General features: G+C 43.4%; 59 protein-coding genes (1 of these 59 running past the window's edge). 22 read left to right on the top strand and 37 right to left on the bottom strand.

Annotated features, from left to right (window positions below; genetic code table 11):
- The 5 genes from L3V43_RS10380 to L3V43_RS10360 form a co-directional block, all read left to right on the top strand.
- On the top strand, positions 1-28 hold the 3' end of the coding sequence (locus L3V43_RS10380) for a TDT family transporter (RefSeq protein WP_237116574.1). Its footprint begins 950 nt before the window's first position; 28 of the gene's 978 nt are visible here — the last part of the coding sequence; its start codon lies beyond the left edge, outside the window; it ends in the stop codon at positions 26-28.
- Positions 29-121: 93 nt separating this feature from the next.
- Positions 122-607: a MarR family transcriptional regulator gene (locus tag L3V43_RS10375; protein ID WP_010605140.1), complete on the top strand. Its 486-nt coding sequence runs from the start codon at positions 122-124 to the stop codon at positions 605-607.
- Positions 600-1,664 (top strand): HlyD family secretion protein, encoded by a 1,065-nt coding sequence (locus tag L3V43_RS10370; RefSeq protein WP_237116575.1) that lies wholly within the window; start codon positions 600-602, stop codon positions 1,662-1,664. The genes L3V43_RS10375 and L3V43_RS10370 overlap by 8 nt, the downstream gene beginning before the upstream one ends.
- Before the next feature lies 1 nt (position 1,665).
- A complete protein-coding gene (locus L3V43_RS10365; protein WP_010605142.1) occupies positions 1,666-2,697 on the top strand; it encodes a DUF2955 domain-containing protein in 1,032 nt (343 codons plus the stop codon).
- Between the two features lie 15 nt (positions 2,698-2,712).
- Positions 2,713-3,360, top strand: coding sequence for a tRNA (adenine(22)-N(1))-methyltransferase TrmK (locus tag L3V43_RS10360; RefSeq protein ID WP_237116576.1), 648 nt, complete (start codon positions 2,713-2,715; stop codon positions 3,358-3,360).
- On the opposite strand, the gene L3V43_RS10355 is transcribed toward L3V43_RS10360, so the two are convergent.
- From L3V43_RS10355 to L3V43_RS10340, 4 genes are all read right to left on the bottom strand, one after another.
- Positions 3,350-3,943 carry a DUF998 domain-containing protein gene (locus tag L3V43_RS10355; RefSeq protein WP_174170085.1) on the bottom strand — a complete coding sequence of 198 codons (594 nt, stop codon included), beginning with the start codon at positions 3,941-3,943 and terminating at the stop codon, positions 3,350-3,352. The two genes, L3V43_RS10360 and L3V43_RS10355, sit on opposite strands and share 11 nt — an antisense overlap.
- A gap of 85 nt (positions 3,944-4,028) precedes the next feature.
- Positions 4,029-4,778 carry a transporter substrate-binding domain-containing protein gene (locus L3V43_RS10350; protein WP_237116577.1) on the bottom strand — a complete coding sequence of 250 codons (750 nt, stop codon included), beginning with the start codon at positions 4,776-4,778 and terminating at the stop codon, positions 4,029-4,031.
- Positions 4,779-4,934: 156 nt separating this feature from the next.
- Entirely contained in the window at positions 4,935-5,516 is a 582-nt protein-coding gene (locus L3V43_RS10345) for a nucleoside deaminase (protein WP_102057048.1), read from the bottom strand.
- Between the two features lie 40 nt (positions 5,517-5,556).
- A complete protein-coding gene (locus L3V43_RS10340; protein WP_237116578.1) occupies positions 5,557-6,951 on the bottom strand; it encodes a PLP-dependent aminotransferase family protein in 1,395 nt (464 codons plus the stop codon).
- 95 nt (positions 6,952-7,046) lie between these two features.
- Between L3V43_RS10340 and L3V43_RS10335 the strand changes: the two genes are divergently transcribed.
- On the top strand, positions 7,047-8,429 hold the full coding sequence (locus L3V43_RS10335; protein WP_237116579.1) for a pyridoxal-dependent decarboxylase: 1,383 nt from the start codon (positions 7,047-7,049) through the stop codon (positions 8,427-8,429).
- A gap of 17 nt (positions 8,430-8,446) precedes the next feature.
- On the opposite strand, the gene L3V43_RS10330 is transcribed toward L3V43_RS10335, so the two are convergent.
- From L3V43_RS10330 to L3V43_RS10300, 7 genes are all read right to left on the bottom strand, one after another.
- The gene (locus L3V43_RS10330) at positions 8,447-9,289 is read right to left on the bottom strand and encodes a hypothetical protein (protein ID WP_102057051.1); all 843 of its coding nucleotides are present in this window, start codon (positions 9,287-9,289) and stop codon (positions 8,447-8,449) included.
- 15 nt (positions 9,290-9,304) lie between these two features.
- Positions 9,305-10,126: a hypothetical protein gene (locus tag L3V43_RS10325; protein ID WP_010605150.1), complete on the bottom strand. Its 822-nt coding sequence runs from the start codon at positions 10,124-10,126 to the stop codon at positions 9,305-9,307.
- Positions 10,127-10,252: 126 nt separating this feature from the next.
- A complete protein-coding gene (locus L3V43_RS10320) occupies positions 10,253-10,633 on the bottom strand; it encodes a DUF4440 domain-containing protein (protein WP_237116580.1) in 381 nt (126 codons plus the stop codon).
- 9 nt (positions 10,634-10,642) lie between these two features.
- On the bottom strand, positions 10,643-11,050 hold the full coding sequence (locus L3V43_RS10315; protein ID WP_102057053.1) for a GFA family protein: 408 nt from the start codon (positions 11,048-11,050) through the stop codon (positions 10,643-10,645).
- Positions 11,051-11,063: 13 nt separating this feature from the next.
- A complete protein-coding gene (locus L3V43_RS10310; protein ID WP_237116581.1) occupies positions 11,064-11,516 on the bottom strand; it encodes a GNAT family N-acetyltransferase in 453 nt (150 codons plus the stop codon).
- A gap of 15 nt (positions 11,517-11,531) precedes the next feature.
- Positions 11,532-11,819, bottom strand: coding sequence for a hypothetical protein (locus L3V43_RS10305; RefSeq protein ID WP_010605154.1), 288 nt, complete (start codon positions 11,817-11,819; stop codon positions 11,532-11,534).
- Entirely contained in the window at positions 11,820-12,209 is a 390-nt protein-coding gene (locus tag L3V43_RS10300) for an HIT family protein (protein WP_010605155.1), read from the bottom strand.
- A 176-nt stretch (positions 12,210-12,385) separates the two neighbouring features.
- On the opposite strand from L3V43_RS10300, the gene L3V43_RS10295 reads away from it, so the two are divergent.
- From L3V43_RS10295 to hisC, 10 genes are all read left to right on the top strand, one after another.
- The gene (locus L3V43_RS10295; protein WP_237116582.1) at positions 12,386-13,459 is read left to right on the top strand and encodes an SGNH/GDSL hydrolase family protein; all 1,074 of its coding nucleotides are present in this window, start codon (positions 12,386-12,388) and stop codon (positions 13,457-13,459) included.
- A gap of 402 nt (positions 13,460-13,861) precedes the next feature.
- Positions 13,862-15,967: a TonB-dependent siderophore receptor gene (locus tag L3V43_RS10290; RefSeq protein ID WP_237116583.1), complete on the top strand. Its 2,106-nt coding sequence runs from the start codon at positions 13,862-13,864 to the stop codon at positions 15,965-15,967.
- Positions 15,968-15,976: 9 nt separating this feature from the next.
- Complete coding sequence (locus tag L3V43_RS10285; RefSeq protein WP_039497249.1) at positions 15,977-16,696, top strand: ABC transporter ATP-binding protein; 720 nt, start codon at positions 15,977-15,979, stop codon at positions 16,694-16,696.
- Positions 16,696-18,096: a DUF3526 domain-containing protein gene (locus L3V43_RS10280; protein WP_237116584.1), complete on the top strand. Its 1,401-nt coding sequence runs from the start codon at positions 16,696-16,698 to the stop codon at positions 18,094-18,096. Before L3V43_RS10285 ends, L3V43_RS10280 begins: the two co-directional genes overlap by 1 nt.
- Positions 18,093-19,562, top strand: coding sequence for a DUF3526 domain-containing protein (locus tag L3V43_RS10275; RefSeq protein WP_237116585.1), 1,470 nt, complete (start codon positions 18,093-18,095; stop codon positions 19,560-19,562). Before L3V43_RS10280 ends, L3V43_RS10275 begins: the two co-directional genes overlap by 4 nt.
- Positions 19,559-20,893, top strand: coding sequence for an alanine racemase (locus L3V43_RS10270; protein WP_237116586.1), 1,335 nt, complete (start codon positions 19,559-19,561; stop codon positions 20,891-20,893). The genes L3V43_RS10275 and L3V43_RS10270 overlap by 4 nt, the downstream gene beginning before the upstream one ends.
- 37 nt (positions 20,894-20,930) lie before the next feature.
- Positions 20,931-21,989, top strand: a complete 1,059-nt coding sequence (locus L3V43_RS10265) for a cysteine synthase family protein (protein WP_102057059.1) — start codon at positions 20,931-20,933, stop codon at positions 21,987-21,989.
- Between the two features lie 2 nt (positions 21,990-21,991).
- Positions 21,992-22,975 (top strand): ornithine cyclodeaminase, encoded by a 984-nt coding sequence (locus L3V43_RS10260; RefSeq protein ID WP_235367597.1) that lies wholly within the window; start codon positions 21,992-21,994, stop codon positions 22,973-22,975.
- A complete protein-coding gene (locus tag L3V43_RS10255; protein ID WP_237116587.1) occupies positions 22,969-24,345 on the top strand; it encodes an MATE family efflux transporter in 1,377 nt (458 codons plus the stop codon). The genes L3V43_RS10260 and L3V43_RS10255 overlap by 7 nt, the downstream gene beginning before the upstream one ends.
- Complete coding sequence (gene hisC, locus L3V43_RS10250) at positions 24,342-25,454, top strand: histidinol-phosphate transaminase (RefSeq protein ID WP_237116588.1); 1,113 nt, start codon at positions 24,342-24,344, stop codon at positions 25,452-25,454. Before L3V43_RS10255 ends, hisC begins: the two co-directional genes overlap by 4 nt.
- Positions 25,455-25,476: 22 nt before the next feature.
- Here the strand turns inward: hisC and L3V43_RS10245 are convergent, their stop codons facing one another.
- From L3V43_RS10245 to L3V43_RS10230, 4 genes are all read right to left on the bottom strand, one after another.
- Positions 25,477-26,367 carry a DUF1015 family protein gene (locus tag L3V43_RS10245; protein WP_237116589.1) on the bottom strand — a complete coding sequence of 297 codons (891 nt, stop codon included), beginning with the start codon at positions 26,365-26,367 and terminating at the stop codon, positions 25,477-25,479.
- A gap of 165 nt (positions 26,368-26,532) precedes the next feature.
- Positions 26,533-27,120 carry a helix-turn-helix transcriptional regulator gene (locus L3V43_RS10240; protein WP_102057064.1) on the bottom strand — a complete coding sequence of 196 codons (588 nt, stop codon included), beginning with the start codon at positions 27,118-27,120 and terminating at the stop codon, positions 26,533-26,535.
- Between the two features lie 201 nt (positions 27,121-27,321).
- Positions 27,322-27,726 (bottom strand): hypothetical protein, encoded by a 405-nt coding sequence (locus L3V43_RS10235; RefSeq protein WP_010605168.1) that lies wholly within the window; start codon positions 27,724-27,726, stop codon positions 27,322-27,324.
- Positions 27,727-27,827: 101 nt separating this feature from the next.
- Positions 27,828-28,289: a GNAT family N-acetyltransferase gene (locus L3V43_RS10230; RefSeq protein ID WP_235367591.1), complete on the bottom strand. Its 462-nt coding sequence runs from the start codon at positions 28,287-28,289 to the stop codon at positions 27,828-27,830.
- A gap of 170 nt (positions 28,290-28,459) precedes the next feature.
- On the opposite strand from L3V43_RS10230, the gene L3V43_RS10225 reads away from it, so the two are divergent.
- Positions 28,460-29,161 carry a hypothetical protein gene (locus tag L3V43_RS10225; protein ID WP_010605170.1) on the top strand — a complete coding sequence of 234 codons (702 nt, stop codon included), beginning with the start codon at positions 28,460-28,462 and terminating at the stop codon, positions 29,159-29,161.
- Between the two features lie 12 nt (positions 29,162-29,173).
- Here L3V43_RS10225 and L3V43_RS10220 read toward each other — a convergent pair whose 3' ends face one another.
- The 19 genes from L3V43_RS10220 to L3V43_RS10130 form a co-directional block, all read right to left on the bottom strand.
- The gene (locus L3V43_RS10220) at positions 29,174-30,520 is read right to left on the bottom strand and encodes a DUF2254 domain-containing protein (protein WP_237116590.1); all 1,347 of its coding nucleotides are present in this window, start codon (positions 30,518-30,520) and stop codon (positions 29,174-29,176) included.
- Between the two features lie 122 nt (positions 30,521-30,642).
- Positions 30,643-32,025 carry a Na+/H+ antiporter NhaC family protein gene (locus L3V43_RS10215; RefSeq protein ID WP_237116591.1) on the bottom strand — a complete coding sequence of 461 codons (1,383 nt, stop codon included), beginning with the start codon at positions 32,023-32,025 and terminating at the stop codon, positions 30,643-30,645.
- Between the two features lie 230 nt (positions 32,026-32,255).
- Positions 32,256-32,675, bottom strand: a complete 420-nt coding sequence (locus L3V43_RS10210) for a hypothetical protein (RefSeq protein ID WP_010605173.1) — start codon at positions 32,673-32,675, stop codon at positions 32,256-32,258.
- A 65-nt stretch (positions 32,676-32,740) separates the two neighbouring features.
- Positions 32,741-32,944: a GNAT family N-acetyltransferase gene (locus tag L3V43_RS10205; RefSeq protein WP_237116606.1), complete on the bottom strand. Its 204-nt coding sequence runs from the start codon at positions 32,942-32,944 to the stop codon at positions 32,741-32,743.
- A gap of 144 nt (positions 32,945-33,088) precedes the next feature.
- Positions 33,089-33,340: a hypothetical protein gene (locus L3V43_RS10200; protein ID WP_237116592.1), complete on the bottom strand. Its 252-nt coding sequence runs from the start codon at positions 33,338-33,340 to the stop codon at positions 33,089-33,091.
- Between the two features lie 31 nt (positions 33,341-33,371).
- The gene (locus tag L3V43_RS10195; protein ID WP_237116593.1) at positions 33,372-33,746 is read right to left on the bottom strand and encodes a GFA family protein; all 375 of its coding nucleotides are present in this window, start codon (positions 33,744-33,746) and stop codon (positions 33,372-33,374) included.
- Positions 33,747-33,885: 139 nt separating this feature from the next.
- Positions 33,886-34,353: a DUF4265 domain-containing protein gene (locus L3V43_RS10190; RefSeq protein WP_237116594.1), complete on the bottom strand. Its 468-nt coding sequence runs from the start codon at positions 34,351-34,353 to the stop codon at positions 33,886-33,888.
- A 179-nt stretch (positions 34,354-34,532) separates the two neighbouring features.
- Positions 34,533-34,859 (bottom strand): hypothetical protein, encoded by a 327-nt coding sequence (locus L3V43_RS10185; RefSeq protein ID WP_233525164.1) that lies wholly within the window; start codon positions 34,857-34,859, stop codon positions 34,533-34,535.
- An 82-nt stretch (positions 34,860-34,941) separates the two neighbouring features.
- A complete protein-coding gene (locus L3V43_RS10180; RefSeq protein WP_237116595.1) occupies positions 34,942-37,200 on the bottom strand; it encodes a hypothetical protein in 2,259 nt (752 codons plus the stop codon).
- 65 nt (positions 37,201-37,265) lie between these two features.
- Complete coding sequence (locus L3V43_RS10175; RefSeq protein WP_010605177.1) at positions 37,266-37,586, bottom strand: multidrug efflux SMR transporter; 321 nt, start codon at positions 37,584-37,586, stop codon at positions 37,266-37,268.
- 780 nt (positions 37,587-38,366) lie between these two features.
- Positions 38,367-38,882: an adenylate kinase gene (locus tag L3V43_RS10170; RefSeq protein WP_102057074.1), complete on the bottom strand. Its 516-nt coding sequence runs from the start codon at positions 38,880-38,882 to the stop codon at positions 38,367-38,369.
- A gap of 253 nt (positions 38,883-39,135) precedes the next feature.
- The gene (locus L3V43_RS10165) at positions 39,136-39,750 is read right to left on the bottom strand and encodes a LysE family translocator (RefSeq protein ID WP_237116596.1); all 615 of its coding nucleotides are present in this window, start codon (positions 39,748-39,750) and stop codon (positions 39,136-39,138) included.
- Between the two features lie 25 nt (positions 39,751-39,775).
- Positions 39,776-40,330: a GNAT family N-acetyltransferase gene (locus L3V43_RS10160; protein WP_099028907.1), complete on the bottom strand. Its 555-nt coding sequence runs from the start codon at positions 40,328-40,330 to the stop codon at positions 39,776-39,778.
- 178 nt (positions 40,331-40,508) lie between these two features.
- On the bottom strand, positions 40,509-41,336 hold the full coding sequence (locus L3V43_RS10155; RefSeq protein WP_010605180.1) for a hypothetical protein: 828 nt from the start codon (positions 41,334-41,336) through the stop codon (positions 40,509-40,511).
- 502 nt (positions 41,337-41,838) lie between these two features.
- Complete coding sequence (locus L3V43_RS10150) at positions 41,839-41,985, bottom strand: hypothetical protein (RefSeq protein ID WP_237116597.1); 147 nt, start codon at positions 41,983-41,985, stop codon at positions 41,839-41,841.
- Between the two features lie 227 nt (positions 41,986-42,212).
- Entirely contained in the window at positions 42,213-43,325 is a 1,113-nt protein-coding gene (locus L3V43_RS10145; protein ID WP_237116598.1) for a serine hydrolase domain-containing protein, read from the bottom strand.
- A gap of 2 nt (positions 43,326-43,327) precedes the next feature.
- A complete protein-coding gene (locus tag L3V43_RS10140) occupies positions 43,328-43,693 on the bottom strand; it encodes a hypothetical protein (protein WP_237116599.1) in 366 nt (121 codons plus the stop codon).
- Positions 43,690-44,514, bottom strand: a complete 825-nt coding sequence (locus L3V43_RS10135; protein WP_237116600.1) for an alpha/beta hydrolase-fold protein — start codon at positions 44,512-44,514, stop codon at positions 43,690-43,692. Before L3V43_RS10135 ends, L3V43_RS10140 begins: the two co-directional genes overlap by 4 nt.
- 330 nt (positions 44,515-44,844) lie before the next feature.
- The gene (locus L3V43_RS10130; RefSeq protein ID WP_237116601.1) at positions 44,845-45,795 is read right to left on the bottom strand and encodes a DUF5050 domain-containing protein; all 951 of its coding nucleotides are present in this window, start codon (positions 45,793-45,795) and stop codon (positions 44,845-44,847) included.
- 564 nt (positions 45,796-46,359) lie between these two features.
- On the opposite strand from L3V43_RS10130, the gene L3V43_RS10125 reads away from it, so the two are divergent.
- Entirely contained in the window at positions 46,360-47,568 is a 1,209-nt protein-coding gene (locus tag L3V43_RS10125) for a porin (RefSeq protein WP_010605186.1), read from the top strand.
- Positions 47,569-47,638: 70 nt separating this feature from the next.
- Here the strand turns inward: L3V43_RS10125 and L3V43_RS10120 are convergent, their stop codons facing one another.
- Positions 47,639-52,081 carry a di-heme oxidoredictase family protein gene (locus tag L3V43_RS10120; protein WP_237116602.1) on the bottom strand — a complete coding sequence of 1,481 codons (4,443 nt, stop codon included), beginning with the start codon at positions 52,079-52,081 and terminating at the stop codon, positions 47,639-47,641.
- A 348-nt stretch (positions 52,082-52,429) separates the two neighbouring features.
- Complete coding sequence (locus L3V43_RS10115; RefSeq protein WP_102057083.1) at positions 52,430-52,942, bottom strand: GNAT family N-acetyltransferase; 513 nt, start codon at positions 52,940-52,942, stop codon at positions 52,430-52,432.
- 357 nt (positions 52,943-53,299) lie between these two features.
- On the opposite strand from L3V43_RS10115, the gene L3V43_RS10110 reads away from it, so the two are divergent.
- The 3 genes from L3V43_RS10110 to L3V43_RS10100 all read left to right on the top strand — a co-directional run bounded on the left by L3V43_RS10110 (position 53,300) and on the right by L3V43_RS10100 (position 56,482).
- Positions 53,300-53,458, top strand: a complete 159-nt coding sequence (locus tag L3V43_RS10110) for a hypothetical protein (protein WP_019647551.1) — start codon at positions 53,300-53,302, stop codon at positions 53,456-53,458.
- 361 nt (positions 53,459-53,819) lie between these two features.
- Positions 53,820-55,631: a hypothetical protein gene (locus tag L3V43_RS10105; protein WP_237116603.1), complete on the top strand. Its 1,812-nt coding sequence runs from the start codon at positions 53,820-53,822 to the stop codon at positions 55,629-55,631.
- Positions 55,628-56,482, top strand: a complete 855-nt coding sequence (locus tag L3V43_RS10100) for a hypothetical protein (RefSeq protein ID WP_130126071.1) — start codon at positions 55,628-55,630, stop codon at positions 56,480-56,482. The genes L3V43_RS10105 and L3V43_RS10100 overlap by 4 nt, the downstream gene beginning before the upstream one ends.
- A gap of 60 nt (positions 56,483-56,542) precedes the next feature.
- On the opposite strand, the gene L3V43_RS10095 is transcribed toward L3V43_RS10100, so the two are convergent.
- Complete coding sequence (locus L3V43_RS10095) at positions 56,543-57,226, bottom strand: substrate binding domain-containing protein (protein ID WP_237116607.1); 684 nt, start codon at positions 57,224-57,226, stop codon at positions 56,543-56,545.
- Positions 57,227-57,316: 90 nt separating this feature from the next.
- Here L3V43_RS10095 and L3V43_RS10090 point away from each other — a divergent pair, with 90 nt between their 5' ends.
- A complete protein-coding gene (locus tag L3V43_RS10090; protein WP_119859932.1) occupies positions 57,317-57,583 on the top strand; it encodes a transposase in 267 nt (88 codons plus the stop codon).
- The last annotated feature ends 88 nt before the right edge of the window (positions 57,584-57,671 follow it).

Raw genomic sequence — 57,671 nt, 5'->3', positions numbered from 1 at the left:
AATAAGCACTGCCAATTCAGAGAGTTAAAGCTAATATTGCAATAACCTAAACACACACCATTTACTTAGCATGCTAACTACTTTAGAATACTTAGCATGCTAAGTAAATATATCTTAAGTTATGTCGTCACTTCCATTTCATGAAACGCTCGATCTCAGCCTCTGTGGCAAGTTAGGCCGAGTCCATAGAATTTGCCGTCAAGCCGTAACCCAAGCTGTGGAGCCACTCGGTTTTACCCAGCCACGCTGGACCGCCATGATGCATATTCATCATTTGGGTGAAGGTTGCACACAACACCAATTGGCGTGCAGTTTAGATATCGAAATGCCGAGCCTGACTCGCACGATGAAACAGTTAGAAGAAAATAACGTGATAGAGCGCCGCATTGATAAGCAAGACAAACGCTGTCGTAAAATCTACTTTACCGAACACGGGCAAGCCCAGTTAGCGCAGCTAAAGATGCGGATCAGTGAAGTGAAGGCACTTTTATATCATGGGCTTAGCGATGACGAGCTCAATGCTATTGCACGTGCTTTGGTCAAACTTGAGAACAATGCTCAGCAATGTTGTGACAATATTTCTGAAAATGGGAGTACCAGTGAGTAAACTTAGTCCAGATCAGCAATTTTCCCGCTACGTAAAGGTTTCAATCGCCCTTTTTGCCCTCTGCTTTAGCTATTTTATTTTTGCTGATCTCTACATACCAATGACGCCCCAGGCACGTGTGTATCATCAAGTAACCAAAGTGACGCCCAAAGTCAGTGGTGAAGTGCTTGCCGTGAATGTCAGCAATAATCAAAGAGTTCAGCAAGGGCAACTACTACTTACTATCGATGAAGCGCCGTATCGTTTAGCATTAGCTAAGGCTGAGCTCGCTTTGGCAGAAGTTAATCAACAGAACAAACAATTAGACGCCCAGATAGTTGCCCAACAAGCACAAATAGAGGCTGCTGTAGCCAAGTATGATGAGCAACAGCGACTTTATAAACGCAGCCAATCTTTGCTGTCACAACACGCAATTTCAACGCAGGAATCAGATCAAATTCAAGCAAATTTTGCGACGGCTAAGTCACAGCTCAGTGCACTCAAAGCTAATCTACATGCGCTTGAAGTAAAGCGTGGTGCAACCGACGAACAGAATATTGCACTAATGCAAGCACGAAATGCCGTAGAGCAGGCTAAATTGCAACTCAGTTATACCGAAGTCCGCGCGCCCCATGATGGCATCATTAGTAACTTACAGATCACCACGGGGACCTATGCTCGCACGGGTGTGAGCCTAACCAGTTTGGTTTCGGACAATGTTGACTTAGCTGCGGATTTCAGAGAAAAGTCGCTTTACCACGTCAAACTTGGCGAACAAGCGCTAGTGAGCTTTGATGCGTTACCGGGCAAAGTCTATCCCGCCGTGATCCATGAATTTTCTGCCGGCGTCAGTGATGGACAACTCAATGCCGACGGCCAATTGGCTGCCGTTGAGACCTCCAACCGCTGGGTGCGAGATGCGCAGCGTCAACGCGTTCATTTAGCATTTGATGAGCCATTACCTTTACTAGCAAGTGGTGCCAGAGCGACAGTTCAAGTCCTGCCAGAAAGCACTTTGCTTGCAACCCTTGCACAAGCGCAAATCAAATTCGTCAGTCTACTTCACTACGTTTATTGATATGAAAGTTGCACTGAACGCCAATGACCTAAGACAGATGCTGCGTATTGCAACTGGGAGTACGCTAGGCTTTGCACTAAGCAAACTGCTCAACTGGCCGTACGGTATCTTTTTTACCGTATATCCCATGCTGCTACTTGGGTTAGTACCTATGTTAAACGCACACATAGTGCGCCAGTTTATTTTAAGTGGGTTGGTCTGTGCCTTTTCGGTATTGGTGCTACAAGGGCTATTTGGTTTCCACCCTGCGTTAATGTCCTTACTCACCTTTGCCTTATTTGCCTTTTTGTTTTTGCAAATGAGCAAAGGCGTTAATTTCTTATTTGGTGCAATGAGTGTGGTGGGACTATCAATCCAACTTCATTTTGCTAGTTACGCTTCAACCAGTGGTGGCTTATATTCACTCATAGCCAGTAACTCTCTGGCTATTATCATTAGTATCGCAACCGCATATGTAATGCATTGGTTATTTCCGGATGTTACTGTGCGTCAATTACCGCCACGGCCAGCAAAAGATGCTGCAAGTATTCGCCATGAAGTCTTACTGTGCGCCACCGTAGCCACACTCTCATTTATGGTATTCCAAATCCTAGATTTACAAGATTCCGTTTCCGCCCAAGCGGCATCAATATTAATCCTCTTTCCACTGAGCTGGAAAGCGGCGGGCACTGCGGGCTGGCAACGTGCAGTTGGCACGCTGATAGGTTGTAACTTGGCATTAGCAGCGCAAATCCTACTGCAAACCTATAGCCAAATTTTGCTTTTTCCAATTTTGATTTTATGGATCTTAGTCTTCATTTTTAGCCGCTACCACTTGCTAAGTGGTGGTGCTCCTGGGATTGGCTTTGGTATTATTACCACTTTTGGGATCTTGTTTGGTCAGTCTCTCGCACCAAATCAAGATTTGATCTACAGCGCACTGTATCGCTTCAGTTCAGTGAGTGTTGCAATTACGGTAAGTCTCTGTGCAATCTACCTTATTCATCGCCTACTTAACCACTTTAGTGCAACGCGCCACCATACCTACGCCTGAATAAAAGGAATCCACTTGAAGCTTGGAAAACGCTTACAGACTTTGCATGATGTTGTTACTGAAGACTATCAACATATTTGGGACTGCTGCTGCGATCATGGCCAGCTTGGCGCACAGTTTTTAGATTCGAGCCAAGCGCACATACACTTTGTTGATGTAGTCCCAGCGCTTATCGCGAAAGTGAGACTGGATCTCACACGCTTCTTTCCAGAAGCCGAAACGCGCTATAGCCTTTACACCCAAGACGTTGCGAAGCTCCCTCTTGCACAATACTCAGGCAGGCAATTAGTGATCATCGCAGGTGTTGGCGGCGACTTAACAGCAGAACTGATGACAAGTCTTTGCTGCAATTTGCGTGACGAGGTCGATTTCTTGCTTTGCCCAGTTCATCATCATTATGCCTTGAGGCAAACCTTGCAATCTTTGCCACTTAGGCTGACCCATGAATCACTGGTTGAAGAAAATCGACGTATTTACGAAGTGCTCTATCTTACTTCAGGTAAGACTGGCGCTGCCATAACCCCATTGGGCGAAGCGATTTGGCAACAAGGCACGCTGTCCAAACGCTATTTAGAGAAAACACTGGATCATTATGCACGAGTTGCCAAAGGCAAACCCGAAGCGCAAGCCATTTTATCGGCTTATCAACACCTTACACTATAAAACACAGCGCACTCAGCCAAACTAACTGAGTGCCATAACTTAATCGCTGATAGAGCCCACTATTACGTTTTTGTTTGTAAGCGTTGGCAAGCTGATAGCTAAAACCGACACAAACAAGTACACAAACGGTAGAAAACCAAGCAAATAGCGAGTTTAACGGGCTTACAAACCAAACCAATAAAGGGGCGATGAGTAAGCTTAATAGCATTACCATGCCCGCGAAAGAATGAATAGTACACGCTCGACTTGGCGAGGTTGTGTATGGATCGGGATCCATAGGAAAGAAACCTGCAACAGCGGTTGCTAGGCCATGACAAACAATCAAACCGCCAATAACACCTAACGCCCAGTTCCCTTCGGGTACCAAGATGATATAAAAACCAAAACAACAAAATAGCAAGGCTAAGGGGTAATTATTAACTGCAGGAGACAATCGTTCTGTTGGGCTACCACTGGCACCTAACTCACTACAAAATTGATTTTTGTGACTATAATTTGGATAACGCTTGGCAACGCCATACACCCCTACCAGCATCCATATACTTGCTAGTATGCCAAAATAACTCACCAACTCTTGCAACATCACGCCTATCCTTAATGCGCTAAATTTATGTCTACACACTTTATACTAATTTAGGAACATACGAAACCAAGCAGCTGCATTCAATTTAGTGTATTTTCCAGCGCTCCAAAATAGCTTGTTGTTGACCTCTTTGACTTAATTCCGCTAGTGCGTGCTGCAAGCGGTTCGCAAGTTCATTTGGAAACTCTGCATTCACCGCCAGAGCCAACTCACTTGGGAAATGCTCAAGAAGTAACTTATGCTCAATTGCTTTTGGGTCCAGCTTAAGGGCGTTTAGTTCTTTCTCGAGTGTTAGTGTGTTGGTTAGTACAAAATCAATCCGGCCCTTAAACAATAAATTCCAAAGACTTTGGTAGTTTGACACTAATACCAACTCATAGCCTTCAGAAAAGCCAGCTTGTTTGAGAAAGGTTTCACTATAGTAACCGCGTATGGTTCCAGTACGATAGCGCTTTGCAGCGTCAAGATCGTTTATTGGCGTTTGAGATTGTTTCAGGCCAATAAGTGATGCGGACGTATGGCACATAGTCCCCAAAAAGCGGAAATAGACTTCCCGAGTTGGTGTTTTTAGCCAAGATAACAGCACCACATTAGGTTTAGTTTCTAATTCGTGTAACACACGTGCCATCGGCATTATTTCAATTTTAGCAGCAACATTTGCTTTATCTGCTACCGCTTGAGCAAGCTCAACCAAGCCACCATCCACTTCGCCTTGGCCATTAATAAAATGATAGGGAGGCAAATCTTCCGCAACAAAATGCACAGTTTCTTGCAGCGAAGCAATTATTTTGGTTGATGCAAGTAGCGCTACAAGGAATAAAATTTTCCTAATCATTTTATCTCAATAAATTAAATAATCATTCGGTCAGTGTGCCCGTATTTGCATTGCAATTCAATCAGCAGCAATGGCTAGATTGCTTCAGAAAGTATTTCATTTGATAATCCAGTACATCATGTAGTAATGGTTTTACCTCGCCATGGGTACAGTTAGCTACTTATGACCCGCGTTTACCGCTGCCAGACCTTGCCAATCTTCTAAATCTTGTTCTGGCTTTTCAGCACGAAATTGTTGATACAAGGCAATACCTTGCTCATCTTCTAAAATATCGACTTGTACGCCCTTACTTTCAAGTAACGGCTCATTGCCTGAAGCATTAGTGATATCCCCTACCACGACTCGCTGAAAACCACGCATGTAGAGTAATGTTGCGCATACGTCACAAGGACTTAGGCTGGTATACAAAGTGGTTCTACTAAAATCAATCCGTCCCGCATCTCGAATTGCCGAGGTTTCACCATGGTTATATGGGTGGCTCTCTTGTACTAACGTATTATGTCCTTTACCTACAATTTGATTGGTCTCGTTATCAACAATAACCGCACCAATTGGGCAACCGCCCTCTTCATAACCCTTTTTTGCCAGCAAAACAGCAATGCGCATAAAGTCTTGATCGCAAAGCTTACGCGTAAAGTCGCTATCGAGTAATACGCCAAGACTCTTGGTTGGCATATGTGCAATGGCATTGAGCGCTTCGCTATTTACTTGGGTTTCTGCGTTGAGTAATACAGTCATTTTTTTATTCCTTGTTGTATTATATGAACCGAGCTTAACACTATAATTTGGCGCAATTATGAAGTACCCAATCACATAGCTTATCTAACCAAGGTTTTGCCACATCAAGCGGCCAACCACAATTGATCCGCAGATGATCTTGATACAACTCACGACTTGTAAATAAGCTGCCTTGGCGAATCTCAACCCCAAGTTCAGCTAGACGTAAAGCGAGTGCATCACAGTCAATATTAGGCAGTTTCAGCCATAATGCCATTCCGCCCTGAGGGGAAGATATTTTACAGCCCTTTGGTAAACGCGATTTCAAATAGCTTTGGTAAGCGAAGCAGTGTGCCGCTAAGGTGCGATTAAGCGTCCGTAAATGGCGCTGGTAATGTCCTGTCTCAATAAAGCGTGATACCGCCATTTGTAAACATTGATTTGGCATGCCGTGAAACGCCTGCATGAGCGCGGCCACTTGGCTTTGATAACGCCCAGCTTCACACCATCCAACTTGCAAGCCCGGCGCTAACGTCTTAGACACTGAGCTACACCAAATTACATATCCGGCTTTATCCCACGCCTTTATCGGTAAAGGCATTGTGTGATTATGGCTCAGCTCCCCAAAGACGTCGTCTTCGATAATCGCCACTTGATACTGCGCAGCAAAATCCGCAAGCCACGCTTTTTGCTGTACAGATAGACTGTGCCCCGTTGGATTTTGATGATTTGCCGTAAGCAAACACACAGATACCCTTTGCGTTGCCACTACCCGTTCCAAGGCTTCCAGGTCGAGCCCTTCGGGCGTCGTTGGGATCTCAATCACCTTGAGCTGTAGCGTTGCAAGCAGTTGCAATAAACCTTGATAACAAGGTGATGGCACTACCACACAATCCCCCGCTTTTGTAACAGCCTGCAGTCCTGCCATCACGGCTTGAATACAGCCGCCAGTCACCACGAGATTATCAGGATTCAGTGCCAACCCCTTTTGTTTAAAGTGCTTGGTTAGATTCTCTCTAAGCGACGTCAGTCCCATCGCATTGGGATAATGAAAATGGTGATACTGGGGAGAGTCAAACGCTTGCTTTATAAACTTAGTCAGGCGATTTATGGGCATCAACTCGGGTGCTACTTGCACCGTCGATAACATCGTATTGAGCCCTACGACAGAGGGTCTTAACGCACTTTTAGGAGATTTCACTTCACTCGTAAACATGGCAAAGTCAATGTCACTATTTTTCGCTTTCGGTTTACAAATATAAAAACCAGATTTCTCTTGAGAAGCTAAAAAGCCATTATCCTGTAATTCCTCATAGGTTCTAATTGCGGTACTCATGCTCACGCCATGCTGCTTGGCAAAGATCCTAAGTGAAGTCATTTTTTCACCGCATTGACGCTCACCAGCGTTTATCTCTGCAATCACCTGCTCACTTAATGTAATAAACTTCTTCGCCATCTGTACCCCTAACAACCAAGAATTCTGTATCTGTACTGCATTTTTACCGAAGTTACACTGTAATTCCAGTATTCGTTCACAAATGGGATTGACACATGACGATGACACACAACCAATGGCAAGCATTACCCCAATTGCTCACTGAGTTTTCTAAACTTACCGAGGCGTTTATACAGTCTAGCAATAGCCGCCCAGTCGCAGGTCGAGATATTGCTCCGCCCGACCTAACACTCACAGAGTCAGGGATTGAGTTTGAATCACTGATAGAGATTTTTAGTAAACAAGTAGTGCCAAACTTAAGCACCAGTATTGGACCTAGGTATTGGGGATTTGTCACAGGCGGCGCGACACCTGTTGCCACCTTTGCCGATTGGCTAGTGTCAACCTATGACCAAAATGTCTCAAAGGGCGATGGCTCCATTGCGACCAGTATAGAGCGGCAGGCCATTCGCTGGCTAACCGAATTATTCGACCTACCAGCAAGCTTTGATGGTCTTTTTACTACAGGGGCGACAGCGGCAAATTACTTAGGTGCGGTCATAGCACGCCAGTTTGCAGGACATCAACAAGGGATCAATGTGGCAGAAGATGGAGCCTTCGGTTTGGAAGTTGAGGTTTTTTGCGCGACGCCCCACGCGAGTATGATTAAAGCGCTTGGTCTTGCAGGCCTTGGCCGTAACCAAATCACGAGAGTCGCAACGCAAGTAGGCAATGAGGCTACGGATATTGCAGCGCTTGAGTCAGCGCTTGCAACAAGTAACGCCAAAGGAAAAATTGTCATCGCCAGTGCCGCCACGGTTACTGGCACTAATTTTGATGATTTAATTCAGATCCGCCATTTATGCGATAAACACCAAGCTTGGCTGCATGTTGATGCTGCATTTGGCATTTTCGAGCGTCTGATTTCTGGCTCAGAAGGTCGCACTAATGGGCTAGAGTTAGCCGATAGTATCACCTTGGATGCACACAAGTGGCTCAATGTACCATACGACTGCGGTATTTTTCTCACTCGTCATTTGCACTATTTGGTTGAAAGCTGTGATGTTCCAGCTCCTTACTTAGTCACATCAAAAGCCGAACCCGACTTTTTTTCGATGGGTGTAGAAAACTCTCGTCGATTTAGGGCGCTGCCCGTTTGGATGTCATTACTTGCGTATGGTAAAGACGGGATCCGTCAATGGGTAAGCAAAAATATTGCGCAAACTAAACAACTTGCAGACTGGTTTACTGATTCTCCAGACTATGATTTAGTCTACTACGGAGAGCTCAACGTAGTGCTTTTCAAGCCAAGTGGCAAAGATGACGCAGCAACAACCGCCCTTCTTCATGCCATTAATGCGGACGGCCGTATATTTGTCAGCCCAGGGAGTTGGCAAGGACAGAAGGTGATCCGTGCTGCGCTCAGTAATTGGCAAACGGAGCAAATTGATTTAGACATAGCAAAAAGCGCATTAACCGAATTAGCTAAGGCGCTTTAAGATTATAATATTTGCAGTTAGCTAACGCTGTGGTTAGGAGTAATACTTTGCGCCAATTTGCGACTGTATTCCTCAAAATCGATATTGCTTTGCTCACCAAGTCCAGCCACCGCATGAGAAATAAACTGCGGTGGTACAAATAGATAAGTACGTTTTTTAAATTTCCAATGACGCACGATGTGCTTGGGCTGATGCTTGTCTTCATCTAACCCAGCCAACGAAAATAAATCTTGCCAGTCACTCTCGGTATCGCCTGTCGACTGGGCAACGCTTTGTGGTTCAATACTGAGCAAAATTGCCGACGTTTGTGGCACACCCATCAACAGCTCACCAATAAAAAAGATGCTACCACTGCGGCACAACTGCTGCTGCGCTTCCGTCATCTCAGATTGCTCTGCCATCTTCGCCCTTTGATATTGCATACCATTAAACATGGACTTGGCAAAAGGCAGCTGCTTTTCAGAAAACTCTCGATTTAAGACATGCTGAAACAGCGCTTTGCCAAGCGTATTACCTACGCCATCGTGACTAAAAGTGCCTTCTTCCACATTGGTTTCAATGAAAAGCCCAGACTCTACCAAAATATTTTTCACAGCTTGGTAGTTAAATATTGAAAACGGCTTACCCGTCACCGGATTTGTTGTCGACGTCACCGCTTTTGTCATCGCAGCAAAAAACACACTAATATCAACGAATGCACTTTTTAAGTCAGTGTCAAAGCTCTGAATGCTATCCGCCGTTGCACACAACATGATATTACCCGTTTCATTAAACACATAATGTTTAGTAATTGGGGTATATATTGGCTTTGATTGCAGTTTTGACGGTTTATCTTGCTTGCTAAACCAAGTTGAGAACATTGTTTACTCCCAACATTAACTGTCCTTTTTAGTCGTTTTACTGGCTGCTGTGGTTTGCGGCGGTGCGGCTATGACACTTCGCATTGATTCAATCAGGTTATTAAACTCTGGATCTGACATCGCCTCATTGAGCGATGCCGCTTGCTTAACAAAAGCAGGAGGAACGAATAAATAAACAGACTTACAAAGTGTAAGTTGTATCTCCGTATGGCCCCCTTTTAAACAAGGGCCTGCTTGCCACACCGATTTGACATCATTGGCATCCGCTGAGATAACAATTGGCGCAATAGAAATAGCACCGAGTAAATATTCGCAAACAAAAATGATGGTGCCGACCTTTTTGTCTTGACTGTCGGAACTCGCACTAATACTTACCGAGGCTTGCCCCATACCAGCGATCATATCCATCAATGATTTACCTATGGAGGCTAAATTACCACTGAGCCCTAGTAAAGTTTGAATCAACTGGCTCGATAGTGTGACCCCTGTCTGTTTACTCTCAAACTGAATATTACTCTCTGTCACTTTGACAAAAAGACCTGAACTTGAGACTAATTTATTGAGCGCGTCATAGTCATATAAACTCGTGCCTGACTCTGCCATCGCCTTGGTTAAAGCAGCAAAAAATACACTCACTTCACCAAACGCATTTTCAGCTTCTTGCGGCAATACACTTCCACCTGCGGTACTGTTTAGCGTACTTGCGATAAATAAGTTGCCGGTGGCATTCACTACAAATTGTTTAGTCGCTGGCACTTCATTGCTGTTTGTCGTCGTTAAATTAGCGGCTCTGGTTTGTGCATTACTCACAACAGTGCCGGGTTGAGGTGTTGACATACTCGTTCCTTAGATCTTGGTCTAGCAGATATTCTTCTTATGTCGATTTAGTGTAGTCGCATTTTCAATTACTTAAAATTTACTTTTGTGATTTTTTACAACCCAACCTATGTCGTAAAAACAGCACTAAAATAAACTGGTGGGCGTACCCTGATGATGTAACAACTGCCACTTATCATTTTGCTCGACCCATAAAGATGACCGATAAGCATGCTCTGAAAGCGTGCCATCAGTGTTCCGCCATGCGGAGCGATAAGTAAGAAGCAAAGCGTCACTATTCATATAAGCACAGTGAAACTGCTCTGCTACTACCTCCCCATCTGGCCATTCTTCTTCATTCATTAAGCATAGGATCTGGCCTAAGTTATATTGGCTTCCAGAGCGTCCAACGTCAATAAATTGAGGGTGAAGGAGTTCGCGACACAGCGCCATATTATGCCTATTTTCTTTGCGGTGAAGCGCACACTCCTTCGCGATCACTTGCTTAATAATTGACGTTGAACACATCAGAGCAGGCTAAGGCTGTTTATCAAATACGATGACGCCCTCTGGGATGGTATACCAGCCTTGCTTTTCACTAACCCATGCATGGGCCGTCGGTTGAATAAGGCGAGTATCGTCCAAATTACTTGGTTTGAGTTTAATTGAATTCGGCTCTGCTGGATTAAAGTGGTAAATGCGATTGCCGCAAGTTGGGCAAAACTTAGCTCCGCTAACGTTACCGCTGTCAGCAGGGCGTCGCCATTCCTTCATCGGACCCGAAAATTCAATATCGTCTTTATCAACAATGGCTGTAATGCTAAATGCGCTGGTTGACAGTTTTTGGCAAGCCTTACAATGACAGGCGACCACCATTTTAGGTGCTGCTTTTAACGTGTAGCTTACTTCACCACATTGGCACGAGCCGTTAATTGGAAATGTCATAAAATATCCTTGCTTAAGTTCGGTCTAACTTCATTGGAACAAATCTAATACCGTTTTTCTGTGCTTCTTGCCCTGTCGCCTGAAAACCTAGCGCAAGATAAAACGATGCTGCATTAAGCGATGAACATAGCGAGATTTGAGCTGCGGATGTACTCGCTAACACAGTATCTAATAACTGCCGGCCAACCCCTTTACCTTGAGCTGACTTAGCAACAAATAAATGGGTGAGGTAGTTACCGTCTCTTAATAAAGCAAACCCGATCAGCTCACCGTTTATCAACGCCTTGGCACCGACAAAGTTGGCGTTGCACATGACTTGAGTTACTTCAGGTATTATTTCGTTTAGATAAGTGTCTTTGCCAAGCTGCGAAAAATTCGGTAAGACGTCAGCCTCTGAGACTTCACGCATTAACCTATTGATGGCATCCGCATCCTCGCCCTGAATCGCATTGATGTTAATCTTCACTTATGACCTTTTGATTTATTGCGTGCTTACATTTCTGGCAAACATTATCCCAAAAAAGCAATGCATTGCCGCTAGGCTAAATATTAACTTACTTAAACTGGCATCGAAAAACCAAATGCCAATAGCAAATACGGGATGCATAGCAACCATTACCCACCAGCACACTCGGCCAATGTTGTAGAGTGGGTAGCCATGTTTGTTTTGGAAATTTAATAACCCAAACGCCCAAGGCAACAAAGTCCAGACGAGTGACATACAAAGTAATAGCGTTACAACAACCTTAATTAATACTTCCCCGAGCATCTATAACCCCTCAAGTGAGGTACGCAAAACCTCTTGAGGTTTAATATTGAGCCCATCGCGTCCAAACGCAAAACTATCTCGCTTATAGCGGGGGAAAATATGCAGGTGATAGTGGCTCAATTCGTTAAAATGCCCGTTGTTTTGCACCAGCGTAATCCCATCTGGGGAAAATTTACGCTCAATTCGCACATAAAGGTCACGCGCAACGCGGTGGATTTCAGCCAGTATGGATTCAGGGACCTGAAGAAGCGTTTCATAAGGGGATTTGGGGCAAATTAAGATATGGCCAAAGTTTATGGGGTCGTGATCGGCAAACGCAATCACCTGCTCTGATTCATATACAATAACCGCTTCAATATCTCTAGCAACTATCTGTTCTACAATCGTCATCAGCTACTTCTCCTTAACCTGATTACATAGAGTAATGTACCTGAGCGACTCTCTTCCTGCCAGTGATATATTCTATTTTCTCCTTTGTTAAGTGAATAATTTTCAAGCCCAAATTAACTCACAACCTATTTAAACCAGTTACATTATTCAATGAATAACCCTACAAGGAATACAACATGTTAAAAACGTTAGTTACGGTGGCTTTATTAGCTTTTGGAAGTGTAGCCAGTGCCGCAAATCACGCAGCGACCCATCATGCGATTCATTATGAAGGACGCGTCAGTAAAAACTATGCCGATGGCAGTGTGAGTTTTAATTGGCCGGGTAGCCAGCTGCATACCAAGCTCACTGGTCGTGCCTTTCATATCGAGTTGATGGGCTATGGCGATCAATTCGATGTATTGATTGATGGCAAATTTACAAAAAAGCTAAAGACCAACGCCAATGGTGTTGCGGAGACCTTCACGCTATTTGAAAGTACAAAGACAGAAACCGTCACAATTGAACTCGTTAAACGCTGGGAGCACTATGACCACAATACCCAGATCCTAAGTGTTGATGTGGACGGAAAATTAGACTCAATCCAGCAGCCACAGCCCCATATCTTATTTATTGGCGATTCAATTAGCGCAGGCTTTGGCAGTGAGTCCACTCAAAGACAGTGTGAATGGAGTGAAATTCTTGATTTAAGTAACGCGCGTAAAGCATTTCCGTATATGAGCGCGCAACAGCTGGGAGCCAGTTTTACCCAAGTTTCATACTCAGGTTTAGGCTTAATTCGAAATTGGGGCGGCAATCAACCACATCATACGTTGCGTAGTTACTACGACAAAATGTCAGCAGTATTTACCGACAACACTGGCTTTGAAGACAAGTTTCCACAGCTTATCGTCATTGAAGTAGGCACCAATGACTTTAGTACCGATCCAACCCCTGCAGAGCCTTGGCAAACTATTGATGAAGTCAAAACGCAGTGGGTAAAAACGATGGTCGTTTTCACCAAACAGCTGCGTGCAAGATATCCTGCAGTCCCCATTATTTATATGCCTCGTCCGGCATATCCATATAACTTTATTATTCCAGCAACTCACGATGCAATTGCAAAGCTTAATCAGCAAGATATCAGTAAACTATACAGTCATACATTCGACTCACCATTAGAAGGCTGTGTGTGGCATCCAACCGCTTCAGAGCATCAAGACATTGCTGAGAAACTCGTTACCTTTATCAAGCAGCAAGCACTTCTCTGAGCATATGTTCAGCGTTATTCAGTGAGATTAAGCTCGATGTACTGAATAACACGCAAACCATTTACAAACTTTCACATTGTTTTTTATACAAAAATTCACAACAAAAAATCAACTCACCCGCTTTAAAAACAAATTAATGAGAACGATTTTTATTTGTAAAAATAATACTTGTTGAGATTTATACTTTTTCAACACGTAAAGCCGGTACTTTGAACGACCTACATTAATTTCACTTTTCACAACAAAAATCACCAAGGATAACCTTTTGGCAATAACTCCCCTCTTTTCAAACACGCAAAAACATGATTAAGATCGTTACGTTATAACATTTTTAAAAATAATCATTTGTATCAAATAAATGATGGTTCTTTTCACATTCGTTTTTGCAGTTGGAATAACAAAATGACAAGGTCACTCCTGACAGTTAGCGTGCTTAGTAGCTTATATTCTTCACTTAGTGTTGCCGAACAATCCATTGAAACAATTGATGTGCATGGCACTCGCGCGCCTCTTTACAGCACGAGAGACGTGAACGCTTCGGCGTTGGGGATGAAAGATCCACAGCTTCTTCCTATTTCCATTCAATCATTTTCTGAAGAACTGATCAGCAATCAAAGAGTAAAAACGCTAGGCGAAGTGCTTGCCAACGATGCTTCTGTTCAAAATACCTCAATTGGTACGGTTTTCGACTTTGTGAGTCTGCGTGGCTTTCAACTAGATTGGACTAACGGTCTAAGACGCGACGGTTTAGCGCTTGCCCCCTACCAAGATGTACCGCTAGAGAATATTCAGCGCATTGATATCGTTAAAGGCCCGTCAAGTCTCGTATCAGGCTTTAACAACCCCGGCGGTACCATCAACTATGTGACAAAGCGCCCTACCATGGACGCCTTTTTGGATGTCACAACAGAAGTACGTAGCCGTGGAGGAAAGTATTTACACATCGACCTCGGTGGGCCAATTTCCGAAGAGCAAACGCTCGGCTATCGTATTAATGCCGCAGCAGAGAAAAACGGTGACTTTACCGGTGGTGATGACTTAGAGCGCTATTTCTTTAGTGCAGCACTGGATTGGCAAGTCTCAGACCGCCTATTTATCCGATTAGACGGCGATTACCAAGACAAAAGCACTGTATCACAGCCTTTGATAGGACTTGCCAGCGACCCCAATGATCCTGACCGTAAAATATTACCGCCCTATGTCGACACCAGTGATGTATTGCTCGGACAACCTTGGGCAAAGTATCAAACCGAGTCATATAACCTTGCCGCACGTGCTGATTTTTGGTTGAACGACTCCTGGCAATGGGTAAACCAAGCTGCGCTTTCTGGTAATGACAGGTTTACCGTTTTTCCTGATATCTACTCGGTTGATACACAAGGTAATGTGCTGTCTGCCGCTATCCACATTACCCCAGACGAAACGTATGACACACTCTCCGCACATAGTTTTGTCAGCGGTCAACTTACCACCGCTGCAATTGAACATGAGCTAGTCGTCGGCGTTAGTATTCGTGATTATGAGTCAAAGGATGGGCGTTGGTTTGAGTTAACCAACCCCGTTGGCAATATTTTCAATCCAATTCATAGCAGTAAACCGCAGTTCCCTGATTATCCAGAACCAACCAAAACTGAAGCCTCTGAAAGCGCGTTATTTATCACAGATACCTTGCACTTTAACGATGTATTTTATGCCACCTTAGGGCTGCGTCATATTCAATACAAAAAAGAGCAAACTCTACCTGGCCAAACTAAAACCACGCTAGACGACCGAACTTTTAATACCCCCATCATAGGTCTTAACTACAACCCAAGCGATCAGCTCGCGTTTTATGCCAGTTACTCAGAAGGCGCGGGGGAAGGCGGCGTTGCAGTCATCGGCAGCGGTGCAATAAACGAGGGCGAATCACTCGGCCCACAAGAAAGCGAACAAATTGAAGCTGGCATAAAATACCAAACGGACACCATGAACTACTCGATAGCCGTCTTCGAAATAGAAAAAATGTTGGAGTACCACAATCACATTACTAACTATTTCGTGCAAGACGGTGTCCAGTCACATAAAGGTATTGAGCTCAATGCTAGTGGTTCATTGGCTCACGGTCTTGCAACCGTAGCATCCATCACCTTGATGGACCCCAGCTTAGATAAGCTCGACGGCGAGCCCGCGCTTAATGGCAACACCCCAGCCAATGTGCCTGAATTTCAAGCAAATCTCTATGTCGACTATCAGCTGCCATTTTGGGAGGCGTTAAGCATCAATGCGGGTATTTTCCATGTTGGTGAGCGCGAACAAAACGTCAATAACACGCTAAAGCTACCAGCCTACACGCGCTTCGACTTGGGCGCTAAATACCACTTTACTGACATTAACACCACGCTACGACTCAAGGCCGAAAACCTGTTCGACAAAGAATATTGGCTATCTGGCGGTGCCAAAGGCATAGACTGGGGAGTCGCTCCCGGTCGTGGCCGCACCTTTATCGCCTCATTAAGCGTGAGCTTTTAAGGATAATTCATGACTACACCTGTTATTCAAATCAATAACCTGCAAAAGCGCTTTGGTGAATACCAAGCGTTACAGGGATTAAACTTGAGCGTACATCAAGGTGAAATTCTAGCGCTGCTAGGCCCAAATGGTGCAGGTAAAACCACCACGATTAATTGCTTACTGGGCTTTTTACAACCGGATGCCGGGGAAATCACCATCGCTGGAATTAATCCACAACATGACGTAGTAACGGCAAGGCAGCAACTGGCTTATATTCCTGAACAAGTCGCGCTCTATCCGCGACTTAGCGGACTTGAGAATCTCGCGTATTTCAGCAAAATGGCCAGCATAGAAAAGACCGACGAGGCCTTTCGCACACTGCTCAGTGAAGTAAAACTGCCAAGTCACGCTGTAGACAAACCCGTTGCAACCTATTCAAAAGGGATGCGACAAAAAGTGGGCATAGCCATTGCCCTCGCAAAACAAGCCAAGGCATTGATCTTAGATGAGCCTACATCAGGTCTTGATCCTTCAGCCAGCCATGAATTTAGCCAGCTCATTCAGTCATTAGCAAAGCAAGGCGTCGCGATTTTAATGGCGACCCACGACTTATACCGTGCTCAAGAAGATGCCCATCGCGTGGCAATTATCAATCAAGGGCAATTAGTCGATACCTTAGTCTATGAACAACTGCAAGAAGTCCAACTTGAATCCGTTTACCTCAAACATATCAAGGTGGGTGTCTGATGTTTCAAACGACATTAAAAAAGGAATGGCTCGATACCAAGCGACAGGGACAAGCGCTTTGGCTTGGAGGCATTGCAGTATTGCTGCTCTTGCTTGCCTGCTTGACTGGTTTTAAAAGCCACCAAAGCTATCAGCAAGCCGTCACGGAAGTGTCCCAATCAGAGCAATTACGCTGGTTAAATCAAGGTGAAAAAGGTCCCCATTCCGCCGCCCACTACGGTATTTATGTGGTCAAACCCACCACCCCATTGGCTGCACTCGACGCGGGATTACAAGCATACCAAGGGAATGTGTTGAGGCTTGAGGCTCATATTCGCAACGATAGCATGTTTAGAAGTGCGCAAGATAACTTGCCGATGTCACGTTTTGGTAGCTTATCACCCGCCTTTGTGCTGCAAGTGTTACTACCGCTATTGATTATATTAATTGGCTACCCACTACTTGCCCGAGAGCGTGAGCAAGGCACCTTAAAACAACTGCTCGCATCGGGCGCAAGCCCAGCTAAGTTGTTTATCGCCAAATGTGCGCTGCTTTTTGCTATTTCTTGCTTATTTTTATTGCCTGTCGCGCTTTTTTTACTTTATAGCCAAGTAACAAGCGCGGAGCCTCATACACTCAGAAGTTGGCTATTTTTACTATTTTATTTGGTTTACCTATTGCTCTGGTCGTTACTCACCACCACGATTTCAAGTTTACTTCCAACGGTAAGGCGCGCATTGATAGCGCTATTAACCATTTGGGCCCTTACAACACTTTTACTACCAAAACTGGCGATGAATATCGCAACCACCATTCATCCTCAAGGTTCAGGTCAAGCGTTTCAAGCAAAGCTTGAAAGTGAGGTTTATACCGAAGCACGAGTTGAAGCAATCGCAAAGTTCAAACAACAAACATTGACTCAATATGGTGTCAGCAATGTGGAAGACTTGCCCTTTGACTATGCCGGAGCGCAACTCCAATTTGGTGAACAATACGCTGATAAAATCTTTGACCGCTTATTTTCAGCGCGTTTAGCTCAACTAGAAGCGCAATCACAAAGCTATCAACTTGCAGGAATGTTAACGCCGTTTATCGCGATACAAACGCTGTCGATGGCCACCGCTGCCAGCGACTTTACCCACCAGCAAGCATTTGAGAATGCGGCAGAGCAGCACCGCCGCCTGATGCAAGAGGTGCTTAACTTTAATCAAAGAGATCACGGTCACAAGGCGGACGGACATTACACCGCGGGCGAGGAATTATGGCAGCAGATCCCAAAGTTCGCATTCCAATACCCCAATTTCATTCGTTACCTGCCTCACTACGTTATCAGCCTGTTTAGCCTGAGCTTTTGGTTGATTGTGCTAGTGTTATTGAGTTTCTTCGCGATTAAAAAACTGCGCTTGGAGGAGCAAAGATGAAACGCTTAATGTTAGCTACTGAGTTTAAAAACCTCTGGCGAGAAAAGCTCGTACTCGCGCTGTTTGTGACCACCACCATGCTTGCACTAGTGGCATTTTTTAACGCCCATTACTTTGCTAAAAAACAGCATGACGTGGTACTTGCCGCACAGCAAATGCAGCAACAGGCCATCCAAGATGCCAAAGCTGGATTACCAGAAAGACTCGCCAGCACAGCAGACTATAAATGGTGGGAAGACCCATACGACCTGCGCGGACAGGCTTTTTACTTAATGCAAAATTACGCCACCAAAACCCCGCTTGCAACGTCGCCAATCGCAACAGGGCAAGCCGACGTATTACCTTACTATTTTAAGATGCTAATCAAAGAGAAACAGCACATCGTTCATCAATATGACTATGTTCATCCGCTATCTCTGTTGTTAGGCCAGTTCGATTTAAGTTTTGTGATTGTCTACTTACTGCCATTGCTCATTATTGGCATTTGCTTTAATGCCTTGGCAAGTGAACGCCAAGATGGGCAGCTAAGACTACTGATGCTTCAAGGAGGCAGTGCGACCCGCCTTCTGACCTATCAATTATTGCTGCGAAGCGCGTTAATTGTGCTGCCATTTTTAAGTATTAGTAGCCTGCTTTTAATAACAATACGAGAGCAGCTAGGAGTGGTTGAACTGCTGAGCTATAACCTTATCGCACTATGTTATTCTGGGTTTTGGATTGCCTTAACCGCTTGGGTAAATAGCAGAGCCAAAAGTGCAGCAAACAACGCAGCTACCTTAGTCACCTGTTGGCTTGCCTGGGTGATTGTGGTTCCAGCTTTGGTCAATACCAGCATCGCTTTGCTTGACCCAACCCCTTCACGAATTCACTATATAGATAGCCTCCGTGCCGCTAGCGACGATGCCCAAAAAGCGAGTGAAAAGACCTTAGCTCAGTATTTTCAAGATCATCCAGAACTTGCGAAGAATGGCAGTGGTTCCAGCGATTACGCAACCAAAAAAATCGCCACCATTAATTCTGTTGAACGCGCAATGGCGGCCGAAGATTTACGCTTTTTAACTGCGCAACAAGCACAGCAACATAATGCACAAAAGCTACAGTATCTCTCCCCCGCACTCATCGCACAAACACTGCTGGTTGATTTAGCGGGCAATGGATTAGCACGTCATCACGCCTTCATGGCGGAAGTTGAAGCTCATCATCAAGCACTACAAGGTTTCTTTGCCAACGAAATCGCCAAAGCCAATCAAAAAGGAGACTTTGCTCCTTGTGAGGGTTGTAGCGCAAAGCCAACGCTCACGGACTTAGCTGATATTCCTCAATTTAGCAGTGACTTTGCCACACCAGTGAACAACTACACGCCATTAATCTGGTTGCTGCTACTAGCCGTCGGCCTGCTCCTTATAGCAAAACGCCGTGTCAACAAGATAGACAGTGCAAACAACAAAGAGGTGTTAGTCGTATGAGTGATGCCTTCACTGCAAAATTGCATCCGCAAACGCAGAGCCTGCTATCGGAGCACCAAGCCAAGTTATTTGAATGGGCGGCAGCATTGGGAGCGCCGCTACATTTAGTGTTTCCTCAGCGTTTTGCGGAAAATATCGAAACACTGCAAGCCAACTGTATAAAGCTCGGGCTTGAGCATGAGATTTATTTTGCAAAAAAAGCCAACAAAGCCCAATGTTTTACTCAAGTCGCGTCCAATCACGATATAGGGATAGACGTGGCTAGCGTGCAAGAGTTTGAACTTGCCCTAAGCGGTGGTATTCAAGGTGTAAAAATTGGTGTATCTGGTCCGCATAAATCAGATGCACTACTTAGCTTAGCACTTGTGCATCAAGCACTTGTCGCCATAGATTCAAGTGCTGAGTTAAGCTCCATCATTACACTGGCCCGCCAGCGAAAGCGCCCAGCGCGAGTGCTACTGCGTTTACAAACACAACCAACTAAAGCCTCACGCTTTGGTAGTTCACTGTGCCAGCTTACGCCGCTATTAGCACAGTGCCGAGAATACAAGGAATGGGTAAGCTTAGAAGGATTTAGCTGCCACTTAAGCGGGTACTGCCCACAAGCACGTGGCGAGAGTATCCATACCTTAGTCGGTGCAATAGACGAGGCCAAGCAAATGGGGCTGTCGCCATCAAAAGTGAATATTGGCGGTGGCCTGCCCGTCTCCTACTTACAGAATGAGCAGTGGCAACAAGCCTTGGACTTTGAATGCTTTTTTGCAGATAAAACCTTTGCAGGATTTTATCCCTACCATAACAAACAAAGCCCTGCGGACACCTTACACGCTATTTTGGCAGTGAAGAACGCGCATGGACAAACCGCATTAGCGGCATTACGCCAAAGGAACCTTACATTGATGCTTGAACCTGGACGCGCACTGCTCGACGAGGCTGGCATTAGCTTGTTTAAAGTGCAAGGGACAAAGCCGCACCTAGGCACATCAGACTGCCATATCGCCACACTTTCGGGCTCAAGCTTATCACTGTCAGAACAGTGGTTTGAAAGCGAATACTTGCCGAGTCCGCTGTTACTCACGGCACATTCAAACCGCAAACAAGGAACGTATCGCGTTGCTTTTGGCGGCGCAACCTGCCTAGATAACGACATAATAAGCTGGCGGTTTATTCCCTTGTCGCAACTACCGCAGCGCGATGACCTAATGGTTTACCTCAACACTGCAGGATATCAAATGGATTCGAATGAATCTGAATTTCACTCTATGCCATTGCCACGAAAAATCGCCGTAACGTGGGAGCACAACAGACTTTCTTGGCAACTACTTAGCTAAAAAAACACCCAACAACACAACGTAAAGGAGCCTATTTATGAACATAAATGCGCAGCATTCACTCGCCTCGACATTATCCCTAACCCCCTATTTAAGGGTTTCGCAAAGTATTGGTAATACCCCGCTAATGCAGTTTTTAAGTCTACCAAACGGTAGCAAACTGTATCTTAAACTTGAGCAGTTTAACCCCACCGGTAGCACTAAGATCCGAATGGCGAAGTCTATGTTAGATGAAGCAGAAGCCAGTGGCCAACTGAAGCCGGGGGGCTGGGTCGTTGAGTCAACCTCTGGCAATACCGGCGTTGGCCTTGCGCTGCTTGCAGCTGAGCGTGGCTATCGCTTTACCGCACTTGTGGATAACCATGCGGCAAAAGAGAAAATCAGCAATATGAAAGCTTTTGGCGCGGAGGTGATCTGCGTTAGCGAAGCCGGAGACGACAGCTTATCGACTGATATTCGCGATGCAATGGCCGCAAAGCTGGCACAAGAGCAAGGCGCATTTTGGACCGCCCAACACAATAATTTTGCCAATAGCCGCGGTTATACAGGACTTGCGCAAGAGGTCTTTCATGAACTTGGTGAACACATTAGTCACCTTGTTGGTGCGGTTGGCACAGGTGGGTCGCTATGCGGCACAACAAGGGCTTTGCGCGACTTAGGTTGTCATCACCTCACAACGATTGGAGTTGAACCTGTAGGGTCTGTGATTTTTGGTGGACCAGGACTGAATTATCATCAGTCAGGAACGGGGACGCCGGAAGGCGCTGAGATAGGTCCCGTTATTGAGTATGAACTTATCGACAAAGGCGTGAAGGTATCTGACAAACAAGCGTTTAATACCGCCAGGTACCTTGCCAAGCACTACGCCCTAATGGTCGGTGGCTCGGCTGGAGGAGTTATATACGAAGCGCTACAGGCGTTAAAAACCGCCCCCGCCGATAGCTTATTTGTAGTGCTCGTTTGTGACGGTGGCGAGAAATATCTCGATACGGTATTCAATGATGATTGGATGGCAAAACACGACCTTATCGACATTAACATCGAGCAAGAGCTCGATGACCTATTAACGCAATATAAACCTGCCGCGAGAGCCTAACCATGACCCAACAAACTATTCTGCCGATACTAAATGAAGCCCGACTGGCGCAACTTGATTTTCCCTATAGTAAAGTCATTGAGGTGGTGGAAAATGCCTTTCGTTCACTGCACCACCCTGACTCTGCCAACCCACTCAAAGTGATTATGACGCCACAAGATGGTCGATCCATTGCCTATAGTATGGCTGGCCGAGATGCCGCAAGTAATACCGTAGGGTTTAAGGTGGTCTATGAATACGACCCAGACAGAAGTCGTAACCAATATCAATTCTATTCCTTTATTTTCCTTTGCGATGATGCCACAGGCCACCCTGTGGCCCTAATGGATGTAAAAGAACTAGGCCCTATGCGCACATCAGCCACCTCCGCCTTGTTTGCAAAGTATGCCGTTCATTCAGATGCCAAAAATGCGTTGGTTGTAGGAACAGGTGTTCAAGGGCAAATCGCTTTACCAATGCTCGTCACGGCATTACCACAACTCACACACTTAACCGTCCACGGCAGCTATCAAGCAGGTTTGGAAGCGGTTCAGCAAAAACTAAAGGAGCATCACCCACAGCGACAAGTTGCGGTATCACAAGACTTAGAAGCTTCAGTAAGACAAGCCGATGTGATCCTTGCCGTTACTGGGTTATCCGCCAAAGAGAACATTAAATATGAATGGTTAAAACCGGGCGCTGTGGTGATTTTAGTTGGCTATGGGATCGAAAAGCCAGTGCTACACCGAGCTGATAGATTGCTCACAACGGATGCAGAACAAATGAAGGTCACCGGAGACGATTTATTAGACGAGAACGATAAGCTACCCGCCGTTGATGCGACATTGACGGAAATACTAAATGGTGAAAAGCCGGCACGAACCCACCCTGATGAAATTATCTTTGTCTATAACAGCGGCATGATCATTACTGACGTGGCACTCGGAAGAGCGGTTGCAGACTTTGCCATCACACAAGAAAACGTGGAGGAAGTAACGTTATGGTAGCTTCAGCGCGCGCCGATATTTTTAAAGTAAGTCAGCTCGCAGGGCCGCTTATTCTGACCAATCTGCTCTACGTGGCAATTGCAACGATAGATCTTATCATGCTCGGTATGTTGAGCCCGTTAGAACTGGCTGCAGGCGGCCTCGCCATTGGTATTTTTAATCAATTTAGAACCATGGGAACGGGCGTAGTCACGGCAACGGGTAATTTGGTATCTGATGCAATCGGCAAGGCTAAACTAGATCAGATCACTCCTCTTTTTAACGCCAGCATGCTTATCGGAACATTTTTGGGTCTGCTATTCGCCGCCGCGATGTTTGCCATAGAGCCATTTTTAAGGTTTATCGGTACATCCGAGGCAATTGCCAATTTGACGACCCAATATTTAACCGTTGTCGCTTTGGGCTTATTACCCTGTTTTTGGTTTCAAAGCGTGCGGCATTTTAGTGTTGGATTGAAAAGACCAGGGCCATTGATGTTAATAACGGGTGTATCTGTTGTACTCACTATCGTGCTCAATTACGGTCTAATTTTTGGTCAGTTTGGCCTACCACAACTCGGCTTTGTGGGGGTTGCAGCCGCCACGTGTATCGTGCTGTATTTATCGTTTTTACTGTTTGTACTATTTGCCAAGCGCGATGACGTACTAAGCCCCTACCTCACTATAAAGTTTTGGCAAACCGACCGTGAAGCACTTAGTAAAACATGGAAAATGGGCGTGCCAATTGGCGCAACTTACGGGCTTGAAGCTGGTTTTTTCACCGTGCTTGCGTTGTTTGTGGCAACACTCGGCGTAAATGCCTTAGCCGCCCACAACGTGGTAAGCCAAATGGTGTACATCGTATTTATGGTATCTGCTGGCATTTCATCTGCTTGTTCTATTTACATCAGCGAAGCCAATGCTGCGGGGGACTTTCATCATGCAAAACGCATCGGCAATTTGGGGATTATTTGCGGTGCCGTGGTCATGTCTGTTTTCGCCTTAATCTATTTATTCACACCCGAGTTTGTACTGCTGCCATTTTTAAGTGCAGAAGAATTACAAAACTCCGACGTCGTTGTTATCGCTATAGAGCTACTCGTTATTGCCGCCTTTTTGCAACTTTTTGACGCGTGGCAAAATATCGGGCTCGGTATCTTGCGTGGACTTGGCGATGTTAAAAGCACCCTAATGCTGTCTTTAATTGGTTATTGGTGCATTGGTCTTCCCGGTGCGTGGTTATTTCAAGAGTTTTTCTCTTTGGGTATTTTGGGCGTTTGGTACGCCTTAATGTTAGGACTTGCAGTCACAGCACTATCTGAGATTTGGCTTTTTAATCATAGGGCTAACCGTTTGCTTGAGCCCACATCACTCAAGGAGCAAAACGCATGACAACGACAATGCCAAACCCAGCCCGCAAAGAAGTCATTGCACTGCCGCCCTATGGTGCAGGACAAACCATTGAGCAAGCAACAGCGCGTAATCTCCACCCCAATATGATAAACCTCTCAGTGAATGAAAACCCTTTAGGGCCAAGTCCTGCTGCGCTTAATGCTTTTAAAGCACAACTGCATACCGCTAGCTGCTATCCAGACAGCCAATGCACTGAGCTAAATGAGCAGCTGGCAACTAAACTTAACGTTGCCAGAGAACAAATTGTACTCGGCAATGGCTCTGAGGATGTACTCTCAATGCTCTGTAAAGCTTTCCTCAGTCAAGGCGATAAGGTGTTAGTGGCCAAGCCTACCTTTGCGCTTCATGGGATTTACGCCAATATGATGGGGGCAAAGGTCCTAGAAGTGCCGATGCAAAGCGATTTGTCCTATCGAATTGATGATTGGCTCGATGCTATCGCATGCCACCCAGATTTAAAAATGCTTATGCTTGCTAACCCATCCAACCCCATAGGTTGTACGTTTGATGCCAATAATTTGCAGCGCCTCATTGATGCCTGTCCGCTCAATACGGTTATCGTCATTGATGAAGCGTACTGCGAATATGCCCAAGGCCATAAACAGTTTGTCGATAGCTTAACACTACTTCAAACACAGCCTCGTCCCTACGCGGTATTACGAACTTTTTCCAAAGCCTATGGTCTTGCAGGGCTTAGAGTGGGCTACGGCGTAATGGCAAATGCCCAGTTGGCGGATTATCTGCACCGCGTACGTACACCTTACAATGTAAATCGACTAGCACAACTTGCTGCGATTGCGGTATTGCAAGATCCCTCCTATTTGGTAGACACGGTCACGCAAACAAATAGCGAAAGGGAAAAACTCAGCGCCGCCCTCACCGAGCTGGGTTATTTTGTCGCGCCAAGTCTAGCCAACTTTTTATTTATTGATGTCAAGCAGCCGTCTGCGCATGTCGCATCTTTGCTGCTGCAACAAGGAATAATGATAAAACCTTGGCTAGAATCAGGTTTTGATCATTTTGTAAGAGTAAGCATCGGGCTTCCGGAGCAAAACCTTAGGGTGCTTGAAGCCTTTAAACAGTTGTAAGTATCGCCCTCTGTGAGGGCTTTTAAGCACAAGCTGCCTGCTGATTTATATGGTAAAGTACTTGGCTGTCGGCCTTATGAGTAAATAAGGTCGACTTTTCTGGAAAGTACTTGCCTGCTTTGGCAGCAGCAAAGATGTCTTCAATTATGGGGGCGCGACAGATGGCGGTTACAATATGAGCGTCATCACTTAGCTCAACTTTATTTTTAGACCACAGCTCCTCAAACGCTGGCAGTGCCTGCAGTGCTCTACGCAACTGGGTCTGAATAAGATAAGAATCGCTTGTCGCGCGTTGGAGAGCAAAACATAAAGCAGCTTTCCCCAACCAAATAGTATAATCGCCCTCAGTCTCCGGGGATTCACAGATATCAAAATCGCTAAGGTGCTGTTTGAATTTAGTAACATCTACAGCTTGTGTGTAAGATGCCTGCACCGCGAAACTCGTTATCACCGCATCTTGCTGTGGAACTAACCATGCCATCATCCGAGATTGAGGCGCATGACGTTGGCTGGCAGCAAACATCCTGTGATGTCCATCAGCAATTAGCCATTGTTGGTGCATTGCGATCTGCTGTCTTAATTCTTGTAGCACGTGACGATTTTCAACAGCATAGAGGCGATGAGTACACTCACCGCAATCACTGTGCCACTGCGCAGTTTCAACACATTCCGCTTGCCATCGCACCTTGTCCAAATTAAGTTTTCCGACCAAAAGACACGGGGGTAACAGCAACTTCTCGAGCTGAACACGCTTTTTCAGCGCCATAGCATGGGTAACCGAAACCGACTCGTGAGGCAGAATCGCTTGCTCAGGTAACACTGAAACGTCAAGCTCGGCCAAAATGCCTGTAACCAAAATACCACCTTGCTCCACTTGGTAAAGATGAAGTGGTCCATCCGTTATTGTGATCATAAAATAAACCTTGCACCATTTTAGATACAATATAACATACCAGAAATTGAGTAACATCAAGTTTACATGACAATTTATACTGACTTGTTTAGTGTGGTTATTGCTTTGCTTCAATAATCGGAAAAAAATTCAGTAAGTTTGCTTTAACTTACTGAGCTTTTTGTATTACAGATTTGGTGACAACGAGAGTTGATAATCATCAAAGTGTACTTCAGCCTGTTTTTGATGTTGAACCGTAACACTGGGGGAAGCGATAAGAACTTGACCCTCAGAAGATAAGCTGTAAATCTCGGTCACTATTTTCACTTGGTTTTCTTGTTCAATTTTTGAGGTGAGGCGAATTTTTAGCTTATCTGAAAATACAATCTCGCTGAATGCGCCTTCGTCATTCAAAACCTGAACATCAGCCAGCGTTTGTCCCTGAGAGGTTAGCATAAGGTCAACCATCACGGGCTTAGCTGACGCCGTTAAGGTAAAAACACTTGCAGCCATCACAGCAGTACCTGCAAAAAATGCCGCAGCTTTGCGTGTTAATTTGGCACCTTTTAGCTTAGGCTGATGTTGAATTTCTATCACCTTAACTTCATAAACCGCAGCAAGTGCTTTTATCGACTCGAGCGATGCCGTCCCTGACTTTTCAATACGTTGTATGGTTCGCAGGCTTAGCCCAGAAACCTGTGCCAATTCGGATTGACTCCACGCCCGCTCTACTCTTTTCGATTTTATAAGTTGTTTGTTAATTTGCATTTCCATGATTGGTCTCCTGTATTAGTTAGCTCAACTATACTCGGAGACCTTCCTACTGATTACGCCACTTAGGCGACATAGGTATGTCAACTCTATGACATTAAAGAATAAATTAAAACTCTTTCACTGTGTTCTGACACATAACGTTTAAGAGTTAAGCATTAATGATATTTTCACTTAATATTGGCAAATCAATTTACACAAATACTAAATGGACATCTCATCGAGTTGTTTCACCATCGACTTTAGCTCATTAACTGTGACTTTTTCTGCACTAAACTCTTTGCTAAGATTTTGCTGGGCTGCTGCGAAAAACGGCTCAGCTGTTAGTGAGTTTCCAAGCTTTTCGTGCAATAATCCGATACGGATGTAAGTAAATGCTAAAATATTGGGCCCCAATTCAGCACGAACACTTGAGGACTCCGCTTGATTCAAAAGCCTAGCCAACGACTCTAGAGCATAGATTCCACTTTCAATTGAGCCATCTTTATATTGCTGAAATGATATTTCAACCTCATTTTTAATAAAATCCATTTCCATATCTTCTGCATAAGCGGTTGTTGTATTGAGTGTAATTAAGCCGCATATGCCTATTAAACATCCTTTAATCATCGAATTCTCCTTAGCCTGTTGTAACATTTATTTTTAGAGTTCGTACCTTTTATAGCAAAAAAAGTTTACTGTGTACATTTTATCATCTTAAGGATGAGTTATTATTGAGCGGGTTTAATTACTGATACAAACGCCAGCTTCTCTATTCCATGTGTGGGCAACCAACGTTTAAACTCAATAAATCCATACTTTTGATAAAGCGCTATGGCGGGGATATTTGCGCTAGCTGTTTCAACTATTACCTTCTCCGCACCCAGCTCAGCTAACACAAAATGCAGTAATTTACCCGCAATCCCTTTGCGAAAATAACTGGGATCAACGGTCAGGCTATCTATTTCTAGCGTTTTCTCAACAATGACAATTTCAATGACAGCAGCAAGATTTTGATTTTCAAAATATCCATAAAAGTGACTCGTCGCACCGCATATATCTTCTATCGTTCGAGATAAAGGCGGAAAATAACTCGCCCCAATTAACTCTGCTTCTATTTTGTATGAGCGTTGAAATACATTGAAAATCTCTCTAGCCACCAACGCATCGCGATTGTTTAATTTTTGGATCATATATTCCGCTTCCTAAAAGCGTTCCCACAATTGTACCAATTGATGACCAAAAAAGTATCAATCTCTTGGTTAAAACACAACGCAACCAGTTGAAAAATTTCCAAGTTTCACGGAAATACGATATAAATGGATCAGGATCATTGCTTTTATTAATATCAAGGAGGTGCCCTATGTCGTTAGCTAAACACACACTCGATTTATCACTAACGGATAAAGTGTGGTTCAAATATGTGACTCTAAAAAACAAAAATGAGTTGAACGATAACTCTCAAGTATCACTCAAATCTATCGCAGCGCTGGGCATGCTTTCCGGTGGCGCTGAATTTTTATTTGCATTATTAGTCTTCGCCTTGGCTATCACAGCGTCGTTTATTGATGGCGAGTACCCTCGCTACCTTGCCTTTCCTGCTTGTTTAATCGCATTTTTAATTATCTTTTTCACTAAAAGAGTCATGCTGTACAAAAAATTTGGCTTTGGCTCTCAATGGGTGATGGACGTGTCGAAAAACCAATTAACCATTTCGCCCAAAGCAATAAAAACAAAGGTAACTGGCACGCAAAAAATTGCTAGAGAAGATATTACTGAAATCACCTTTCATTACTTACTATTAAAAGACCGCAAAGGCGGAAGAATAAAAACCACGGCCAATTTATGCTTTGCCGAAATCTTATTAAAAGATGGTACAAAAGTAGAACTCAACGGCACTCGGATCGGTTTTTTTGACTTACTCTACTTACTTATATTCTTTGATTATCCCTTAGTTTATCGAAATACGTCTGCAGGCGGCAGCTCTGATATTGCCATCATTTTACTCAGGTTACTCTCCCTTTCTGCCATTGCCGCCGGTCTTGCTAAGCTTGCGCTGAATTAAAAAGGTTCGCGCTTATTCTCGTGTAAATTGAGTAATAAGCGCTTCTCCTTTGTCGCCATTAATTTTCTCAATGGCCTCGAGCATTTCAATGATCCGTTGACGGTCAAACGGATTAGTGATGGTATTGCGCACATCGTCGATGATGGCCTCTAAGTAATTAAATAAACTTGCCGTCGCTTGTTGATCCGCACTTGAGCGAAACAGTATATTTTTAAACGCTTCCAACACATTAACCATGACATAGCCATCGGTCTTTGCATAGTTTCTTATCGGCGTAAAATTATCATGCAATAATTCATCAAAAGACGCTTCGTGAATATATAAAAGCGGCTCATTTTTAGCGTGTTTAAAGGAGTAGTTCACATCGCAAATATCCAAACGCTGGATAAGTAAAATACTCAGCATATCAATCGCCTTTACCGCAGTACCGGGGTCATTAATCCCTGGGCTCATGGCCTTCACTGCAATCTCCGAGATTTGTGTTAAACCATAGCGATAATGGTCGCTGATGTACTCTTCAACATAAAAAATAAAACAGCCAAGTAACGCATCCTGTAGCGCCTCATTTTCACTAAGATCCTTATTACACTTAAGAAACGGATAGCCTTTAACGGTAAAAAACCCTTGTTTAACTGCAATATATATTTTTAAGTCATGTTGCTCGCACAACCCGCACAGTTTGTCACTGTGTACTCCCTTAAAATATCCCTCTTCTGTGCTGGGTAAATTATGCCAACTCGAAAAGTCAGGAAAGTTATCAAAAGGCTGCTCTTGCTGTTTGGTGATAATATTCTTCATCTCATTCTTGGTGTTGTTAAACAGGTCATTTAGCACATTATCGACCTGTATGGCGCGGGAGATTGAATGGATAAAAAATACAAAAAAGCCTAATGAGATCAGTCCAAACACCAGCGAAAATAAAACTCCTAACGCCGGGATCCCAGTTTCACCATTGCCCACACCACGAATGTTTATCAGCATAATGATGGCATAAATGATACTGCCGAGATAAAACCCCAATACCAGCTGGTGTGACTTTCTGGTGATCAGGCCCGGCAACACTCTAGGTGATAACCCAGCGCTGGCATTATTCAGCACAATCATCACCATTGAAAAACTAAATACCGTCAATGAGATGATACTACCCACGAGCGTGCTTAAGATGGTTCGTGCGTTCTCTTCACTGTCGACCAGTACAATCGCTATAAGCTCCTTAAAGTTGCTGATAGGAGCTGCATATTCAAGTGCCGTGGTTATGAGCGCGAAAATAAAAAATGCAACTGCAAGTAAAGAGGGGTAGAAACCGATACTACTTATCAGTTCGCGATAATTTTCGGCCAACTTGCGAGGTGTGAACATTGCTATCCTTACACTTTGAGAATCTGATTATATAGCCTAGCAAGACTTGAGCAATAGAGTAATGTATTTTAGAAAGTTAGCTTCGAAGGATTAGCAAAACTAACCCTAAAATTTACTTGCGATTATGCAATGAACAAGAAGCCAACAAAGGCGATAGCAGCCGCAATCAACGCATAAGGTAGCTGAGTGATGGCGTGACTGACTAAGTTACAATCTGAGCCTTGAGCTGCCAATACTGTAGAATCCGAGTAGAAACACGCTTGACTACCAAATGATGATGCCGACAACAATGCACCTATCACCAGAGGAATATTAGCATCTACAGCAACGGCCAATGGCATCACGATAGGAATAGTCACAGCGAAGATCCCCCAACTAGAGCCTGTTGCAAAGGCCAAAATAGCCATAGATAAAAACACCATCGCAGGCAGTAAACCAGCTGTCATATAAGGACTCAGCGCATTTATCACATATTGTGGCAATAGCAGCTGATCGCACACATCCTTAAAGATAAATGCGGCGATAACCGTTCCTATCGCGGGTAGCATGCATTTAAAACCATTGATCATTTGCTCAAGCATGTCTGCAAGCGGCATCAACCTTTGCACCATATAAAATGGGATAGTCACAGCCAAAGTCGCTAACAAGCCTTTCCATACATCAATGTCAAAATACACCGTAAACGCCACCAACAAACCAATGGGCACTAAAAAGTTAACCAGTTTGCCTTGAGTGTCGGCTTGTTCAAATTCCTGCTCAATGGCTTTTGCAGCATAGTGATCCGGTGTATGCACTTCTTCCAAATCAACCTGCTCAAGCGCAGGCTGTCCTTGTTTAGCTGCAAGCTCTGCTTTTTTCATTGGGCCGAATAGTGGAACAACACCAAATATCACCAGTGGCACCATAATTACAGCCACCCAAGCATACAGCATGTAAGGAATGGCCTGAATATACGTGCTGATCCCCTGTCCTTCTCCGGCGACACCGTTATCAACCAGTAAACCACCAAAGAACACTGCCCAAGTCGAAAGTGGTACTAGAACACAGATAGGCGCAGCGGTTGAATCCACTACATAGGCAAGCATTTCCCTAGAAATCTTAAACTTATCGGTAACGCGACGCATCGTCTCACCAACCGTCAGCGCATTAAGATAGTCATCAATAAAAATGATCACACCTAAAAAATAGGTCATAAGCAAAGACGACTTTGGCCCTTTTGCCATTTTCAGTGCATTGCGACCAAATGCTAAGGCACCACCCGTGTGCACCAACAATGCTATCAAAGCACCAAACGTACCACATACCAGAATAAGCCAGCCGATGGTTTCATCGCCCATCACTTTTAGCGAAGCATCAGCAAAATTTGCCAATACGGTGGCAGGGTCTAACAATGCGAGTCCTACAAGCGCCCCTAAGACAAGGGACAAGATAGGACGACGTAAGATAATTGCAAGCGTCAATACGACGACTGGGGGAATGATGCTAATTGCACTTGGCTCAGCCATGCGAATTTCCCAAATCAAAGGAATTTGAGCTGCGGAAAAAGGGACGCAACATCGGCTATAAACAGCGGTTGATGCAGTCTTATCCGTTTCCCAAATTCAGAACAAAAGGTTAAAATCACAGGCACTTAATGGCGTGTGAGGATCTGCCTAATATTGGGTTAACGAGTTGACTGTATGGCCCTCATTGAAACATCGCGGAGAAAATATACAGAATTTGACTTTGCGTCAATTTATTTTTTGTCTAATGCTAGTTTTGCCATGTGCTTATTTACTTGCTCTATCTCTTCAGCGGTCAATTCGGCGTAACGTCTAGGATAAGACCACCCGTACCCCCAACGAAATGGCGTAGGTAAATAAGGAAGCCCACCAAGTCGCACACCCGCTAACATCAAGGTTGCCACTTCTTCTTGACCTACCGCAGCAACACATTTTTGCAAGGCAATGTCGGCATTTTCGCGCTCTATAGCGGTACCACCTTTCCAGTAGGCAAGGTCGTGTGCCGTGCAACAACTTAGCCACAGTTCATTTTGCGCCAAAGTACCATCAGGAAATGCACTACAGCCATCGCTTGTGAATGGCTTTAATTCATCGGCACTGCCGTGACTAGATGCAAACAGCAGTGAGAATATAATTACTATTTTTTTAATCATCGTAAATTACCGTATGGCTACTTTCCTTCCAAGCTTAGCTGGCGCACCTTACACTTTCATTTCCATCAGCAGCGCATCTTCACCATAACTTTTGCATACCTTAATTGGCTTTGGAACATCAACCAAAACCCCACGCTATTTTGTACAGCCACGAGCCGAATGCGACAGTACCCCATTTGAGTCGCCAGCTCAACTAAGCGTTTAATCATCAAGGCACCAATTCCCTGCCCAGATACGGCTTGTGAAACAACTAGGTCATGTAGAAACAACGACGAACTAGGCGGCTGTTCAGGAAGTAATACCAATTTGCTGAATTAAGTGCTCTATTTTGAGGCAAGAAAATCTTGTCGATAACAAGGCAAAAATTTTGCTATTTAGTTGTTCTAAATAAGAAATTTTTAACACAGTTAGCGTCAGATTTGCTCCTTCAAATTGAGCAAGTATTTAGGTAGATTGGTATAATGTAAACAAACTCGGCGGCTAGGGTGCGCCAATAAATAGGCATCCACGGCTCGATGTTGTTTAAAAACAAAACAACTCTTTGGCGAGCGCATCCATTTACTTTTTAGGATATCCACAGTTTCCGGCGCAACATCATGATACGCCTGACTTTGTAGCGTTAGGATCTCAGGCCACGACGCATCTTCGATAGCGTAATAAGTCATAATATACTCGCATACGACGCTTAGGTTAACTTCATCCTATGCGCCACCATTTTGGCCTTTTTGAAATATAAGAATGAGATTTGGGTTCTAGGGCTTTACGACTATTGGCATCAAAAACGCCGAGCACCAATGCAATGACAGGTGCGTCATCTATTGCACCTAATGTACTACCACACTCAGGGCAAAAAGCGCGCGATGAATAATCCGATGAACGCCACGCCTTAGGAGCACCGCCCGGCCCATCCCAGCTTACCTCTTCACTTGCGAACTCTACCCATGTAACGGTTAGAGCACCGCTATGTCTTTGGCACATTTTACATGAGCAGGTATGAGGGTTACGAGGGACGCCAATCGCAGTAAAACGGATCTGCCCACATAAACATCCTCCAACAAAATTGACAGCCATCCTTGTGTTTCCTTAGTATTTCACCATTATCCTAAATTAAGTACGATAGTAAATTACCGTGCCTATAAAGTTCCAAGTGAAACACAAAACTGAACACTAAGCCACTGAATTTGTGATGCATTAGTTAGGTATCTCTTAGTTACGCACTGTTACCATCGAAGTTATCGTGGGGCTCGCCGGCAAGTTCATACTTCAATACTCCAAGCTCCTGATAATAATGCAAGATATCGATAAAAGATTCGTATTCTCTTTGCGGTGAAACCGTCAAGGCAAAGCACCCATCATCCAATTGCTCGCTCTCCACGCCAGATAGAGTAAGCTCTTGAAGTAGCTCTATGTTTTTGGCATTTTCTAACTCGTTTGTAAAGCGGATCCGCAAAGAGTGATACTCACTTCGAGCCACAATCTCGATGACGTCTAAAGAACCTTCGCTATCTGGTGCAACCAAAACGTGGTCGTCGTAGTTAACACTAAAAGCAAAAAGCGGAGCGCCTTTTATTTGATAAATATTATCGCTCACTGCCGTCGCAACAATAAATTCTTCAGCACATCCTTGAGGATGGTTTTTAAAAGTAAACCGTACTTTGTCAGTGACTACATCATTCATATGGATACAAACCGCCTTTACATGGACTGATCTCGTTTTATTTAACCGACCGTAAGTCCAACAAATAAAAGTTACCCACAATTACAATGTGTTACTTGTATATGGGTTTAGATTGCAAACATGATGCAGTAGCAAAACTGAAGAGAAAATTAAGCGACGACCTATAGAAAACAAAGTGGTTAATCACCAGCTAATTTTAGCTTTGAGATCGACTGTGCGATCTTTCTTTTTATAATTTTCTGTTCAATATATAAAGAGACTCCCACTCCTATCATAGCGGTGATAAGCATCACTAACCAAAAGGACAAATTGTCGTAAGACAATAACCCAGAAACGGCAAGGTAGACGTTAAACGGTACTACAATAAACAATACACCAAGCGCTTTGCACAGCTCATTTAAGGTTGCTGAGTCTGCTTTCGCTTCTGTAATTACCTCATGCAATATCCGATCGTCTATCAGCTCGATTTTCGTGAAATTATTCCTTATCCATCGTAAGTAATCCAATTTATCTTTGCCTCCAAATTTCGGTTTTAGATATAACGTATATAACTTGGGAACATGGCGCTCTGAGACTCAAAGTGGCATACTAACGTTTGCCCCAAAGCACATCAATTTCTTTACCGTCTTTAACAAACTCTAGCTTCACCGTCACTTTGGTACCATTTTGTGCCTGAGGAAAAGTGCGCGTACATTGCAATACATAATGGGCGAAAAAGCGGTTATAAAATCCATGTTCGCCCATGTCATCAAAAAGATTAAATGCTTTTTCAAGCACTGAATAATCCCCTTCTTGGTGATAAGCGAGGTTAAGTTGTGCAAAACCATCGCATAGGTTTTTAATGTCGTGCAAAATCCGCGGATGCAACTCGACTATTCCTGCAAGGGTTTGGAATTTACTCGCACCTAGCCTGCGCCAATCCCGCTCTTTGCGTGCAAGTTTTCGACATCCCTTTGCTTTGAGATATTGATATGTCGCCAGAGCCACTTCGTTATGAGAGTTAAGTTGCGAATTTAACAATGCCTCAAAAATCGCATCATATAATTTCACCCGATTTTCTATAGTCGCCCGCTCAGGAAGTATTTTGTGATTGATAGGTAATGCAGCGGCAAGCGAGATGGCCAGTCTTCTACTATCAAACTGACCTAATAAAGCTAGTAGCTGAACAAACGCGTCATGGTCAAGGTGTAAGGACTTAACGATCCGCACATTATCGGCATCTTTGAGTATGTCGCTCAATCGGTGTTTTGTATCCTCAGAGTCAAACTCTGGGATCATACCCCATACCGATAAATCATCGACCAAGTGGTCCAGCTCGTTGCTGGTCACACTCGCCTCTTGCTGTTTATGTAAGAGCGTCAGACCCAATGTAAACTCGTTTAGCTTGGGCGGCGTTGATGTTGAAAAGGCCACCATCTGAGCATCAAAGCTGAGATAGTAATGACGTTTATCGCCATTAATATCATCTTGATAACCACGCATTCCAAGCGTAGCAAGTTGCACTCTATTTAGCTTGTCTCTCGTTTCAATGGTTTTAAATGAATAGCTGTTACGGCTCATGGCCGACCAAGCACCAAAGCCTAAATTGAACCCATAGGCTTGCTTGATTTCAGTACTGGTTTGAAAGAAGAAGCGCTCTATCTCAATTTCATCTTGGTAACTATGCTGAGTGATAGTACCAACCCGCCCAAATAACGCATCAAGATGCACCTGCTCTAGGCCTTTGGTAGTTAATTTAGCTTCAAGCAGCGATTGATGACTGGATAAACGCGTGAATTCAAACTTAACACTTAGCTCAGCTTTTAACTTTGCAGCCGTTTCAATATTTGCTAGCACCGTTTTTTTAATGGTCAGTAGCTCGCTTTGAAGTCGTTCTAAACTGTCCGTTAGTGGATCAAGTCGTAAGCGATCTTTTAACCCTAAGATCAGATCATATTGCGCTTCATCGGGAGAGTCTGTTGCGACAAGCGAAAGGACTTCTTCAACCTTATCCAAAGGTGCATTGAATATCCCTGTCAAAATACTCGAATAAGCTTGCTTAAATCCGGCTTGGTCGGCAAACTTGGCGTTCACTCCCCCAGTGATTGTTAAAGCGGTATTCGACAATGTTGATTTTTTAATTGCGAGGAAAGTATGGTGTGGTTTATCCAAGCGTTTAGAAAAGACAACACGAAAGCCACCACGGATCTCGATATTAAGGTCCGCATTCAAAGCCGAATCAAGGTTAACATCAAGTAATTCTCCTTGGTCCAACCAGCGGCTAAACATATCGAGATTTTGCGCGATTATATCTGACCACCTAAAATTGGCGCTCACGGTTAACGCCCCTGCCGTTTCCATCATTAATGCATTGTTAGGTGCAAGTGACTTAATATCCTCAACATCGAAAATAACCGGCATAGTCGCAAGGTCGCGGCCTAAGGCAAGACCCACAGCTTCATGTGGTTGATGGCAAAGGTAGGCTGCTAGTTTACATTGTGCCTGCCCATCTGTATTAATACCAAGCAGCTCCGCTTTGGAGGCACCGGTGAGATCAAAATCAATCTGTGTGCTGTATTTTATCCAGCACACCTCATCACTATAGGTAAGTGTTGTGGTAGGTTCGAGATCTGCATTAACCGCTTTTTGCTCACCAATAATACCGTCTTCATCGATGACAGTGCTCGCGTTTATGAGCTCTACCTTAGCGTCACCAGTAACACTTGCGGTTATCCCCTCCAATGCGAAGCTATGGCTTTCTACCATTTCCCCGCGCCAAGGGAACAAATCACCATGATAGTCTTTAAGTGGTGTGAGGGTAGTCTCGACAAGCATTTGTAAGCCCGCCATATTCAATTCAATCGTCATCGAATTTCCTTTTCATTTAAAGTGGAATTATCCTAACCTAAGCTCCGATTAACTATAGCTGTAATTTAACCCTGAGAGGATAATTTTAGACCAATAATCCCAATCACTATCAACAGTAAACTGAGTAGCTTAAGTGATGACAACGGTTCTTTAAAATAGACAAAGCCAACAATAATCGACCCTAGCATACCAATGCCAACCCAGACAGAATAAGCAACGCTAAGCGGTAAAGTTCGTAGTGCAACACTGAGAAAGTAGAAACTTGCGGCCATCGCCACTAAAGTAATAATTGAGGGAACAGGCTTCGTAAAACCGTTGGTAAATTTCAAACCAATAGCCCAAACGACTTCCAATAAACCTGCAAAAGCAAGTAGCAACCAGCTCATGACAACTCCAAAATGGGGTCGTCCCCGCCAGTAAAAGAAAGCTCTGCAGGTCGTCCACCAGAGCGAAAGCAAATTAGCACGCCCGTGAAGCTAATTCAAGCTTCACGGCAGACAAATTAAGACTCAATTAAGATTGTAAAAGAGCGAGGGCCTGTTGACCTTTGCTGTTTGATTTTTTGTTCTTCTGAGTGTGTTTTGGTCGCGACGCTCGACTTGTCGCCTAGTAATCTAGGCAAAAGTTGAGCAACAATGAACAAAGCGCACTCAGGTGAACCCAAAGGGCAGCGCTTGATTGGCATTTCTACTGTGTTATCACCAGACTTACATAGAATGACTATGCTACGCTGGCTCTGCCTTGTATAAATACCAATCAAACTGCTGCAAAAACAAACTTGAAAGATCAACAGGCCCTAATATCCTAAAAAATCGCAGTTAGCCGTGACAGATAACACCTTCCAACCACATTGCTCTATCTGTTCAATCTGTTGGTTGAGTAACTCAACGTCTGGTTGTCGCGAAAAAATGCTTTTTCTTATTAAATATTACAACTCTTCTCATGCACCTCTCCATGCGCAACTATCAAACCGGCTAAGTATAAAGAACAACAAAAAAGTACAAAGGCAAATAGCAAATAATAGTTGCGATTAGATGATTTATCACCGTTTTAGTGTGGGTAAGACCGCTACCAGTTTTATTATTCATCATTTACAGCGCAAAAGACGTAACACCAAAGGCTGTAAATCAAATCAATACATTACTCACGTTTACCCTTTGATGATATTACTTCGCATGTTGGCGTACAAAGCTATCAAGCGCCGCAACCGACTTAATCACATAGAGTGTTTTGGTTTGCGCACTTTCCTCTAACTGCGATAAGAATTTTTCATTCCAAAATTGCGGGCAGCGCCTTAACGTTTTAATACTGGCAATCGTCCCTTTAAACACTGAGCTACCATCTGGCCAGCCTTCAGGCTTATTGAGCATGCTTTTTAAAAGACGTTTTATCACAAACCAATAACTCACTCGATATGGTAAGTCGATGTAGACTAAGGTATCTGCTGCATCTAAGCGCTGTTTAAACGCATCTAACGGACCAAAGCCGTCAATGATCCACGCATCAGTATTCAATATGTTTTGATGTGCTTTATCAAAAGCGGCTCTGTCAACAAACTCGCCATTTGCTTGGTAGAGCAGCGAGTCTAATTGATATAACGGGATGTGTATTGCCGCGGCCAGTCCTTTACTCACCGTAGACTTGCCGCTTCCCGGTTTACCAAAAACTGCTATTTTCTTCATGTAACCTCCTTGACGTGGCCCCACAAGGCAGATACAAAAAACCCACCTTACTTTGGTGGGTTCATTAAAAAAGCACACAAAACCACCACTCCTAAGGAATGGTAATAATTCGTGTAGTTGTGAGAAATAGTTTTATATTCATACCGATACTTTCACGCAATGATTAATTATTGTCAAGCACACGCAAGGCCAGATGAGTGAATTGAGAAGTAGCATCACTTTGTGGGCTGGCGAGTCACTAACTTTGGCATCGCTACTGTCTACTCAACAGTAAGTTGCCGCCAGATAGCGCCAAAAATGAAGCACATGCACGATTAAAACGTTTAACCAGTTTAGGTTTACTAAACCACTGCCTTAGATACAGCCCAATAACAGCGTACATAGCGATAGCCACGATTTCCAGAACGAGAAAAGTAGCCCCCAATAGTGAAAATTGCTCTGTCACATTTTTTGCAATGTCGACAAACTGAGGGAGAAAAGCGGTAAATATCAAAATTGCCTTTGGATTACCCGCAGCAACAGCGAACTCTTGCTTCATCAGTCCGGTAATGCTCAGATTGCGGACATCATCCGAAACTGGACTAACGTCTGAGCGCCATAAATTATAAGCAATCCATAATAAATAGAGCGCGCCACAAATCTTAATGGCAAGAAACAATATTTCCGACGTATACAGCACAACAGCAAGGCCTGAAGCGGCAAGCGCAATCATCACACAAAATGCGGCGAGCCTTCCAAATCCCGCAAGTAGAGCTATACGAAAACCATAACGACGAGCATTATTTAGCGCTAGAAGATTATTTGGCCCTGGTGCCATATTCAAGGCAAAGCAGGCTGGAATAAATAAAAGTAGTGTCCAGATTTCCATTGTCTTTCCTTTAAAAAATATTGGCTCAGCGATTAAATTCTGACTTTAATAACCCAAAGCACGTTAGGTCGTGAAATTGTTCTTTCCAATATCCACTTTGTCGTCTAACCCCCTCAGCTTTAAAACCTAGCTTTTCTAGCACAGCCTCTGACGCATGATTTCCCGGCACCGTATCTCCTTGAATTCGATTCAGTGCGCCACATGCTAGTAAACCACCAAACGCTGCGGTGATAATTTGGTGTAATGCTTCAGTGGTATAACCCTTTCCCCAAAATTTCGGCATCAAATCATAACCGATAACTGCATTTTTCATCGCTGAGTTCCATGAGTTAAAACCACACGTACCTATAAGCTGCTCAGTGTCTTTTAATCGGATAGCCCAACGGATCCCAACACCGCTATCAAATCGAGAATGAAAGAAATCTATGAGTTTTTCAGCTTGTAATCGCTCACTAAACGCCTCTAAATCGTAGTATTTCACTACCTCTCGATTTGAAAATAGTTCAAAAATAGCATTACTGTCGCATTCGGATAGCGCCGTCAACTTCAAGCGTGGTGTTTCAAATTCTGGAAATTGCATATTGGTCTCCTTAACATTCAAAGCGCAACACAGAGATAACTTCAAACCGCGATAAATAGCATGGTGAAGGTTATTTATACTGCGCGAAATAGCACTTTGACTGCATCTAAAAAATGGCCGGATTGCATGCCGTTTAGTCGAGGTTTTTAGTGGTAGTATAACCAAGAATAACTGAGCACTAGTGTGTTGGTCTCAGCGTTTCAATAACCTTCGCATCCATCCAATATGGATTACCTTCCCAGTAACTCGTGCCGTCTTTTTTGACTTTTTTGTCACCTCGCCAAAAAAATAAGTACTTTCCGTCTGGTGATACTTTAGGTCGTTGCTCGTACGCAGCCGTATTAATCGTATCTCCCATGTTTATTGCGTTTGTCCATGTGCCATCTTGGTTACGAAAACTAATGTAGATATCAGGCGTGTTTTCACCTTCCTTTTCAGCATCCCACATAATATAAGACTCATCTGGCGCGATGTAGGGGTGAGCAATGTACTTTCCTTGGTTAATTGCCTTACTCATTTTGTGCGGTGTTTCATATTTGCCATCAACAAGCCGTGAATAACTCAAATGCCCACTGCCGTCTTTCAAATCTAAGACATAAAAGTAGTGTGTCCCTTTTGCTGAGGTGGTATAACCTCTGATTGGAATATCTTTAAAAGGCTCGATGTTTTGTATGTGTGAAACCGGTGGGCTAAATTGCTCCTGATATGCTTTTATGTCTGCTTCGGGTATTGATTTTTCAATCCATTGATTGTTTTTATATTGCATCACAATCCATGTTGGTTTTTGATATTCCCCACCAGAGCGAGTAAAAGAAAGCTCTGACATATCTGGCAAAAACAACACTTCAGTCTCGCGGTGCTCATCCGTAGAAACGACACCTGGAGCAAATAACTCGGGTGTTAATCCCGGTGTTTTTTGTCCTAAATCGTAATTGTTTTGGGCATAACTTTTATCGCAAATTATTAAACTGCAAAACATAGCAACTAGAATGCTCATCTGCTTCATAAACTATCCTTTTATTAGAGCCTTTAGTTTTCAAGTAAATATAATTGCACTAGGAAACAGACAAATCCAAGCACCTTTACAAAACCTGACAATGACACCAGTTTGTCTTAATACTTGCTCAATTTGAAGGAGCAAATCTGACGCTAACTGCGTTAAAGATTTCTTATTTAGAATAACTAAATAACCTGAGCTGCGGATAATTAATGCCTTTCTAGCAGCCAGTTTTAGCGCTAACTGCGTTGAATTCACTTCCAATAGCCAGCTATTGGTGCGTAAATTCGCCTTGCCTACAGGATGTAGGTACCTTAGCGAGAGCAGGACGCGGAAGCGGTGTTTTCCCTAAAACTCTCTGGCTAGACAAGGAAAAAACTAAGTTGTGCTTTAGCAACAATGAGTTGGAACATTCCTTATCCAAACCTCAGGTTAAATAGCAAAATCTTTGTCTTGTTATCGACAAGATTTTCTCGCCTCAAAATAGAGCACTTAATTAAGCAAATTGATGTTACACCGCAAAGCCTCGCCATTGCGGCATCAAAAGGCCTGCAATAAACCAAGGAACTTGTAGTACGAGAATACACAGTGCATACAAACGCAACTGCTCAGCAGTCCATAGCGCAGCAAACCACCCTATGTAAAGAACGACTTCCATCCTTCTATTTTTGCAGCTCCGCCAAAATTTAAAATCCAAAGCCAAAATGCCGCAAGTGTGACATGAGAGAGTATCCATGTAAGTAAACTCATACCTAACTCCTTGTCTCTAAGTTCGTACCCGATCCAGCTTTCGCTTCAGAAAGTAAGCTAATTAAGCTGATATTAAACCACTTTAATCAATTGCATATTTTTTAACTTCTTGAATCCGGAATTTTCATTGTCTTTTTACCGCTTAGCGTGCTCATACTTTTCAACAATCGCATTGGCAATATCATTTAATTTCCCTTGCGTGTTGTTCGCTGAAACATTCGTGGCAATAAATATTCCTAACTTCTGCTTTGGATAAAGCGCAAGCCAAGTGGAAGTACCCATAGAACCTCCACTGTGATAGAACATAGGATTAGCTGAGTGATACTCGTATGTATTCCAAAAAAATGCGTGGCCATGTTCACTGCTGGTTTCTGTTAATAAGGTGCGCGACAACAGCACTTCTTCTGCTTGGGTGCTGAGTAAATACTGCATATAATCGGCAATCGAAGCTGCAGTGGATGTTAGTCCGCCTTCAGCGAACGAGTGTGGACTGAGTAACGGTGCAATTTTGCCGTTTCTATCTACCCCTCTCGTTATTTTACTTATCTCACTGGGCTCTAAACGAAACCTTGTGTGTTCTTCACCCGATTGTTCCGTGATCAATTGCGCAACAAGTGTAGATAATGGTTGGTTATACACGTTTTCCAAAATATACCCAGTCAGGTTTGCGCCAACATTGGAGTATTGAAATGTCTGACCAGGCGTTGAGGTAAGCTGGTACTGAGCTAAATCTTCAAAAAACTTCGCTTTTGAATAGTTAGAGAACAGCTCAAAAGCCTTGCCAGACTCTATATCTGCACTTGTATATGCAAAATCTTGCGGTAAACCACTTCTGTGAGTCGCGAGATGACGCAAAGTGATAGGTTTGCCTAGATGCTGCAGGTTTTGATAATCACCATCCTGCAAGTACACCCTAATATCTTCATCTAGTTGCACTTTTTTATCTACTACCGCCTTGGCAAGCAACAACCCGGTATAAGTTTTAGTGATGGATGCAATTTCATACACGGTATCATGACGTGGCTTTGTACCGTCAGGAAACTCGCCAAACTGTTTTTGATAGTTAAGCTTATCATTCACAATGGCGATGGAGGCAACTTGTGCATTTTCCTCAATCAGAAAATCTGTTAGTTTTTTCTCAACAAACGCGTCAAAGTCTAGTTTGCTATCGTTGTTGCAGGCGGTTAACACCATCAAAAAGAGCATCAAACAAAGTAGAGTTAATGATTTCACTGAACGTAGCAGCATATTTACTCTGGCGCCTCGGTTAATTGATTGATGTATTCCAATAGAAGGCTTTTATTTACTTCATTATCAACCAGTCGCACGGCTACTTTGGTGTTTTTCAGCGCTTGTAAGTTATCCTCATTCGCCTCAAATGCCTTTGCTAATGACTCATAGGCTTGCCAAGACTTAGGTTGATATTCGGTGTAACGTTCTGCGACTTCTATCGCTTCTATGACTCGGCCTTGTCTAATCAAATACGTACTAATGAAGCCGAGCCTATTAACACTATTCCAACGCGTTGATCTTGGCAATATAGTAAAACCATAGCGCTCACTTAATTGGTCGTAGTAGTTATCAATATTTTTTAGAGCATTACCAGGTTTAGTCACAATAATGCATCATAATGTCCCTCGTTATCATAAATTTTGAGGATAAAAGGTAGGTCTTTTATACTCTTCAGGCGGCTCTTGAGTTTATTCACATTGCTTTGATACTTCTTTTCCTTTTTTAGGTCGTCTCCAGCTACAGCAAAGTAAATAAGGGGGCCATTTTTAGGGTCTTCAGATACTCTTTCAACTAGACTATCTACCATAGTTTTATTTGGCGTGTATCCCATCCCTATGATATCAGCCGCAGCTAAAAACACGTATGTATCAAATAACTGTTTTTCATGGATGAGATTATTTAATGGAAAGAAACTACTCGTTGAAATTGCAATCACTGTACGTTTTTCATTAGCCCGATAATGTGCTTTTAAAAACGGAAACAGCTCATTTTGATAAAAATCATGATATTTTTTAGGCTCCCCCCATGATGGCCACTTTTTATTCGACTGACCACCAAACATATCATTATGGTAAATATCTGGTGAAGGGCTTCCTCCATTGATACTAACAACAATGGTTTCAGGCATCCGCTCTACATCAGCTAAGTGTTTTACGATACCACTGACCGCATGGAAGAACTCACTACCATGTTTACCAACTAAAAAGATCACGGGATAAGTATGAAGTTTCGAAGAAAGATCAAAGTTGCTAGGAAGCGCAATATTGAGTGGGATTTCATTATTTAAAATTTCAGACTTCAATACCAGTGTATTACCTATCACCACAGGGTCTTGCTGCGTCACCGTCACAGCTGTACTGCCACAGGCTGGGAAAAATAAAAAAGCATAAAGAACAAGGGTTTTTAATCCTTTTGGCGCTGTCATTAATACCTCCTAGTCTTGAACTTAGCCAGCAATATTCGTTATATTAAATAATCTGAGCTGCGGATAATTAATGCCTTTCTAGCAGCCAGTTTTAGCGCTAACTGCGTTGAATTCACTTCCAATAGCCAGCTATTGGTGCGTAAATTCGCCTTGTTTTCCCTAAAACTCTCTGGCTAGACAAGGAGAAAACTAAGTTGTGCTTTAGCAACAATGAGTTGGAACATTCCTTATCCAAACCTCAGGTTAAATATGAATCGTGTAATAGTCATTGAAATAGTCTCCATACCGCTTTATCTGAACGTCTATACCATTTACTGTCAGCGCACAGACCTACTGGCGCTCATTTGATTTCTTTAATTTTTGTAGCGTTTCTTGGTCAAGACCTGGCACAACTGTCGCTTGCGAGCTGTTTTGAAGTATTTTTTTGATAGACGTGCCATCCACATTTATAGAAAAGACATCATAAAAGCCAAATACATTCTCTGAAGCGAAATACACCTTTGTGCCGTCTGGAGACCAAGATGGATCCCACTCTTGAATGTTATTACGAGTCAGTCGCTTGTTATTGGTTCCATCAATACCCATAACATATAATTCCTGATTCCCATCTCTATTAGATAGATAGGCTATTTTTGTGCCATCTGGGGAAATTTGAGGAGACATGTTATCAGTGTCGTCTTGAGTGAGTTGAATAACCTCGCTGCCATCCAAATTGGCAATGCTAATTTGGCTTGGGCTGGCTTTAGATTGGTATAGTAATCGACCATCTGGCATAAATTCTGGAGCACGACCTTCGAGATTTTTAATTTGGCGCTGTTCGCTACCATCAGCATTCATTAACCAAATTTCTTCCTGCCAAACACCTTCCTTATTTTCATATTCTCTAGCAAACGCTATCGTCATTCCATCCAAAGACCAAGCAGGTGCACTATCCCACACATATTTTTTACTGGTTAATCTTTTCAGATTGCGGCCAGTAATGTCAACGGTATGAATTGACCATGTTTTGAAGTTATCGTATTTACCGTAAAAGGTTACTTTGTCTCCCAATGGGGAGACAGCAGGATAGCCGTCACTTGACGTGGCTTTCACGATCTTTACTGGCGATTTACCATCTTGGTCACTTAAGTAAATCGCTTTGCTATTACCGTCTTTAGAACCATATATAACACCATACGACTCTGTTGATGGTTCGCTATATGATTGAACTTCATGAATAAAAAACAACATAATGGTGGAAAAACAAGCCAGTTTTGAGATGCCAATTTTATTAACAAGCATTACTCAATCTCCCTTTTGTAGTTGTGTATCTAATTGGAAGACTACAGAAGTCTATCTACCAAAAACATGATGTTTTATTGATTTTTCGCTGAATTACACTTTTTCGTGCTATTTAACCTGAGCTTCAGATAATTAATGCCTTTCTAGCAGCCAATTTTAGCGCTAACTGCGTTGAATTCACTTCCAATAGCCAGCTATTGGTGCGTAAATTCGCCTTGTTATCCCCAAAACTGTCTGGCTAGATAAGGGTATAATTTAATGTGGGCTTAAAAACAATGAGTTAGCTCATTCCTTATCCAAACCTCAGGTTATTTAGCTGTCACAAAACGCTGATATTGCTATAACCCCTTACATTTATTGCGTAAAATCAATCAATAACCTCAGAACTCGTACTTTCCTAACTCATTGATATTTAAACTCAATGAACAGAAAATGAATAAATTTACCAAAAACCACGTTATTTTCTTGATATTTTTTCACTTTTGCCTGTATTTTAGCTTTGATAATCTCCATTTTTTAGCTAATTTAGCCCTATTTAGCAACAACATTGAAACAAGGTAATTCATGAAAAGAACACTTGCTGCCACCCTAATCGCTAGCGTGACTACTATTCCAACAGTGAACGCTATCGAGATATTCAAAGATGAAAAGAATAGTGTCACGGTTGGCGGCTTTATCGATGCTCGAGTTATTAACACTCAAGGCGAGACTGAGTTGGTAAACGGCGCATCGCGTATTAACTTTGACTTTAAACGCCAATTGAAAAACAACTGGCAGGCTTTCGCACTCCTTGAATGGGGTGTAAACCCTGTTGGTAGTAGTGATATTGTTTACAGCAACCGCTTCGAATCAATACAAGACGAGTTTTTATATAACCGATTAGGTTATGTTGGTATTAAGCACGATGAATACGGCCAAGTTACCCTAGGAAAACAATGGGGCGCTTGGTACGACGTGGTATACAGCACCAACTACAGCCTAGTTTGGGATGGTAATGCCGCAGGTGTTTACACCTATAACAAAGACGACGGCGCGATCAATGGTACTGGTCGTGGTGATAAAGTGCTGCAATACCGTAATCAATTTGGCAAGCTGAGCTTTGCTGTACAAGCTCAGCTAAAATCTGATGACTTTTATACTTGTGATGTCGTTGATATTTCGAGCAGCTCCTGCGAAGCCCAATTTAATCAAGGGAACAACGCGGCACAAAAAGTAGAGTTTAATTCAACTTATGGTGCCTCACTTACCTATGCTGCGACCGAAAACTTAACTCTCACAGCCGGTGTTAACCGCGGCGCGTTTGATATTGTGTACGCTGGTGGCCGAAATCAATCGGTTAAAGATTTAATTTATGGCGTCGGTATTACTTACGGGGATTTCTATAAGCCTGGTTGGTATGCAGCTGCAAACATCAATAAAAACGAAAACCACGATACAGATAACCTAGGCCGCTTAATCAAGGATGCCGTTGGATTAGAGTCGCTTGTTAGCTACCGCTTTGATAATGACGTGCGTACATTTATCGCTTACAACGTATTTGATGCGGGCGATGACTATGTGATCCAACCAAACTTTAATGCTGATCCTAATGATGTTTTTAAGCGTCAGTTTGCCGTGATAGGCGCACACTACTTTATGTCTGAAGACACCATTTTGTACATTGAAGCGCGTAAGGACTTTAGTGACTTCTCAAGCGCCGATGCCGCGCAAGAAGCACAAATGTCACAAACCGAAGACGACGGTATCGCCATCGGTTTCCATTACACGCTGTAAGACTAAGCACTGTAATAACAACTTCAAGTGCATCAAAGCTCATGACTTTCGTGATCTTTGATGCACAAACTTACAATGAGTTTAAAAATGCCAACACGGCTGATTTATCATTTGCCGACAAGCTTTCGTAAGCTACTCTCGCTGCTTGCGCTTCACCATCATGCCATAAAATAGCTTCTTCAATCGTTCGCGCACGACCATCGTGCAGATAGCTTGGCTCAGCGGTACAAAACTCATTGCCCTGCCCACCTAACACATTATCAACACCACCTGTCACACAAGCAGACAATCCAATCCCCCATAATGGCGCTGTTCGCCACTCAGCACCGCTAGCGATGCCTTCACCTAAGTTATCCGCAAGACCTGGGCCCATATCATGTAGTAATAAATCGGTATACGGATGGATCGTTTGCGCACGTAACTCCGCAAATGGATGATACTCACTGGTTTCAAATGTTGCTGTATGGCAACCTTCACAGCCAATTGAGGTAAAGCGTGCCTTTCCTAATTGCACCTCAGGGTCGTCAAGCCCACGCTGCGCTCTTACACCCAATAAAGCGATATATTTGCTTAGCGCAGTGAGGTGTTGATCAGACACTTCTACACCGCCACCTCCGCAGCTTGATTGTGATGCCCCACAGTCAGGATTTGGAAATACCGAGTTGGTTACTCCCATATCCGTATTAAATGCACTAGCGACTTGGTGTTTAATTGATGCCGCCGCAGCTTTGTAGCCAAAGCGTCCTAACCGTGTTTGACCGGTAATAGGATCGTTCACGCGCTGCGCTTTGCCCGAAATACCGTCGCCGTTACTGTCGTTTTCATCCGCCAAGGCTAACACCGCACTCTCTGGTATCGCTTCAAGTAAGCCCAAGCCCACCAGCTGAGGCGCGATACGGGCTGAGTAGCGTGCTGGAGTGGTTTTATTAAATTGGTAATTGGGTGAACGCAAACCATTATTTTCAGTCCACGAAGCAATCGTTACATCTCCCTCGCCTTGCGTCTCGGTATCTATGCCTGTGTTTTTAGGCTGTAACACATTCCCCAATAAGGGATGGGTGTTGCCATTGATATCGGCCACTTTAAACACCCATTTTGCCAATGAGCCGCCAATAGCTGGTGGAGCCGCACGACCATTGCGAACATGGCAAGCTGCGCAACTGTCGTTGATATAGTGTGGGCCTGACTTTCCAACCACCGCACTAAACACGCCATTTTCTCCGTTGCGTTCATCGTGCTCACCATTAACAAAACTACTGTGGTGAACACGTCGCCCCTGAACAAATGCCTGTCCATTTTGGCTCGATAAATTGGTCGCCATTTGCATAAAGTGATTATCAGGCTCATTAGTGTAATTGTATGGCAATGTGGTTTTGCCTCCTAACCACCCCGATTCTGCAATCGGGTAAGAATCTTCGCGTTGTGATGATGGATCAGCAAAGTCGCCAACGGTTTTCCATGGGACAAGCCCTTCACCTACCATGTATAAATACGTTGTACCATAATAATTTTCTCGTCCTTCTGGTGGCGCATCAAGAAATTGGCTAACTTCAAACTCCATGCGCTGACCAACTTCAAGAGGCAAAAAGCCTGCAGCAGGGTCCCAATTTAGCGGCCTGTAGTCATCAATGATCACTCTATAACGATATTGATCACCTGAATCACTTATCTTATTAAAGTTCGTATCATAACTGCCGTTATCAAGCTCAACGACCGCACCGCCACCAAAGTAATTACCGTGGTACTCAGCAACTGTGCCTAATCCACGATACCAAGCACGAAATTCGCGCGCACCGAGTTTCCATTCTGTAATAAAGGTCACTTCAATGCGTGAGCCGCCTTTAGCTACAAAATCAGCGATTTCAAATTGCGCAGTTCGATGCGTCCAATAATGCGATAAATAGTGATCATAGATTTGAAACTGATCTTCTTTTGCATGGCGGTCTCGGCCGCGATCAGCAAAACGCGTAATTAGTGCATCTCCACGGTCATAACTAACGGCTTGCTCTAAAGGTGTTGTTGCATCATAAAGTGGCACAATAGTGCCAAAGTTGAGCTCACAACCTTGGCTGTCAACTTGGCGCCCCGTAGGGGTATTGGGACATTGGTCTAGATTATCTGGCACACCATCGTTATCGCTATCATTATTAGATGAACCAGCGATATTGAACTCAAGCCAATTTAGATTTAACTCACCACCCGCCATTTCAACACGAACGGTATGTACGCCCTCATTTAACGTAATCGACGCAATATTTTGACTAATAAAGGTTTGCCAGCCACCCGTAGCAGGCACAACGGTACTGGCAACTAGATTACCATTAACAAGAACGTTATATGCTCCATTACCAACTTGGGAGGCAACGCGTGCGGTCAAGTTATAGCTTCCAGCGCCTAAATTAGCCTGATATTCGAGCCACTCTCCCGCCGACGTCCAACCTACGTTGTAACCACCGCCGTTGTCGCTGGTCAGCTCAATATCAACATCATCATTGCGATATTCGCCACCTGTATTGCCTGCATCGTTATCAAAATAGTTGCTGTAGTCTTCCGCTTCGATACGAAGTTGCTCAGTGATTAAAATGCTACATCCATCGGTGTTTACCACATCCCCCACAGGCGTATCTGGACACTGATCGATACCATCATTCACGCCATCACCATCGCTATCGTTACCAGCTGAGGATTCTGAAAGTATATAGGCCTGCTCTGCGGTATCTACGACAGTTCCGCCCTCCTGTAAGTAAGTGAACCAAAAACTAACCACATCCCCCACTGCTAGCCCAGATATTGTCAGCTCATTGCGACCATTAATCACTTGCATGCGGACATTTTGCTGCACACCGCCGTTGACTCGATAATGAACATCCGCCCAGCCGGTAGTGTTAACATAGAAAGTTAAGGTATCCAGAGACACCTGTTCCAATCCATCGGGTAAATTATTCAGTGGACAGCCATTCGCATCAACTTCTTCATTTGGTTGAGTATTTGGGCACTGATCGAGGCTATCCTCAACACCATCTTGATCACTATCGACAGGTGCACTACCGCCACCAGTCCAGGTAATATCGTCAATTGCCATTTGAAAAGAATAGTTAGGTTCTTGCCCAGCGACAGAGACAATATTGAAGTGATTTTTAATTGATTGTAATGCCACCAAGCTACCCGCTAACTCAGTGATTGGAATACGCACTTCACCCCATTGACCATCACGAACAAGGCCATACTGATTGGTGTTCGCGGGGAATGTGATCCAGTTCTCATTAGTATAAGTGTCAGCAATGCCAATTCTGAAACTCACATTCGCAGGAATTTTAATCTTAAAATTTAAGTAACCATCCCTAAAGTTGCTCATATCTCGCGCTTGACGACTTTGAATACCGGCTCCAAACCACTGCGTGGGCAAATATTGCCATGCAATCACTTCATTGCCTTCATAGGCAGGGATATTGCCCTGAGTGAGTGAGTTTTGGTTCCACACATAAATATCCGCGTTGCTTCCCGGCACTAACTGATTATCGCTTGGCCCCTCACTAAAAACACCAAAGGTGCCAACTTCGGGCTTAGTGACATTGCCGCTGAACACTTCACCTTGACCATCTAGCTCATAAATACGCACATAATCCACCACCATTTTCCCAGGAAGTGGTGCGCTCACCTGGTCATTGCTAAGCGCGTCCGTAAATAACCCGCCGACAGCCAAGTTCATCAATAGATAAAATGGCGCGTTGAATTCGTTTGACTCTTCACTAATAACAAACGGGCTATCGAACATATCATATTCGACCCCATTATCCTCAACTGTGAAACGGATCGTTTCTTCAGTCCAATAAGTACGATAGATAACAAAGCGATTGGTTAAGGGGGTTGAGGACAAATGTGCATTATCGGTTTTGTATGCCACACTTGCTGCACAGGTTGGATTACCTTCATTGCAGGCGGCATCTGCATAAAAAATTAAGTTTGAACCTGTATAGTTATTGCTTGGCGCACCGGGAAAGCCTGCATCATTACGAGCGGCTTGAGATTGGCCCATCTCCATGATGTCGATTTCGCCTTTTGCCGGCCAGCTAGCTGTACTCGTCCCTAGCATCCAAAGTGCAGGCCAAAGCCCCGTGTCGACATCAGATACCTTCATTCTGATCTCTATCATGCCATATTGCACAGCAAGCTTATTCTTACTCTGGATCTTACCTGAGGTAAATGCCTTGCCGCCTATCGCTTGATTTTTTGCTTCAAGAACAAGGCCTTTGTTTCCCACCTCGCCTACAATGTCGCTAATATAGACATTATTTTCACTGTACCACTGTAATTCTTGATTACCCCAACCACATATTCCTTGGTCACAACCATCCCCGACATCTATATTCCATGTGTTGGTATCTAAATTATTAAAATTATCTTCCCAAAGTAAATTCCCCACAGCCGCGTTACTTTGCGAAGACGCACAAACAATCAGACTGATAACGCTAATGTTTGCGAGCTTTGCGATTAACTTGCTACTCGTTTTCACTTTATGTCTCCAAATGTAATGTATAAAACTGCTTTAGTGATCAACCACTAAAACACGGATCCTTTTATCACTTCATAAACCGCAGAAATGAAAGCGCTTACATTTCAATCCATAACAACCCCGAACAATTGAAAAATATAGCGCTTTTCAAACACACGAGCTTTACTACACACTTTTCAGCGCGGTGTAATCGTATGTTGAATGTTAAACCTAACATGTAAGCGCTTACATTAACAAGAAAATAACAACAATTGTTATATTTTTTACTTTTATCAATTGATGGACTAACGACAAGTCGAGCGCTGTGACCAAAGCACATTCAGGGAAATAAAAGTCAAACCGCTGAGGTCAACAGACACGATGGATCTCATATTCAAAGAAAAGTGGACTGTTTTCATCATGCACTTGCTGTGAAAACCCCAGCTTTTTGAGCAACCGAATGGAAGCATGGTTGGATTGCTCCACTCCCGCAATGAGGGTACTCCAACACTCTATACTGGTAACTGCATGAATAAACCCTTGCAGCAACTCACTGGCGTAACCTTTACCCCAGTGCTTTTCAGCCAATAAGTAACCGATATGCGCATCACTTTCGTTTTCAACGTAAACAAACAAAAAGCCAATTGTCTCATGCTGCCCAAGCTTAACTTGCAGTAAGCGGCTCTCTGAACACATACGCTGAAACCAGTTTTCGGCCTGTTTTGTTGAATCAATACCATGAAAATAAGGCGGAAGGTTTTCAACCACGTTAGAACTCAGGATATGGGGAATTTGCTCTATCAGCCGTTCACGATCGAGTGCTGGAAGATCGTCGTTAACCTCAATAATGTGCAACCTTAAGGTCTGAAATGATAATGCCATTAGCTTCCTACTTTTTATCAACTCGATTGTTATCCTAACTAGGATACTAGCATTGCTTCTTTTAATGTGTAAGGCGTACGCAGCTATTTGCTGCAACAATTGATTGGATATAGGTTGCACAATCAACAAGATTGAAATGCACAAAAGTCCAACGCTGTCATTTTTATTTGCTTGATAAAAATTCAATATAATAAACAACTTAAAAAACAAACAACTAAAAGATCTACTGAAGTTATTTGCCATCCCCGCTTGAAATGTGTTTAAAAATCAAACACATTATTTAACAGATAAGTACTTAGAAATAGGTATTTATCTACATTACCGAATAATCAAAGATAAAAAATAACTGGATACAACATGAAACTGAAAAAAGTAAAATTAAAAAACCTTAACGCAAATAAAGCGCTAGATGCTAAACAAACGAAAGAAATAGCAGGCGGAACCGGCGCTTACAGTAAAGACTACGGCGCATGCTATACCACTCCTGAATTTTGCCCAACAGTTTACATCTGCTAAGTATGCCAAGCCCAGCAACTAGCTGGGCTTGGCTGTGTTTCTCAATCAAGTTATCTTTTTAATTTTACATAGAACTCTTACAGCTAACGTTACTCTACTTTTGCAAAATATTCGGCTTAATTGAAAGTCACCAACCTTATTCAAGACTGTCAGGTGAGCTTAGCATAGGCCTTTAATAACTGGGTGATTTTCCTCCCTATAAAACATGGACATAAACTTAAAAAGTACTAAGAAACTATTTTAAAATATTTTTATTTCATAAAGCATTTGTAGAACCTCATAGTATTTTTTAGTAATTAATATTTCACTCGCACCAAGAAAAATTAGACTATAATTTGTCGGTAACGTGAGGAGGGATTCGATGAAAATTATATTCTTGATGGCAGCCTTTTTTCTTTTTCACAATCTTCAGGCGGCTGCTTCACCTGAAGCTCGCATGATACTGGCTGTTGATTATAGCAAGCTGTCAGATGATGAAATTGGTCAGGTCAACAAACTCTTGATCGAAATGCAGCCTCAAGAAGAGTACTTCGAACATACGGTAGCAGAGAACGAAAATCTTTACTCTATCATACAAAACTACACTAGATATTCTGATGGTGCCTCTCCATTATCTGTCACCCAAATTGCAAACGCAGTAGCTAAAGCTAGTGGTGTTGGTAACTTGAATATAATTAGACAAGGTCAAACTCTTCAATTTCCATCACTGCCAGTGCGTCCTTTCCGTGAAGGTGCATCATATAATCAATATCAAGAGTTTAACCTTGAAACAAAGGAGCTAGCAATTTGCTCCGCAGATGGGTGTGATCCTGTTGGTTTACCAAAAACCTTGATTAACAATCAACGTCGCAGCCTTGCTGACTCAGGTGCACTGTCAATATCCGTAAGTAAAATAGCCCCTCGTGAATTTGAGAAAATAGACGTACTACTCTCAAACCTCGGCTCAAAGGCAACTTTAATACCTTCTGGATATGTTGAAATTGAACTACTGCAAGATGACTTTGGAGTTTCACCAACAATAGTAAAATCCCACCTTCCACAGGCTCCAAGTGCTGGAGCTGCATCTCTATATATAGTGGATAAATTTTCAGAAGACAATTGTGCACACGGTAATCTCGTTGAAGATGTTGTTAGAGATACACTGACTAAGCTTGAAGCATGGGATGAGTTAAAGGCAAGAGTTCATAGGCTTGAACTAGATTTTTGGAAAGACCCTGAAAAAGGAATTAAAATAATCAGGAATTTTATAGACTCTAAATATGCTGACTTTCATGCTAAACAGCTATTCGAGAAAGAGCTTTACGATATAAAAAAAGACGTCGAAAGAGGCGCTGCTCGTGATGGTATCCCAGCCTTATATTTGAGAGCATTGTTGGAAAACGTTGAAGCCGACAATGGTATTCCAGTTTTATCAGCTTCCTTTTGGGTAAAAGATCAAGGAATAAGAATTCTACCTCGGGATCATAGGTTTTATGAGCGGACCTTCATCTTTGCTGCTACACCAAATTTATCTCTCGAAATTGAGTCAGCGAGCCTTCCTGAACCTCAAGGGAGTGTATACTCAAATCGTTCTCGCTCTGCAATTCTTGTTTCGGCTTTTGACGCTAACCTTGCTATTACAAGTATGTTTTCACGTAATGGAGATGGAATAGAATTCATTGATTTAGGTACTGTCACAGGTCAATTTGGTCATTGTAAAAACCGTAACGACCATGGCAGTAGCTTTGCAACTCCAAAAATAGCAGCATTGGTATTCAAACTCGCAAATGAATCTCCACGCGACAAAGTAATTAGGCGAGTTTTACTCAGTGCCGATATACAAGAAAAGTTTGTGAATAGAGTTCAGGCTCCTGGCTCACCTAGGCTAGATCTTGCCAACCTTGATTCTGGCCTCTACGGAATTAAGCATAATGGAATTATTGAACGATTAAGTTCCACTTCAAAGAAACACACTTTAACGGTTGATCAGATTAAGCAGCCTTTTGGCCTTGTCAGCGGAAATACCCCCTCTATCGCAGGTGTATTTTTCGGAGTAAATGATACGTACGTATTCAGAGAATCTCTCTGGAGGTGGAGCCAAGCTAAGGTAAGTACATTCAGTATTGTAACAGACATAGGCACTATTGAACTTAGTGAGTTGAAACTGAAATATAAAGGAGTCATTGCTTTATGAAAAAATACTGTCTTATAAGTATTATTTTTAGCACATTATATATTACGGGTTGTGACGAAGATTATAATGGAATAATGCGAGAAAAAGTACGTAACGCTTTAGGTGAAGATTACAATAACTACTACTTTTTCTCTTATCCAACTGATAATTTTGGAATCGGTACTATCCACGTTTTAAATAAACCCAACGAACCGATAAACACATCAAATCAATATTGCGCGACATATAGCTGCCTAGGCCTGGAGAAAAATAGAGTCTTAGGCAAGTCAACTATAGACTTAGACGGATTTGCAAGCACAGGCTTAAAAGGCGGAGTCATTACATTCTCTGAGAATGAATCAAAAAGCCTTGGCTTGAGCTTTGTTTTGCCCCAATTATTCGCAGCTCTTGGTCTTAATGGTAATTTCGAAAAGGAATCTGTTACACGGGCCAAAATCACTCTTGGCCAAGCATACCCAAGAACCCTTGAACGAAGAAAGTTTAGAGAGTTTATCACTAGAGCAGATATTGGCGCGGATACATTCCTTAGAGAAGCTTTTATGGAAGGACGTCTTGCCGTCGTTGTATCCGACGTAGTTATTGAAAATATGACAGTAGAAATTATGGTTGATTCTAAATTACAATCAGGGCTAGATGCTAAGCTAATTGAGATTCCAGGAGGGGCTTTTTCTGATTCACAAGTAGGCTTCAAGCTAAGTTCTTCCTCCCAAGGAACATTTGTATTTGAAGTGAAAAACCCTGTTATCTTAGCAAAATTTACTAAGAAACAACCCAGGGGGGGAGAATTAGCAGATGAGAACTCGTGGGATGATTGGATTGCTATCCCGACGATTTCAGAAAGCTCAGAATAGATATCAAAATAATTTCCCAATCTTACTCACGACAGCACCAAAATTGAGACAGTTACTAGATCACCATGGCGTGCTGGCAAAATAGTGAGACAAATAGTCTATCAATGCCCTCACGGTTGGAGACATATACTTTCTCGAAGAATAGAGCACATATATATTCATATCGCTTGGCTTCCAATCAGGCAATACCGGCTTAAGCTCACCAGATTTGATGTAGCGGTTAACCAAATAAGTGGGTTGAATTGCCAGACCAGCGCCATTTAACGCTGCGTGCAATAAGGCCGTTGCTTCGTTCGCAGTTAAACGGCAGTTTACGGCTACCGACTGTTGTGAGTTACCTTTGCGCAAATGCCAGATATGCTGCTGAAAATTCTTATACCCAAGGCATAAGTGCTCAGCTAGGTCATCAGGTTTTGTGATTTCACTTGTACTCGTAAGGTATTGCGGCGACGCCACGATAACAGAGTCACATACTGCAATTGATTTACCAATCAAAGAAGGGTCCGGTGCAGAGGCAATACGAATAGCCAGATCTATCTGACTCTCAGTGAGATCGGCCACAGAATCTTGCAAATCAATGTCAATATTTACGTCGGGATGTGCTGACATAAACTGTTGAATAGCGGGCACTAGTTGAGAAAAGCCAAAAGACATACTGGTTGCTAGTCGAACCGTACCAGACAGTTTGCCGCTGGTATTCGCCAAGCCGGTTATGGTGTCGGCTTGCCTCAGCCACTGTCTCACTTCTTCCAAGCAGGACTCCCTGTAACTCCCCCAAAAAATGAAACAGTTCATAAGTAGAATTTTCCATTAACTAAAATAGGAAAATTTACGATGAGAAAAAGCAAGTTCACCGAAACCCAAATTGTCAGCATGATCAAGGAAGCTGAATCAGGTATTCCTGTGCCAGAAATCTGCCGCAAACATGGTATCGGCCAAAGTACGTTTTATAAATGGCGCTCAAAATATGGCGGGATGGAAGCTTCAGACGTTAAGCGACTTAAAGAGCTTGAAGAAGAAAACCGTAAGCTAAAAGATATGTTTGCAACGCTTAGCCTAAAACACTCGATGCTTGAGGATATCATCGCAAAAAAGCTGTAAAAACAAGTAGGCGCAGAGCTTGGGTAGAGCATTTAAGAGCTCAATTTAACGTCAGCGTCGCATTTGCTTGTGAAGTGGCAGGGCTAAG

Source organism: Pseudoalteromonas sp. L23 (genome assembly GCF_021728455.1).
GTDB lineage: Bacteria > Pseudomonadota > Gammaproteobacteria > Enterobacterales > Alteromonadaceae > Pseudoalteromonas.
This window is presented reverse-complemented; position numbering and strand designations above follow the sequence as displayed.

Excerpts from the sequence above, each read along its gene's own strand:
- L3V43_RS10375 (WP_010605140.1), top strand. The coding sequence starts at position 122 with ATGTCGTCACTTCCATTTCATGAAACGCTCGATCTCAGCCTCTGTGGC.
- L3V43_RS10365 (WP_010605142.1), top strand. The coding sequence starts at position 1,666 with ATGAAAGTTGCACTGAACGCCAATGACCTAAGACAGATGCTGCGTATT.
- L3V43_RS10355 (WP_174170085.1), bottom strand. The coding sequence starts at position 3,943 with ATGTTGCAAGAGTTGGTGAGTTATTTTGGCATACTAGCAAGTATATGG.
- L3V43_RS10350 (WP_237116577.1), bottom strand. The coding sequence starts at position 4,778 with ATGATTAGGAAAATTTTATTCCTTGTAGCGCTACTTGCATCAACCAAA.
- L3V43_RS10345 (WP_102057048.1), bottom strand. The coding sequence starts at position 5,516 with ATGACTGTATTACTCAACGCAGAAACCCAAGTAAATAGCGAAGCGCTC.
- L3V43_RS10340 (WP_237116578.1), bottom strand. The coding sequence starts at position 6,951 with ATGGCGAAGAAGTTTATTACATTAAGTGAGCAGGTGATTGCAGAGATA.
- L3V43_RS10335 (WP_237116579.1), top strand. The coding sequence starts at position 7,047 with ATGACGATGACACACAACCAATGGCAAGCATTACCCCAATTGCTCACT.
- L3V43_RS10330 (WP_102057051.1), bottom strand. The coding sequence starts at position 9,289 with ATGTTCTCAACTTGGTTTAGCAAGCAAGATAAACCGTCAAAACTGCAA.
- L3V43_RS10325 (WP_010605150.1), bottom strand. The coding sequence starts at position 10,126 with ATGTCAACACCTCAACCCGGCACTGTTGTGAGTAATGCACAAACCAGA.
- L3V43_RS10320 (WP_237116580.1), bottom strand. The coding sequence starts at position 10,633 with ATGTGTTCAACGTCAATTATTAAGCAAGTGATCGCGAAGGAGTGTGCG.
- L3V43_RS10315 (WP_102057053.1), bottom strand. The coding sequence starts at position 11,050 with ATGACATTTCCAATTAACGGCTCGTGCCAATGTGGTGAAGTAAGCTAC.
- L3V43_RS10305 (WP_010605154.1), bottom strand. The coding sequence starts at position 11,819 with ATGCTCGGGGAAGTATTAATTAAGGTTGTTGTAACGCTATTACTTTGT.
- L3V43_RS10300 (WP_010605155.1), bottom strand. The coding sequence starts at position 12,209 with ATGACGATTGTAGAACAGATAGTTGCTAGAGATATTGAAGCGGTTATT.
- L3V43_RS10295 (WP_237116582.1), top strand. The coding sequence starts at position 12,386 with ATGTTAAAAACGTTAGTTACGGTGGCTTTATTAGCTTTTGGAAGTGTA.
- L3V43_RS10290 (WP_237116583.1), top strand. The coding sequence starts at position 13,862 with ATGACAAGGTCACTCCTGACAGTTAGCGTGCTTAGTAGCTTATATTCT.
- L3V43_RS10285 (WP_039497249.1), top strand. The coding sequence starts at position 15,977 with ATGACTACACCTGTTATTCAAATCAATAACCTGCAAAAGCGCTTTGGT.
- L3V43_RS10280 (WP_237116584.1), top strand. The coding sequence starts at position 16,696 with ATGTTTCAAACGACATTAAAAAAGGAATGGCTCGATACCAAGCGACAG.
- L3V43_RS10275 (WP_237116585.1), top strand. The coding sequence starts at position 18,093 with ATGAAACGCTTAATGTTAGCTACTGAGTTTAAAAACCTCTGGCGAGAA.
- L3V43_RS10270 (WP_237116586.1), top strand. The coding sequence starts at position 19,559 with ATGAGTGATGCCTTCACTGCAAAATTGCATCCGCAAACGCAGAGCCTG.
- L3V43_RS10265 (WP_102057059.1), top strand. The coding sequence starts at position 20,931 with ATGAACATAAATGCGCAGCATTCACTCGCCTCGACATTATCCCTAACC.
- L3V43_RS10260 (WP_235367597.1), top strand. The coding sequence starts at position 21,992 with ATGACCCAACAAACTATTCTGCCGATACTAAATGAAGCCCGACTGGCG.
- L3V43_RS10255 (WP_237116587.1), top strand. The coding sequence starts at position 22,969 with ATGGTAGCTTCAGCGCGCGCCGATATTTTTAAAGTAAGTCAGCTCGCA.
- hisC (WP_237116588.1), top strand. The coding sequence starts at position 24,342 with ATGACAACGACAATGCCAAACCCAGCCCGCAAAGAAGTCATTGCACTG.
- L3V43_RS10245 (WP_237116589.1), bottom strand. The coding sequence starts at position 26,367 with ATGATCACAATAACGGATGGACCACTTCATCTTTACCAAGTGGAGCAA.
- L3V43_RS10240 (WP_102057064.1), bottom strand. The coding sequence starts at position 27,120 with ATGGAAATGCAAATTAACAAACAACTTATAAAATCGAAAAGAGTAGAG.
- L3V43_RS10235 (WP_010605168.1), bottom strand. The coding sequence starts at position 27,726 with ATGATTAAAGGATGTTTAATAGGCATATGCGGCTTAATTACACTCAAT.
- L3V43_RS10230 (WP_235367591.1), bottom strand. The coding sequence starts at position 28,289 with ATGATCCAAAAATTAAACAATCGCGATGCGTTGGTGGCTAGAGAGATT.
- L3V43_RS10225 (WP_010605170.1), top strand. The coding sequence starts at position 28,460 with ATGTCGTTAGCTAAACACACACTCGATTTATCACTAACGGATAAAGTG.
- L3V43_RS10220 (WP_237116590.1), bottom strand. The coding sequence starts at position 30,520 with ATGTTCACACCTCGCAAGTTGGCCGAAAATTATCGCGAACTGATAAGT.
- L3V43_RS10215 (WP_237116591.1), bottom strand. The coding sequence starts at position 32,025 with ATGGCTGAGCCAAGTGCAATTAGCATCATTCCCCCAGTCGTCGTATTG.
- L3V43_RS10210 (WP_010605173.1), bottom strand. The coding sequence starts at position 32,675 with ATGATTAAAAAAATAGTAATTATATTCTCACTGCTGTTTGCATCTAGT.
- L3V43_RS10200 (WP_237116592.1), bottom strand. The coding sequence starts at position 33,340 with ATGACTTATTACGCTATCGAAGATGCGTCGTGGCCTGAGATCCTAACG.
- L3V43_RS10195 (WP_237116593.1), bottom strand. The coding sequence starts at position 33,746 with ATGGCTGTCAATTTTGTTGGAGGATGTTTATGTGGGCAGATCCGTTTT.
- L3V43_RS10190 (WP_237116594.1), bottom strand. The coding sequence starts at position 34,353 with ATGAATGATGTAGTCACTGACAAAGTACGGTTTACTTTTAAAAACCAT.
- L3V43_RS10180 (WP_237116595.1), bottom strand. The coding sequence starts at position 37,200 with ATGACGATTGAATTGAATATGGCGGGCTTACAAATGCTTGTCGAGACT.
- L3V43_RS10175 (WP_010605177.1), bottom strand. The coding sequence starts at position 37,586 with ATGAGCTGGTTGCTACTTGCTTTTGCAGGTTTATTGGAAGTCGTTTGG.
- L3V43_RS10170 (WP_102057074.1), bottom strand. The coding sequence starts at position 38,882 with ATGAAGAAAATAGCAGTTTTTGGTAAACCGGGAAGCGGCAAGTCTACG.
- L3V43_RS10165 (WP_237116596.1), bottom strand. The coding sequence starts at position 39,750 with ATGGAAATCTGGACACTACTTTTATTTATTCCAGCCTGCTTTGCCTTG.
- L3V43_RS10160 (WP_099028907.1), bottom strand. The coding sequence starts at position 40,330 with ATGCAATTTCCAGAATTTGAAACACCACGCTTGAAGTTGACGGCGCTA.
- L3V43_RS10155 (WP_010605180.1), bottom strand. The coding sequence starts at position 41,336 with ATGAAGCAGATGAGCATTCTAGTTGCTATGTTTTGCAGTTTAATAATT.
- L3V43_RS10150 (WP_237116597.1), bottom strand. The coding sequence starts at position 41,985 with ATGGAAGTCGTTCTTTACATAGGGTGGTTTGCTGCGCTATGGACTGCT.
- L3V43_RS10145 (WP_237116598.1), bottom strand. The coding sequence starts at position 43,325 with ATGCTGCTACGTTCAGTGAAATCATTAACTCTACTTTGTTTGATGCTC.
- L3V43_RS10135 (WP_237116600.1), bottom strand. The coding sequence starts at position 44,514 with ATGACAGCGCCAAAAGGATTAAAAACCCTTGTTCTTTATGCTTTTTTA.
- L3V43_RS10130 (WP_237116601.1), bottom strand. The coding sequence starts at position 45,795 with ATGCTTGTTAATAAAATTGGCATCTCAAAACTGGCTTGTTTTTCCACC.
- L3V43_RS10125 (WP_010605186.1), top strand. The coding sequence starts at position 46,360 with ATGAAAAGAACACTTGCTGCCACCCTAATCGCTAGCGTGACTACTATT.
- L3V43_RS10115 (WP_102057083.1), bottom strand. The coding sequence starts at position 52,942 with ATGGCATTATCATTTCAGACCTTAAGGTTGCACATTATTGAGGTTAAC.
- L3V43_RS10110 (WP_019647551.1), top strand. The coding sequence starts at position 53,300 with ATGAAACTGAAAAAAGTAAAATTAAAAAACCTTAACGCAAATAAAGCG.
- L3V43_RS10105 (WP_237116603.1), top strand. The coding sequence starts at position 53,820 with ATGAAAATTATATTCTTGATGGCAGCCTTTTTTCTTTTTCACAATCTT.
- L3V43_RS10100 (WP_130126071.1), top strand. The coding sequence starts at position 55,628 with ATGAAAAAATACTGTCTTATAAGTATTATTTTTAGCACATTATATATT.
- L3V43_RS10090 (WP_119859932.1), top strand. The coding sequence starts at position 57,317 with ATGAGAAAAAGCAAGTTCACCGAAACCCAAATTGTCAGCATGATCAAG.